40 protein-coding genes (1 of these 40 running past the window's edge) are annotated in these 45,068 nt (G+C 63.3%); 25 read left to right on the forward strand and 15 right to left on the reverse strand.

The window, feature by feature from the left end:
• The 3 genes in view from glcF to glcD are tightly spaced (at most 19 nt apart) and all read right to left on the reverse strand, a layout consistent with a single transcriptional unit that may run on beyond the window.
• Positions 1-41 carry the beginning of a glycolate oxidase subunit GlcF gene (gene glcF, locus SPH52_RS15900; protein WP_411796019.1) on the reverse strand. Its footprint begins 1,210 nt before the window's first position, so the window shows 41 of its 1,251 coding nt (coding positions 1-41); it begins with the start codon at positions 39-41; the stop codon falls past the left edge of the window.
• A gap of 19 nt (positions 42-60) precedes the next feature.
• Positions 61-1,152, reverse strand: a complete 1,092-nt coding sequence (gene glcE / locus SPH52_RS15905; RefSeq protein ID WP_411796020.1) for a glycolate oxidase subunit GlcE — start codon at positions 1,150-1,152, stop codon at positions 61-63.
• A gap of 2 nt (positions 1,153-1,154) precedes the next feature.
• Positions 1,155-2,660 carry a glycolate oxidase subunit GlcD gene (gene glcD / locus SPH52_RS15910; protein WP_411796021.1) on the reverse strand — a complete coding sequence of 502 codons (1,506 nt, stop codon included), beginning with the start codon at positions 2,658-2,660 and terminating at the stop codon, positions 1,155-1,157.
• 203 nt (positions 2,661-2,863) lie between these two features.
• Here glcD and glcC point away from each other — a divergent pair, with 203 nt between their 5' ends.
• Positions 2,864-3,640 carry a transcriptional regulator GlcC gene (gene glcC / locus SPH52_RS15915; RefSeq protein WP_411796022.1) on the forward strand — a complete coding sequence of 259 codons (777 nt, stop codon included), beginning with the start codon at positions 2,864-2,866 and terminating at the stop codon, positions 3,638-3,640.
• A gap of 54 nt (positions 3,641-3,694) precedes the next feature.
• On the opposite strand, the gene SPH52_RS15920 is transcribed toward glcC, so the two are convergent.
• Positions 3,695-4,378 carry a GntR family transcriptional regulator gene (locus tag SPH52_RS15920; protein WP_411796023.1) on the reverse strand — a complete coding sequence of 228 codons (684 nt, stop codon included), beginning with the start codon at positions 4,376-4,378 and terminating at the stop codon, positions 3,695-3,697.
• 209 nt (positions 4,379-4,587) lie between these two features.
• On the opposite strand from SPH52_RS15920, the gene SPH52_RS15925 reads away from it, so the two are divergent.
• From SPH52_RS15925 to SPH52_RS15965, 9 genes are all read left to right on the forward strand, one after another.
• Positions 4,588-5,049: a GlcG/HbpS family heme-binding protein gene (locus SPH52_RS15925; protein ID WP_411796024.1), complete on the forward strand. Its 462-nt coding sequence runs from the start codon at positions 4,588-4,590 to the stop codon at positions 5,047-5,049.
• A 192-nt stretch (positions 5,050-5,241) separates the two neighbouring features.
• Entirely contained in the window at positions 5,242-6,219 is a 978-nt protein-coding gene (locus SPH52_RS15930) for a TRAP transporter substrate-binding protein (protein ID WP_411796025.1), read from the forward strand.
• An 81-nt stretch (positions 6,220-6,300) separates the two neighbouring features.
• On the forward strand, positions 6,301-6,888 hold the full coding sequence (locus tag SPH52_RS15935) for a TRAP transporter small permease (protein ID WP_411796026.1): 588 nt from the start codon (positions 6,301-6,303) through the stop codon (positions 6,886-6,888).
• Entirely contained in the window at positions 6,885-8,168 is a 1,284-nt protein-coding gene (locus SPH52_RS15940) for a TRAP transporter large permease (protein WP_411796027.1), read from the forward strand. The genes SPH52_RS15935 and SPH52_RS15940 overlap by 4 nt, the downstream gene beginning before the upstream one ends.
• A 115-nt stretch (positions 8,169-8,283) precedes the next feature.
• Positions 8,284-9,069, forward strand: coding sequence for an enoyl-CoA hydratase (locus tag SPH52_RS15945; protein WP_411796028.1), 786 nt, complete (start codon positions 8,284-8,286; stop codon positions 9,067-9,069).
• A gap of 67 nt (positions 9,070-9,136) precedes the next feature.
• Positions 9,137-10,324: a CaiB/BaiF CoA transferase family protein gene (locus SPH52_RS15950; protein WP_411796029.1), complete on the forward strand. Its 1,188-nt coding sequence runs from the start codon at positions 9,137-9,139 to the stop codon at positions 10,322-10,324.
• Positions 10,325-10,366: 42 nt separating this feature from the next.
• The gene (locus SPH52_RS15955; protein WP_411796030.1) at positions 10,367-11,572 is read left to right on the forward strand and encodes a pyridoxal-phosphate-dependent aminotransferase family protein; all 1,206 of its coding nucleotides are present in this window, start codon (positions 10,367-10,369) and stop codon (positions 11,570-11,572) included.
• 27 nt (positions 11,573-11,599) lie between these two features.
• Positions 11,600-14,593 carry an FAD-binding and (Fe-S)-binding domain-containing protein gene (locus tag SPH52_RS15960; protein ID WP_411796031.1) on the forward strand — a complete coding sequence of 998 codons (2,994 nt, stop codon included), beginning with the start codon at positions 11,600-11,602 and terminating at the stop codon, positions 14,591-14,593.
• A gap of 121 nt (positions 14,594-14,714) precedes the next feature.
• The gene (locus SPH52_RS15965; protein WP_411796064.1) at positions 14,715-15,254 is read left to right on the forward strand and encodes a gamma carbonic anhydrase family protein; all 540 of its coding nucleotides are present in this window, start codon (positions 14,715-14,717) and stop codon (positions 15,252-15,254) included.
• A gap of 77 nt (positions 15,255-15,331) precedes the next feature.
• Here the strand turns inward: SPH52_RS15965 and SPH52_RS15970 are convergent, their stop codons facing one another.
• On the reverse strand, positions 15,332-17,188 hold the full coding sequence (locus SPH52_RS15970) for an L-lactate permease (RefSeq protein ID WP_411796032.1): 1,857 nt from the start codon (positions 17,186-17,188) through the stop codon (positions 15,332-15,334).
• Between the two features lie 375 nt (positions 17,189-17,563).
• On the opposite strand from SPH52_RS15970, the gene SPH52_RS15975 reads away from it, so the two are divergent.
• Positions 17,564-18,271: a glutathione S-transferase N-terminal domain-containing protein gene (locus SPH52_RS15975; protein WP_411796033.1), complete on the forward strand. Its 708-nt coding sequence runs from the start codon at positions 17,564-17,566 to the stop codon at positions 18,269-18,271.
• Positions 18,272-18,407: 136 nt separating this feature from the next.
• The gene (locus SPH52_RS15980) at positions 18,408-18,761 is read left to right on the forward strand and encodes a phasin family protein (protein ID WP_411796034.1); all 354 of its coding nucleotides are present in this window, start codon (positions 18,408-18,410) and stop codon (positions 18,759-18,761) included.
• Between the two features lie 102 nt (positions 18,762-18,863).
• Here SPH52_RS15980 and SPH52_RS15985 read toward each other — a convergent pair whose 3' ends face one another.
• The 3 genes from SPH52_RS15985 to uraD all read right to left on the reverse strand — a co-directional run bounded on the left by SPH52_RS15985 (position 18,864) and on the right by uraD (position 21,831).
• Positions 18,864-19,475 (reverse strand): phosphoribosyltransferase, encoded by a 612-nt coding sequence (locus tag SPH52_RS15985; protein ID WP_411796035.1) that lies wholly within the window; start codon positions 19,473-19,475, stop codon positions 18,864-18,866.
• A 119-nt stretch (positions 19,476-19,594) separates the two neighbouring features.
• On the reverse strand, positions 19,595-20,980 hold the full coding sequence (locus tag SPH52_RS15990; protein ID WP_411796036.1) for a uracil-xanthine permease family protein: 1,386 nt from the start codon (positions 20,978-20,980) through the stop codon (positions 19,595-19,597).
• Positions 20,981-21,300: 320 nt separating this feature from the next.
• Positions 21,301-21,831 carry a 2-oxo-4-hydroxy-4-carboxy-5-ureidoimidazoline decarboxylase gene (gene uraD, locus SPH52_RS15995; RefSeq protein ID WP_411796037.1) on the reverse strand — a complete coding sequence of 177 codons (531 nt, stop codon included), beginning with the start codon at positions 21,829-21,831 and terminating at the stop codon, positions 21,301-21,303.
• A gap of 202 nt (positions 21,832-22,033) precedes the next feature.
• Here uraD and uraH point away from each other — a divergent pair, with 202 nt between their 5' ends.
• The 3 genes from uraH to SPH52_RS16010 all read left to right on the forward strand — a co-directional run bounded on the left by uraH (position 22,034) and on the right by SPH52_RS16010 (position 24,537).
• Positions 22,034-22,387, forward strand: a complete 354-nt coding sequence (uraH, locus tag SPH52_RS16000; protein WP_411796038.1) for a hydroxyisourate hydrolase — start codon at positions 22,034-22,036, stop codon at positions 22,385-22,387.
• Positions 22,388-22,452: 65 nt separating this feature from the next.
• Positions 22,453-23,658, forward strand: coding sequence for a urate hydroxylase PuuD (locus SPH52_RS16005; RefSeq protein ID WP_411796039.1), 1,206 nt, complete (start codon positions 22,453-22,455; stop codon positions 23,656-23,658).
• Between the two features lie 132 nt (positions 23,659-23,790).
• The gene (locus tag SPH52_RS16010; protein ID WP_411796040.1) at positions 23,791-24,537 is read left to right on the forward strand and encodes a GntR family transcriptional regulator; all 747 of its coding nucleotides are present in this window, start codon (positions 23,791-23,793) and stop codon (positions 24,535-24,537) included.
• 44 nt (positions 24,538-24,581) lie between these two features.
• On the opposite strand, the gene SPH52_RS16015 is transcribed toward SPH52_RS16010, so the two are convergent.
• From SPH52_RS16015 to SPH52_RS16025, 3 genes are all read right to left on the reverse strand, one after another.
• A complete protein-coding gene (locus SPH52_RS16015) occupies positions 24,582-26,549 on the reverse strand; it encodes a tripartite tricarboxylate transporter permease (RefSeq protein WP_411796041.1) in 1,968 nt (655 codons plus the stop codon).
• 68 nt (positions 26,550-26,617) lie between these two features.
• The gene (locus tag SPH52_RS16020) at positions 26,618-27,712 is read right to left on the reverse strand and encodes a Bug family tripartite tricarboxylate transporter substrate binding protein (protein WP_411796042.1); all 1,095 of its coding nucleotides are present in this window, start codon (positions 27,710-27,712) and stop codon (positions 26,618-26,620) included.
• 67 nt (positions 27,713-27,779) lie between these two features.
• Positions 27,780-28,664, reverse strand: coding sequence for a fumarylacetoacetate hydrolase family protein (locus SPH52_RS16025; protein WP_411796043.1), 885 nt, complete (start codon positions 28,662-28,664; stop codon positions 27,780-27,782).
• A 157-nt stretch (positions 28,665-28,821) separates the two neighbouring features.
• Here SPH52_RS16025 and SPH52_RS16030 point away from each other — a divergent pair, with 157 nt between their 5' ends.
• Positions 28,822-29,610 (forward strand): FadR/GntR family transcriptional regulator, encoded by a 789-nt coding sequence (locus tag SPH52_RS16030; protein ID WP_411796044.1) that lies wholly within the window; start codon positions 28,822-28,824, stop codon positions 29,608-29,610.
• Between the two features lie 142 nt (positions 29,611-29,752).
• Here the strand turns inward: SPH52_RS16030 and SPH52_RS16035 are convergent, their stop codons facing one another.
• From SPH52_RS16035 to SPH52_RS16045, 3 genes are all read right to left on the reverse strand, one after another.
• The gene (locus tag SPH52_RS16035) at positions 29,753-31,210 is read right to left on the reverse strand and encodes an NCS1 family nucleobase:cation symporter-1 (protein WP_411796045.1); all 1,458 of its coding nucleotides are present in this window, start codon (positions 31,208-31,210) and stop codon (positions 29,753-29,755) included.
• A 78-nt stretch (positions 31,211-31,288) separates the two neighbouring features.
• Complete coding sequence (locus tag SPH52_RS16040; RefSeq protein ID WP_411796046.1) at positions 31,289-32,665, reverse strand: NCS1 family transporter; 1,377 nt, start codon at positions 32,663-32,665, stop codon at positions 31,289-31,291.
• Between the two features lie 113 nt (positions 32,666-32,778).
• Positions 32,779-33,525, reverse strand: a complete 747-nt coding sequence (locus SPH52_RS16045) for an aspartate/glutamate racemase family protein (RefSeq protein ID WP_411796047.1) — start codon at positions 33,523-33,525, stop codon at positions 32,779-32,781.
• A 581-nt stretch (positions 33,526-34,106) separates the two neighbouring features.
• On the opposite strand from SPH52_RS16045, the gene puuE reads away from it, so the two are divergent.
• A complete protein-coding gene (puuE, locus tag SPH52_RS16050; RefSeq protein ID WP_411796048.1) occupies positions 34,107-35,039 on the forward strand; it encodes an allantoinase PuuE in 933 nt (310 codons plus the stop codon).
• Positions 35,040-35,133: 94 nt separating this feature from the next.
• Here the strand turns inward: puuE and SPH52_RS16055 are convergent, their stop codons facing one another.
• Entirely contained in the window at positions 35,134-36,573 is a 1,440-nt protein-coding gene (locus tag SPH52_RS16055; RefSeq protein WP_411796049.1) for a YfcC family protein, read from the reverse strand.
• A gap of 197 nt (positions 36,574-36,770) precedes the next feature.
• On the opposite strand from SPH52_RS16055, the gene SPH52_RS16060 reads away from it, so the two are divergent.
• The 8 genes from SPH52_RS16060 to SPH52_RS16095 form a co-directional block, all read left to right on the forward strand.
• On the forward strand, positions 36,771-37,634 hold the full coding sequence (locus SPH52_RS16060; protein WP_411796050.1) for a MurR/RpiR family transcriptional regulator: 864 nt from the start codon (positions 36,771-36,773) through the stop codon (positions 37,632-37,634).
• A gap of 203 nt (positions 37,635-37,837) precedes the next feature.
• Positions 37,838-38,671: a bifunctional allantoicase/(S)-ureidoglycine aminohydrolase gene (locus SPH52_RS16065; RefSeq protein ID WP_411796051.1), complete on the forward strand. Its 834-nt coding sequence runs from the start codon at positions 37,838-37,840 to the stop codon at positions 38,669-38,671.
• 258 nt (positions 38,672-38,929) lie between these two features.
• Entirely contained in the window at positions 38,930-39,415 is a 486-nt protein-coding gene (locus SPH52_RS16070) for an ureidoglycolate lyase (protein WP_411796052.1), read from the forward strand.
• A 174-nt stretch (positions 39,416-39,589) separates the two neighbouring features.
• The gene (gene gcl / locus SPH52_RS16075; protein ID WP_411796053.1) at positions 39,590-41,365 is read left to right on the forward strand and encodes a glyoxylate carboligase; all 1,776 of its coding nucleotides are present in this window, start codon (positions 39,590-39,592) and stop codon (positions 41,363-41,365) included.
• 78 nt (positions 41,366-41,443) lie between these two features.
• Positions 41,444-42,214 carry a hydroxypyruvate isomerase gene (gene hyi / locus SPH52_RS16080; protein WP_411796054.1) on the forward strand — a complete coding sequence of 257 codons (771 nt, stop codon included), beginning with the start codon at positions 41,444-41,446 and terminating at the stop codon, positions 42,212-42,214.
• A 174-nt stretch (positions 42,215-42,388) separates the two neighbouring features.
• Positions 42,389-43,273 (forward strand): 2-hydroxy-3-oxopropionate reductase, encoded by an 885-nt coding sequence (locus tag SPH52_RS16085; protein WP_411796055.1) that lies wholly within the window; start codon positions 42,389-42,391, stop codon positions 43,271-43,273.
• A 222-nt stretch (positions 43,274-43,495) separates the two neighbouring features.
• Positions 43,496-44,800: a glycerate kinase gene (locus SPH52_RS16090; RefSeq protein WP_411796056.1), complete on the forward strand. Its 1,305-nt coding sequence runs from the start codon at positions 43,496-43,498 to the stop codon at positions 44,798-44,800.
• A partial coding sequence (locus SPH52_RS16095) for a pyruvate kinase (protein WP_411796057.1) occupies positions 44,797-45,068 on the forward strand: 272 nt, incomplete at its 3' end. The genes SPH52_RS16090 and SPH52_RS16095, both read left to right, overlap by 4 nt.

Here is a 45,068-nt window from a genome sequence, read left to right on the forward strand (position 1 = left end):
TGCGGCTGCTTGAGGGCTTCCTCGGTGAAATGCGTCTGCATGTCGAAAATCCTGTGCGTCTCAGAGCGCCGCGTAGAGCCGGCCGGGATTGAAGATGCCCTTGGGGTCGAGCTGAGCCTTGAGGTTGCGGTGATACTTCATCAGCACCTCGGGCAGCGGCGTGAAAGGCTCGATCGCGGTCGGGCGAGGCCCGTAGCAGGTGGCATGGCCCCCAGCGGCCTGGCAGGCCTGTCGCACGGTGTCGGCATCGAGATCGGCGCGCAGCCAGCGCTGTGCGCCGGCCCAGTCATGAACCATCAGCCGCTCGTCGATGCCTGGCAGTTCCAGTGGCGGAACGCGGTGGGGCAGCGAGAGCCGCCACAGCGGTTCTTTTCCGGCAGTAAAGAACTCCAGGCGCTGGTCGCGCAGGGCGTTCCAGAAGTCGTTGTCCAGGTCGTCGCCACCAATGCGTGCGCGGGTGGCGGCCACCGAGCTCGGCCCGCCCTCCAGGCGCAGGTGCAGGGCCCCGTCGAGCCAGGCGGCGGCGCTGATCGGCAGTGGCTCGCGCCCCCACTCGGCCAGGCGCAGGCGAGCCTCGTCGAGAGAGAGTTCCAGATGCAGGCTTTGGGTGGCGCCGGGAATCGGCAGCACCTTGAACGAGACCTCGGTAATCAGCCCCAGGCCGCCCTGGGCGCCCACCATCAGCCGCGACAGGTCGTAGCCGGCGACGTTCTTCATCACCTCGCCGCCGAAGCGCTGCTCGATGCCTTCGTGATTGATCACCCGAGTGCCGAGCACGAAGTCTCTCACGCTGCCTGCCCAAGGGCGGCGTGGGCCGGAGAGACCGGTAGCGACCATGCCGCCCACGGTGCTGACCATGCCATAGCGCGGCGGTTCGAAGGGCAGCATCTGGCCATGCTCGGCCAGGGCCGCCTCGAGCTCGGCCAAGGGCGTGCCGGCGCGTACCGAGACCACAAGCTCCACCGGGTCGTAGAACGCAATGCCGCAGTGCTCGCGAGTGGAGAGTTCGCTGCCCTCCACCTCGCGACCATAGAAGTAACGCGTGTCGCCGCCGACGATACGTAGCGGCGTGCCGTCGGCGCTGGCCTGACGGATGCGTTCGGCCAGGACTGCACTGGCGTCGTGGTCTTGGGGAGTCGTTGCGTTTGCCATGGTCACTCCTGCCCACCCTGCTGCGTGCTAACGCCAGTATTCGCTGCCGCGCTCTTGATGGTGCGGAACTCCGAGCAGCGCGCCGGGGTGGGAATGTTCTTGCCCGGGTTGAGCAGGTCGCTAGGGTCGAAGGCGGCCTTGGCGGCGCGGAAGGTGGCCAGCTCGTCGGGGCGGAACTGGGCGCACATCTGATTGATCTTCTCGCGCCCCACGCCGTGCTCGCCGGTGATGGTGCCGCCTACCCGGACGCACAGCTCGAGGATCTCGCCACCCAGCGCCTCGGCCACGGCCAGCTCGCCTTCGCGGTTGGCATCGAACAGGATCAGTGGGTGCATGTTACCGTCTCCGGCGTGGAAGACGTTGGCCACCTTCAGGCCGTAGCGCTCGGAGAGGTCGCTGATGCCCTTGAGTACCCGTGCCAGCTCGCGCCGCGGGATGGTGCCGTCCATGCAGTAGTAGTCAGGCGACATGCGGCCCACTGCGGGGAAGGCGTTCTTGCGCCCAGCCCAGAATCGGGCGCGTTCGGCGTCGTCGCGGGCCTGGCGGATGCCGGTGGCGCCGGCCTTCTCCAGCACCTGGCGCACGGTCTCGCAGTCGTCGTCGACGTCGGCCTCGACGCCGTCGAGTTCGCACAGCAGGATCGCCTCGGCATCGACCGGGTAGCCGGCACCGATGAAGTCCTCGGCGGCGATGATGGCAAGCTTGTCCATCATCTCCAGGCCGCCGGGGATGATGCCGGCCTCGATGATGGCGCCCACGGCATTTCCCGCTTTCTCCACGTCGTCGAAGCTGGCCATCAGCACCTTGGCCACCTCGGGCTTGGGCAGCAGCTTGACGGTGATTTCTGTGACCACCCCGAGCATACCCTCGGAGCCGTTGAACAGCGCCAGCAGGTCGAAGCCGGGGGCGTCCAGCGCGTCGCTGCCCAGCGTCATGCGCTCGCCCTCGATGGTGAGAATCTCGATCTTGATCACGTTGTGCACGGTGAGGCCGTATTTCAGGCAGTGCACGCCGCCGGCATTCTCCGCCACGTTGCCGCCGATGGAGCAGGCGATCTGCGACGAGGGGTCCGGCGCGTAGTAGAGGCCATAGGGCGAGGCCGCTTCGGAGATGGCCAGGTTGCGTACGCCGGGCTCGACCCGAGCGATGCGCGCTTCGGGGTCGATCTCCAGGATGCGCGAGAAGCGCGACATCACCAGGAGAACCCCATGCGTGAGCGGTAGCGCGCCGGCCGAGAGGCCTGTGCCGGCACCGCGGGTGACTACCGGCACGCCGAGGCGATGGCACTCCACCAGCAGGCGCTGCACCTGGTCGAGGGAGTCGGGTAGTGCAACCAGCAGCGGCAGGGTGCGGTAGACGGAGAGGCCGTCACACTCGAAGGGGCGCATGTCCTCCTCACGGTGCAGAAGCGTCATGCCCGGTATGGCCTGGGCCAGGCTATCGCGAATGGCGGCCCTGTCCAAAGTGGGGATCGGGCCGTCGAGTCGTTCATCGTAGAGGATGTTCATCAAGCGCCTCACTGCGAGTCTTGGCGGCTGGGTTATCCTTGTGCAGAGGCTCAATTTGCGCCCCGAGAGCCGTCCTGTCCAGTCTGCGGTCTACTGGTATTACCAGTTGTTTCTGGTTATCTTGGAAATAATTTTCATGATACACGATGGCAGGTTTGCCAGAGTCTTGCCAGGTCGATGTCACCAATTTTGTGGAGGCCTTCATGCCCGAGGAAAACGACCGCATCCTGCCTACGCGTACCCCCGATGCGGTGGCGGAACGCCTGGAACGGATGATTCTCGACGGCGTGTTTCGCCCCGGGCAGCTGCTGCCTTCGGAGCGGCGCCTGTGCGAGCGCCTCGGCGTGTCGCGCACCTCGCTGCGCGAAGGGCTGCGCGTGCTGCGCAGCAAGGGCATCATCGTCACTCGTCAGGGGCGGGGCTCGGTGGTGGCCGAACTGGTGGCCGGTCGCGACGACAGCCCGCTGATGCATCTCTTCCGCGACCACCCGCGCACCCTATACGACCTGCTGGAGGTGCGTTCGTTGCTGGAAGGGGAGTCGGCCCGGCTGGCGGCCGAGCGGGCCACGCCGGCGGATCGGGTGCTGATCCAGCGTCGCTACGAGGCGATGGCGGAGTACGTCGAGGCGGGTCAGGCGATAGACGTGGAGCGGCTGGCCCACCTCGACCACGCCTTTCACCTGGCGATCTGTCAGGCCTCGCACAACCCGGTGCTGGTGCATACGCTACAGTCGCTGACCGATCTGCTGCTCAGCTCCGTGTTCGCCTCGGTGAAGAACCTCTATCATCGTGAGAGGCCGCGAGCCATGATCAATCGTCAGCATGCGCGGCTCTATCGGGCCGTGATGGAGGGCAAGCCCCAGGCCGCCCGCCGCGCCGCACTCGACCATCTCTCGGGTATCGAGCAGCAACTGCGCGAGATCGAAGCCGAGGACCAGCGGCTGGAGCGCTCGGCCATGCGGCTGAGGGAGTGGGGGTGAGGAAAAGGTCTGCCTATAGAGCGCATCAGGCTTGGCAGCCGAACGAGGAGTCGGCTACGAGTTCGCTGCGCTGAGGCGTTCCTCGTCATCCAGCACGTCGGTGAGAGAAGCCACCTCGAGCTTGTTGCACAAGTGCTCCCTCAGGACGTGCCCTAGCCGCTTGCCGTCGCGTTTCTTGAGGGCCGCAATCATCTCCTCATGGTCCTGGACCGCCTGTTGCCAGAACGTCTCCGTCATTTTCTTCGAATAACGAACGCGCTTCACCCGCTGGCTTAGGTTGTTGTACATCTCCAGCAGCACATCGTTGTTCGAGGCGGCCAGAATACTTTCGTGAATCGCCTGATTCACACGGAAATATTCGGCCAGCTCGCGGTTGCGATAGTGCTCGAGCATACGTTCGTGCAGCACGCAGATCGCTTCGATTCCTTCATCACTGATGTGCTGGCAAGCAAGCTCACCTGAAAGACCCTCCAGAGCACTCATCAGGTCGTAGGTATCCTTAACCTGCTTCATGGTCAGCTGCTTCACCCTGGCGCCACGGTTCGGCAATAGCTCCACCAGACCCTCCGAGGCCAGCACCTTGAGGGCTTCGCGGAGAGGTGTGCGCGATACGCCGAAACTCTCGCACAGCTGTTTCTCCGAGATGCGTTCTCCTGGAGCGAGTTCGCCAAGCTCGATCAGGTCCCGGGTGCGGTCGGCAACTTCCCGATAAAGGGTGCGAGGCTGGATCTTGCTCATCATCGTGTTCCTTTTTGCGGTCGCTATGTTGGCCTTCCCTGCAGGGTGAACGCCGCTTTTGTTACCCGCCGTGGCTGCTATCCGCTATTCAAGCACAACGTCCTGTTGACGGGATAGTCTGATAAGAATTATGTATTCAAAATACATAATCCTGGCGCTGATACCAAGGCGCCGTCAACGCCGAGCGAGACGATGCTCAAGGAGTTTCCATGGCAGGCAAGGTTTTCCGCAGCAGTGTGCAACTCAGTCGCAAGCAGTCAAGGGGCGTACTGGATGGGGCCTTCCGCCATGCCCGCGATAGACATATGGAGCCGTTGACCGTTGTGGTGCTGGATGGCGGCGGGCATGTGATTGCCGCCGAGCGTGAGGATGGCTGTGCGCCATTGCGTTTCCCGGTGGCTCAGGGCAAGGCTTTTGCCGCACTCGGTAATGGGGCTGCCAGCGGGGTGGTGGGGAGCCGCAATGTGGAGCGTCCAGCCTTTCTTGCCAGCGTGGCAGCCGCTTCAGGCGGGAATTTCATTCCAGTCGCCGGTGGCGTCCTGATCCTCGATGGGGATGGCTGTGTCATTGGTGCCGTTGGTGTCAGCGGCGCGTCGTCCAGTGAAGATGAAAGCGCCGCCATTGCAGGCATCGAGGCGGCCGGTCTCACCTGGGGACTGGAGCCCGAATGATGCCGTATGAGGCGCAGCAAGCTTTCTTGACAGCTCGGCAAAAGCCGGACTAGGGTCAATGCAAGACGCATTTAGAATAATGAATTCATTTTTTTGATGCGTTTACATGGCAGCACTGATGAGACCCGGGCCAACGACAAACCGCGTCGATCCAAGCCGCCAAGCCAACACTACAACAAGAGGAAACACGCCATGCACCTGCTACGTCTCACGGCGGCTGCCGTTGCTGTCGTGCTCGTATCGGCCCCGACCCAGGCCCGAGAAATCACCTTTGGCCACGTCGGCGGGCCCGACTCGCTATTCTCCGACTCCGCCGATCACTTTGCCGAACTGGTCAATGAGCGGCTGCCTGAACCCTACGAGGTGGTGGTGTTCGGCTCCAGTCAGTTGGGTACCGATTCGGAGCTGCTGCAGCGAATGCGGCTCGGTACCGTCGATCTGGCGCTTCCTTCCACCATCATGTCCTCGGTGGCTGATGAGTTCGGTCTCTTCGAACTGCCATACCTGATTCAGGACCGCGAGCACATGAAGCGGGTCGAAGAAGAGGTTTTCTGGCCGCATTTGGCTCCCCTGGCGGAGCAGAATGGCTATCGCATCCTTGCCGTATGGGAAAATGGCTTCCGGCACATCACCAACAATCGGCGTGCCATCAACACTCCGGAAGATCTGCGTGGCATCAAATTGCGCGTGCCGCAGGGGGTCTGGCGCGTTCGGATGTTCGAGGAGTACGGCGCAGAACCCTCGCCGATGTCGCTCTCCGAGGTGTTCATGGCCTTGCAGACTGGCGTCATGGATGGTCAGGAGAATCCGCTGGCGCAGATCACCGGACAGCGTTTCCAGGAAGTGCAGAACTATCTCTCCCTTACCGGCCATGTCTACACGCCGGCTTACCTCACGGCAGGTCGTCGTTTCGATAACCTGCCCGAGGAAGTCCAGGAGATCATCATGGAGGCGGCCAAGGAAACCCAGGCGTTCGTCTATGAGCACGCCGCCCAGCTCGACGAGGATCTGATCGACGTGATCCGCCAGGCCAATACCGAGGTGAACGAGGTCGATACCTCGATCTTCATCGAGGCATCCGGGCCCATCTATGAGGCTTTTGCCAATGAGGTCCCTGGCTCACAGGAGCTGATCGACAGGGTGCTGGAGCTCGGTAACGGCTCCTTATAGTGCCTACCGCCAAAGCGTTAACTCTCCGCGCCACCAAGTGGCGCGGGGTTCCTGTCCCAGTTCCTGAACGAGTCGATAGCCATGGGTACCGTGAATCAACTTTCCCGCATCATGGAGCGGCTGCTCGAGATCATCACGGTGGTGTTGATGGTCTCGCTGACGCTGGTGGTGCTTTATGCGGTGGTGACCCGCTACGCCTGGCGCACGCCCTCCTGGTATGACGAGGTGGCTGCCATCATGCTGGTCTGGCTGACCTACTACGCCGGGGCTCTCGCAGCGCTGAAGCGCGGCCACATCGGAGTCGACGGTGTGCTGGCCGCCATGCCGGTACATATCCGCATGCCGATCGCCTACCTCTCGGAAGCCCTCTTCATCGGCTTCTTCGCCGTACTGGGCTGGGCCGGCCTGGTAGTGCTCGATGTGATGCAGGGCATGTCGCTGATTACTCTGCGCTGGGTCCCGCTCACCTTCACCCAGTCGGTCATTCCGATCGGTGCGGCACTGTTCATCCTTGCTCAACTGCTCAGTATGCCGGCTCACCTGTCCAAGGTGCGCTCGGGCGTCACACAGGAAGAGGAGGAGATCGCTCACGCCATTGCCGAGGCCGAACGTGACAACGCCAAGGCCGGTTTTACCGCCGAAGAACTGACCAAGAGGGCACAGTCATGACGCTACCTTTCATGATAGTGGGCCTGCTGGGGCTGATCCTGATGGGGCTCCCCATCGCCGTGGCGCTGGCGATCGTGGCTACGGTTGCCATCGTGGTCTACCAGGGTCTGGACATGCTGCCCAACGTCGGGCTGACGATGTTCGAGGGGGCGAGCAGCTTCCCGCTGCTTGCGATCCCGATGTTCGTGCTGGCCGGTGCGATCATGAACACTGGCGGAATCTCCAAGCGACTGATTGCCTTTGCCTCGGCGTTGTTCGGTTTCATCCGCGGGGGATTGGCGATGATCAACATCGGTGTCTCGCTGTTCTTCGCAGAAATCTCCGGCTCGGCGGTGGCCGATGTGGCCGCGACCGGCTCGGTACTGATTCCGGCCATGAAGAAGCGGGGCTACCCGGCGCCCTTCGCCGCGGCCGTCACCTCGTCGTCGGCCTCCCTGGCGATCATCATCCCACCCTCCATCCCGATGATCCTCTACGGCGTCATGTCCGGGGCTTCCATCGTCCAGCTGTTCGTGGCCGGCATCGTGCCCGGATTGCTGGGGGCAGCAGGGCTGATGGCACTGAGCTACTACTATGCCCGCAAGTACGACTGGCCCGTCGAGGAGGTCTTCCAGTTCAAGCGCGTCAGACAGACCGCCAAGGAGGCCAGTTGGGCGCTGACCCTGCCGATCATCATTCTGGGGTCTATCTTCGGCGGTTTCGTGACGGCCACCGAAGGAGCGGGTCTGGCGGTGGCGGCGGCGATCTTCATCAGCGCCGTGATCTACCGTGAGCTCGACCTGCGTACTCTCTACAAAGCTATCGTCGACGGTGGCCAACAGACCGCGGTCGTAATGCTGCTGGTAGCGGCCTCGGCTCTCATCGGCGTATTCCTGACCGAGATGCGCATGCCTCAGCAACTGGCTCAGGCGGTGCTCGGCCTGACGGACAACAAGTACGCCATCCTGATGATGCTGAATGTTTTCTTCCTGTTGATCGGCCTGTTCCTGCACTCGGCGGCGGCGATCATCCTGGTGGTGCCCATCGTCATGCCACTGGTCGGCGCGGCCGGCATCGACCCGGTCCACTTCGGCCTGGTGGTGTGTCTCAACCTGGCCATCGGCCAGCAGACTCCGCCGGTGGCGAGCGTGCTGATCACGGCTTGTTCGATTGCCAAGACGGACGTCTGGTCGGTGACCCGCTCGAACCTCGGCTTCATTTCAGTGCTGCTCTTCATCCTGCTGCTGGTGACCTACATCCCCGCCATTCCGATGGCTCTGGTGGAGTTCTTCTACCGCTGAACAGACGGCCCGGCGGGCGTCGCTCCGCCGGGCCCCGGTTAGAGGAGGGGAAAATGCGGCCAGAGGAATTGAATTCATTATTCATTAAGATTTCCGTTGGCATGGGAGGGGTGAGATGACAGGCGAGACCTTGCTGTATGAGGTGCGAGATGGCGTGGCCTGGCTCGGCTTCAACCGTCCCGAGAGCCGTAACGCCATGACGTGGGAGATGTACGACGCTCTCTCGGCGTACTGCGACCGTATCCGAGAGGACGACTCCATTCATGCGGTGGCGCTGCATGGGGTAGGGGGCGAGGCTTTCGTGGCCGGCACCGACATCGGTCAGTTCGAGAGCTTCCGCGAGCCACAGGATGCCATTGCCTACGAGCAGCGCATCGATGCGGTTGTCGGCAAGCTCGAGGCCCTGGAAAAGCCTACCGTTGCCCTGCTGGAAGGAGCATGCGTGGGCGGCGGTGCGGCTCTGGCCCTGGTATGTGACTTCCGTTACGCCACGCCGAGCCTCAAGTTCGGCGTGCCTATCTCTCGTACCTTGGGCAACACGCTCTCGATCACCAATGTCTCGCGTCTGATCGACATGCTGGGCGTGGCGCGCGCCAAGGAGGCCTTGATGCTGGGCACTCTGCTCGACGCCGAACAGGCAGGCGCCGCGGGGCTGGTCAATGCGGTGATCGACCCAGACCTCATCTATGCCGAGGTGGCCGGGGTCGCCGAGCAGTTGGGCCGGCGGGCTCCACTCACCCTTCAGGCCAGCAAGGCGTTGATCAATCGGGTGCTTACCCATCGCCGCCTGGAGCGGGAAGCCAGTGATGACTGGGTCACCGCTTGCTACATGAGCGACGACTTCAAGGCGGCGGTGAACAAGTTTCTGCACAAGACGCCCTTCGAATGGAAGGGGCGCTGAACGGAGCATGGCGCTCCGGCGCGACTACCCAAGCACCTGACACTAACGAAAGAGAGAGGTGAGGCCCATGCTTCCCCTGGAAAAGATCAAGGTTCTGGATATCTCGCAGATCATGGCCGGCCCCTACTGCACCATGGTGCTTGCCGACATGGGCGCCGAGGTGATCAAGGTCGAGAAGATCAACGGCGGCGACGATAGCCGTCAAATGGGGCCCTACGTCAATAATGAATCGACCTGCTTTGCGCAGATCAACCGCAACAAGAAGAGCATCTCGCTCAATCTCAAGGATGAACGGGCACGGGAAATCTTCTACCAGCTTGCCCGTGAGGCGGACGTCATCGTCGAGAACTACCGTCCCGGCGTGACCACCTCGCTCAAGATCGATTACGACGCCATCAAGGCGATCAATCCCGGGATCATCTATTGCTCGATTTCCGGCTACGGCCAGAGCGGGCCCTATAGCCACCGGGGTGGCTTCGATCTTGTCGCCCAGGGCATGTCGGGCCTGATGTCGATGACCGGTGAGCCGGGGCGCCGGCCGCTCAAGACCGGCATCGCCGTTTACGACATCGGCGGCGGCATCACTGCCGTCTACTCCATTCTCGCCGCCTATATCCACAAGATGAATACCGGTGAGGGGCAGCATATCGACATTGCCATTACCGAGTGCGGACTACCGTGGTTCACCTGGGAAGCGGCGGCCTACTTCTCGGAGGGCAAGGTGCCCGAGCCCACCGGATGGCGCCATCGCGTCTCGGCCCCCTATCAGGCCATCAAGGCCCGTGACGGTTATCTGATGTTGGGCTGTGCCAACCAGCGCACTTGGGAGCGGTTCTGCGGTGATGTGCTAGAGCGCCCCGAGATGATGGAGGACCCGCGCTTTCTCACCAATTTCGATCGCGGTCGACATGTGGAGGAGCTCGAGGCACTGCTGGAGTCGATCATGGTCGACCGCGATCTGAGTGACTGGCTCGAGCGCTGCGACCGGGCCGGGGTGCCGGCCGGGCCGATCAACGACTTCGCCCAGGCGATGGCCGACGAACACTACCTGGCACGGGGCATGGTGGAGGAGATGGAGCACCCGGTCATTGGTCGCATGAAAACCATCGGTTTCCCGAGCAAGTTCTCGGCTACCCCTGCGCAGATACGCTCCCCGGCGCCACTGTTTGGCCAGCATACCGACGAGGTGCTCGGCGGGCTCGACATGACGGCGGACGAACTCGCCACGCTGCGTGCAGCGGGCTGTATCAAATAGGCCTCATCTCTTATCAAGAACAACGAACGAGAGGAAGAACCCATGCTGAAACTGGATTTTCATCCATCCGGCCGCCATTTCCTGCAGATTCCCGGTCCGTCGCCGGTGCCGGATCGTATCCTGCGGGCCATGAGCCTGCCCACCATCGATCACCGCGGTCCGGAATTCGGCGCCCTGGGCCTCGAGCTTCTCGACAAGACCCGTCGAGTCTTCAAGACCGAGAACCCGGTAATGATCTACCCGGCCTCGGGCACCGGCGCCTGGGAGGCCGCCCTGGCCAATGTCCTTTCGCCGGGCGACAAGGTGCTGATGTTCGAGACCGGCCATTTTGCCGCCCTATGGCACAAGATGGCGCTTCGCCTGCAGCTCGAGCCCGAATTCATCGGGCTGCCGGGCTATGAAGGCTGGCGCCAGGGCGTGCAGGCCGACATGATCGAGGCACGCCTGCGGGAGGATGCCGAGCATCGGCTCAAGGCGGTCTGCGTGGTGCACAACGAGACCTCCACCGGCGTGACCAGCGACATCGCCGCGGTGCGTCGCGCCATCGATGCCGCCGGCCACCCGGCGCTGTTGCTGGTGGATACCATCTCGGGCCTCGCCAGCGCCGACTACCGGCATGACGAATGGGGTGTCGACGTCACCATCTCCGGCTCCCAGAAGGGGCTGATGCTGCCGCCGGGCATCAGCTTCAACGCCCTTTCCGACAAGGCTATCGCGGCCAGCCGCGAATCGACCATGCCCAGGAGCTTCTGGGCATGGGACGAGATCCTCGAGGCCAACCGCAACGGCTACTGGCCCTATACCCCCAGCACCAACCTGCTCTACGGCCTCAACGAGGCGCTGGACATGCTGCTCGACGAAGGGCTGGAGCACGTCTTTGCCCGCCACCAGCGCTGGGCTGCCGGCGTGCGAAAGGCAGTAGAAGCATGGGGACTGGAGATTCAGTGCCAGGACCCGGCCGTCTACTCGCCGGTGCTGACCGGAGTGGTGATGCCGGAAGGGGTCGACGCCGACACCGTGCGCAAGATCATTTATGAGCGCTTCGACCTGTCGTTGGGCATGGGGCTCGGCAAGGCCAAGGGCAAGATGTTCCGCATCGGCCACCTGGGAGACTGCAACGACCTGACACTGATTGCCACCCTGGGTGGCTGCGAGGCGGGCATGACGCTGGCCGGCGTTTCGCTCGAGTCCAGCGGTGTGCTGGCGGCGCTGGACTACTTTGCCCAGCACCCGCTCGACGCCAAGTGATCCCATCCCATGGCTGAGGAAGGCAGAATGACCTCTCTGACGGACAAGACCGCGTCCCGGGATGCACGAGTCAAACCGGTGACCGGGCTGGCGACCCGCCTTGCCCGAGAGCTGGAAGGCGAGGTGCTGTTCGACCAAGCCTCGCGAGGCCGCTACTCGACCGATGCTTCGATCTACCAGGTGATGCCGGTGGGCGTGGTGATCCCGCGCCACCAGCAGGATCTGACCACGGCACTGGAAATCGCCCGTGATGCGCGGGTGCCGATCCTGGCCCGTGGCGCCGGGACCAGCCAGTGCGGCCAGACGGTGGGCGAAGCGCTGGTGATCGACCATACCCGCTGGCTGAACCAGGTCCTCGAGTTCGATGCCGAGGCGCGCACCGTGGTGGTGGAGCCAGGTGTCGTGCTCGACCACCTCAACGCCTGGCTCAAGCCCCATGGGCTCTGGTTTCCGGTAGATGTCTCCACCAGCGCCCAGTGCACCCTCGGCGGCATGACCGGCAACAATTCCTGCGGCTCGCGTTCGATCCGCTACGGCAACATGGTGCACAACGTGCTTGGCGTGGATGCCTGGCTGGCCGACGGAAGCGAGGGCCACTTCGGCTTCTTCGACGAGCTGCCGCTCAAGGGACGCGAGCGCGCACTGGCCGAACGGGTCAAGGCCATCGCCGAAGGTGTCGCCCCGGATATCCGTGAGCACTTTCCCAAGGTGCTGCGACGTGTCGGGGGATACAACCTCGACCTGTTCGATTGCCAGAACCCCAAGCCCTACGACCCGGACGGGCGTGTCAACCTGGCCCACCTGCTGGTGGGCTCCGAGGGGACCCTGGCGGTAAGCCGACGTATCAAGCTCCGGCTATCGCCGCTGCCAACCCACAAGGTGCTGGGTGTGGTGAACTTCCCCACCTTCTATCAGGCGATGGATTTCACCCAGCACATCGTCACCCTGGACCCCACGGCGGTGGAGCTGGTCGACCGCACCATGATCGATCTCTCCCTGGATAACCCGGCCTTCCGCCCGGTGATCGAGAAGGCCCTGATCGGTCGACCCCAAGCGGTGCTGCTGGTGGAGTTCGTCGGTGAGGACCGCGATGCCCAGCTCACCTCGCTCGGGCGACTCAACGCGCTGATGGCCGACCTGGGGCTGCCTGGCAGCGTGGTGGAGATGCCCGAGCCCGCCGAGCAGCAGGCGCTGTGGAACGTGCGCAAGGCCGGCCTCAACATCATGATGAGCATGAAGGGGGACGGCAAGCCGGTCTCCTTCATCGAAGACTGTGCGGTGCCCCTGGAGCATCTGGCGGAATACACCGACAGGCTCACCGAGGTATTTCACCGCTACGGCACCGAGGGGACCTGGTACGCCCATGCCAGCGTCGGCACCCTGCATGTGCGACCGATACTCGACATGCGTCGTGATGGTGCCGCGAAGATGCGCGAAATCGCGGAGCAGGCTTCCGCTCTGGTACGTGAGTACAAGGGGGCCTACTCCGGCGAACACGGCGACGGCCTGTGCCGCGGCGAATGGGTGGCCTGGCAGTACGGGGAAACGCTCAATGAGGCTCTCAAGGGGGTCAAGAGGGCCTTCGACCCGGAAAACCTGCTCAACCCCGGCAAGATCGTCGATACCCCCAAGATGGATGATGAGCGCTACTTCCGCTTCCCTTCCGACTATCAGCGAATCCCGCTCATACCGCTGTTTGATTGGTCGTCCTGGAACGTCGAGCGGGACCCACTCACCGGCGAGCAGAGCGAGCCCGGCAGTGCCGGCGACCCTACCCACGGCCTGGCCATGGCGGTGGAGATGTGCAACAACAACGGCCACTGTCGCAAGTTTGACGCCGGGACCATGTGCCCCAGCTACCGTGCCACCCGCGATGAGCAGCACCTGACGCGGGGGCGGGCCAATACCCTGCGTCTGGCACTCTCCGGCCAACTCGGTGATGAGGGGTTGGCCAGCGACGAGGTCAAGGAAGCACTTGACCTGTGCGTCTCTTGCAAGGGTTGCAAGCGCGACTGTCCAACCGGCGTAGACATGGCCAAGTTCAAGATCGAAGCCCGTGCCGCTCGGGTCCGCGCCAATGGATTGTCGCTGCGCGACCGTATGGTGGGAGAGGTGCCGCGCTATGCCGCTTGGGCCAGTCGTTTCTCCAAGGTGCTGGGGGTGGCGGAACGCTTACCCTTTGTAGCCGGGCCACTGAAGAAGGCGCTGGGGTTGGCTGGCGAGCGCGTATTGCCTGCTTTCAACGGCAACTTCCTGGCCGAGCGGCACGACAGCCCTGGCTCAGCTTTGCGTGAGGTAGTGCTGTTCGTGGATACCTTCAACAACTACATGGAGAGTGAAAACGCCCGAGCCGCCAAGCGGGTACTGGAGGCGGCAGGTTACCGGGTGCATCTCAACGTCAAGCCCGGCGAACGACCACTTTGCTGCGGCCGTACCTATCTCTCCTCGGGCCAGTTCGACAAAGCCAAGGAAGAGGCTCGGCGAACTCTGGAGGCGTTGATGCCCTATGTCGAGCGTGGTATTGCCATCGTCGGGCTGGAGCCATCCTGCCTGCTCGGCATGCGCGACGAATTCCTGCAATATGGCTTTGGTGCCCAGGCGCGTGCCCTCTCCGAATCAGCCTTCCTGTTCGAGGAGTTCCTGGTCAGGGCTCATGCCACCGGTGAATTGTCACTAAAGCTCAAGCCGTTGCCGCGACAGGCGTTGTTGCATGGCCATTGCCATCAAAAGGCCTTCGATGCACTGCGGCCGGTAGAGCAAGTGCTGGGTTGGATCCCGGAGTTGGAAGTGAAAACCATCGAGTCATCCTGCTGTGGCATGGCGGGCAGCTTTGGCTACGAGGCCGAGCATTACGACGCCTCCATGAAAATGGCGGAATTGTCACTGCTGCCGGCGATTCGTGAAGCCGATGAAGAGGCGCTCGTGGTGGCCGATGGCACCAGCTGTCGCCATCAGATCAAGGATGGATCAGGCCGCCAAGCACTCCATGTCGCTCGCCTGCTGGAGCAGGCACTGGCCTGATGAGGCAGGGTGTTTCTTGCAAAAAGGGGGCGACGTGGGTTGCATCATGTCGAGCGCCTGGCTGAAGGCTTGGAAGGCCGGCAGCGACCTCGACGATCTGACGACCATGGAGGAGCATTCGATGGCGATCTACCGGTTGGGCGAGCACCGCCCTGACATTCATGAAAGTGCCTATGTGGCGCAGAGCGCCGAGGTGATCGGACAGGTAACGCTAAAGGTCGACGCCAGCGTCTGGTATCAGGCGGTGCTGCGTGGCGACACCGATCATCTGGAAGTCGGCGAGGGGAGCAATATACAGGACGGCGCCGTGCTGCATGCCGATCCGGGATTTCCGCTCAAGGTGGGCAAGCGAGTCACCGTCGGCCATCAGGCGATGTTGCACGGTTGTACCGTTGGTGACGGTAGCCTGATCGGTATCCAGGCGGTGATCCTCAACGGTGCGGTGATCGGCGAAAACTGCCTGGTGGCAGCCGGGGCCGTGGTAAAGGAGGGGGCCGAATTTCCGCCGAACTCGCTGATCGTTGGAGCGCCGGCGAAAGTGGTGCGTGAACTCGACGACAAGGCCATCGAAGGAATGCGGCGCAACGCAGCAGGTTACGTCGAGAAAGCACGCCACCATCAGGGTCAGCTCGAACGTATCGACCAGGCCGTTAGCCGCTAGCCATTAGCCGCAAAAAAAGCGCGCCCCGAGGTATATATACCTCGGGGCGCAGCCGTTACCAGGCGGTCAGGTCAGGTTTACTCTTCCCGCTCATCCTCGTCCTGCTCATCCTCTTCCATGGGCTCCTGTTCAGCCCCTTCCAGTTCTTCCAGCTCTTCTTGGTCCGCCTCTCCCGCCTCTCCCGCCTCTTCAGCAGGCTCCTGCTCCATCTGCTCGACGATCGCAGCTTCCGTCGCGCCCACCTCCATCAGCGGGTCGCTGACGTTGAGCACGTAGAAGCCGACCATGGCGATCGCTCCGGCGAATACCAGGTAGTAGAGCGTCGGCAGGATGGTCTTGCGGATGGTCTCGCCTTCGCGGCCGAGCAGGCCGACGGTAGCCGATGCCGCTACCACGTTGTGGATGGCGATCATGTTGCCGGCAGCGGCGCCCACGGCCTGCAGCGCCACCATGAAGGCAGTGGAGAGGCCGAGCTGCTGAGCTACGTTGAACTGAAAATCGGCCAGCATCAGGTTGGAAACCGTATTGGAACCGGCGATGAAGGCCCCCAGGCCGCCTACTGCCGGGGCGAAGAAGGGATAGACATCGCCCACGCTGTTGGCCACCAGCTGGGCCATGGCCACTGGCATGGAGACCAGGTCGGCGGCGTTGACGCCCGAGTTGATCAGGATCCGCACCATGGGAATGGTGAAGATCAGCACGAAGCCGGCCCCCAGCAGGGTGCGCGAGGACTCGCTGAAGGCGGCTTTGAGCTCACCGATGCGCATACGGTGCAGCAGGGCGGTGACCAGCACCACCATCAGCAGGATGCCGCCGGGCAGGTAGAGAGGAGCGATGCTGCCTGAGACACCCGTTTCGCCAAGGATATTGCCCCAGCCGAAGGTCCAGGCATTGAGCGCTTCACGCAGCGGATCGATGGTGCGCGAGGCGACCAGGAACACGGCCAGCAGCACGTAGGGAAGCCAGCCCATCCAGGTGGAGAGCGGTGTCTTGCCGGCGATGTCGTCGATCTTGATCTCGAACTTGCCGATCCAGCCAGTCGGCCAGGCGTCGCGCTCGGGGAAGTCCCAGCTGTCCTTGGGCAGCAGGAAGCCGCGGCGGGCCGCCGGCACTACGATGGCCAGGCCCACCATGGCCCCTATCATCGAGGGGAACTCCGGCCCCAGGAACACGCCGGCCAGAGTGTAGGGCACCACAAAGGCCACGCCGGTGAAGATCGCGAACGGGGCGATGGAAAGCCCCTCCTTCCAGGAGCGGTTGGCGCCGAAGAAGCGCACCATGATGACGACCATGATCAGCGGCATCAGGATGCCGATAATGCCATGCACGATGGCCACTTCGGCCGAGATGAGACGGAAATACTCGAGCCAGGTGAAGCCGCCCGCTTCCAACTGTTCTGTGATGGCGGAGGAATTGATCCCACCGGTGACACCGACCACGATGGGCGTGCCGACAGCGCCGAAGGATACCGGGGTCGACTGAATCATCATACCCACGACCACGGCGGCCAGCGCCGGGAAGCCGAGTGCTACCATCAGCGGCGCTGCTACCGCTGCGGGTGTGCCGAAGCCCGACGCCCCTTCGATGAAACAGCCGAACAGCCAGGCCACAATCAGCGCCTGAACCCGCTTGTCGGGGCTGATACCTGAGAAGCCATTGCGGATGGCTGCGATACCCCCGGAGTGCTTCAGCGTGTTCAACAGCAGGATGGCGCCGAAGATGATCCACAGAATCGAGACGGTCAGGATCAAGCCTTGAAGCGTCGATGCCAATACCCGATTGAAGCTCATTTCCCAGGCGAACAGCCCGATCAGGGCCGTGATCACGAAAACGATGGGCATGGCGGTTTTGGCAGCCATGCGAAAGCCGATCAGCAATACGCCGGCCAGTACCAACGGCGTGAAGGCGAGTAGCGCTAGGGTTGTATCCGTCATGACGTTTCCTCGGATTTCTCCTTGTTAGAAACCAGCGTTAGAGACCCGCAGGTGCAGGCCATCTGGCGGGGCACCCCCTGCCTTTGCCGGCAAGGGAAGCAACGATACGAAGAGCGAACGCAAGTTGCCATCCTTGGATCATTGGTCTTACCAATATTGCGTGGCCGGACTGGGCATGGTGACAAGAAACATAGTCTATGAAGAACAATGGCATAGAAATGAATGAAGCGTCCGATCATACGATTGGGCGCTACTCGTTATTAGACTAATGGACAGGCTTCAGACCCCAGCTTAGTCGAGCCCGGCGCGATTGGCATCCTGCCAGGAAGGCTGGCACTATCCGGAGACGACAATCCATTTTCGCCAGGAGGCGTCATGGCAAGGGTTCTCTTTGATCTCTGCGGCATCGACGAAGGGCTGCGCTTTTCCCCCTATTGCTGGCGCGTGCGCTATGCGCTGGCCCACAAGAAGCTCGATTACGAGACGCGCGCCTGGCATTTCTCCGACAAGGAGGCCCTGGCCTTTGCCGACTACGACAAGGTTCCGGTGCTGGTCGATGGCGACGAGACGATCATCGACAGTTACGCCATCCTGTGCCATCTGGATCGCACCTACCCTGAGGCGCCACTGCTGGGCTCGGAAGTGGCCGAGGCTCGGGCGCGCTTCTTCAAGCACTATGCCGAGCGTGCCCTGCAACCGGCGATGATGCGTACCATCGTCATGGACCTGCTCAATGCCATCGCCCCCAGGGATCGCGACTACTTTCGCGAGACGCGTGAAAAGCGCTTTGGACGCTCCCTGGAGGAATTCCATTCGCCCGCCAAGGGGCTGGCGCAGTTGGATGCCGCCCTCGAGCCGTTGCGTGGCTGTTTGAAGGAGTCCGACTTCATCGATGGCGAGGCGCCCGCCGCGGCCGACTACCTGGTGTTCGGCTCCTTCATGTGGGCCAGGGTGGTATCCACTGCCGACCTGGTATCGAATGCCGACCCGGTCTATGGCTGGATCGAGCGTATGCTCGACCTGCACGACGGGCTCGGTCGCGGGGCCATGCGCGTAACGGATATCGAAGGTGCCTATCGCTGACGCATCGGTTACGGGAGGGGCATCGACACCTTATGCTGCATTGCACAAAAAATGTTGCATAGCACAAACCGAGGTGCTATGTTGCATTGCAACAAGGCGCAATCCTGCCTTGGCAATGCAACGTAGGAGGTGTCTCATGAGCAAGACCCAAGATAAAGCGACTCAGCAGTTCGAATCCCTGTTCATCGCCCCGGCGCGTGCCTATGGCTCGCTGGCCCTGGAGTACTACGAGAAGCTTCTCTCGGCACAGATGGAAGCCTTCCGCAGCTACTCCGACCTGAGCCTGGCCCAAGCCCGTGCCTGGGTCGACGTCAAGGACTCCGAAGGCCTCAAGCAGGTGTTCGAGACCCAGCAGAAAACCGTCAAGGAGCTGGGCGAGCGTCTGCAGGGCGACACCAAGAAGGTCGTCGACCTGAGCCAGGAATTCCTGCAGAAAGGTCAGCAGCTGACCGAGCAGAACGTCAAGGCCGCCAGCGCCGCGACCAAGTAAGTCGCCGCACCTGCCGCTGACGAAAAAGGCCGTCGCCCCTCCCGGGGCGGCGGCCTTTCCTTATATGCGCGGTGAAAGGTTTCACCGCAGTGCGTGGCGACGTCATCCGCCGAGCAGCTGCATGACCTCTTCTTCCTCTACCTGACCGAAATCGGCGTAGAACTGCCCGACCGCCCTGAAGGTGTGCGGCGCTTCCAGGCATACTACCTCATCGGCGATCGCCTCCAGTCGGGCGACGGCACTGGGTGCGGCTACCCCAAGCGCTGCCACCAAGAGTTCGGTGCGGCCATACAAGGCCTTCAATGCTGCTTCCATGGTGGCGCCAGTAGCACTGCCATCGTCGACTATCACCACGACCCGGCCCTCTGGCGGAATCGGTGGGCGGATCGGGCTATAGCGCTGGCGGCGTTCCCCAAGCAGCTTGCGTTGCTGCTCCGCCTCTCGCTCGACCGCCTCCTGAGGGAAGTGCGAGGCCGCTGCGTCGAGCTTCATGGTGCCGTCCTCGCTGATGGCGCCGATGGCGAACTCGGGGCTGCCCGGGGCACGTATCTTGCGCACCAGCACGACGTCGAGCTCTCCCTCGAGGGCATCGGCCAGATAGCGCCCCATGGGCACCCCTCCGCGCGGGATGGCCAAGATCAAGGGGTTGGCACCTTTCAGGTGAGAGAGGCGGGTGGCGAGTTGCTCGGCAGCGTCCAGGCGATCGCGAAACATGGCGCATCCTCCTCCATGGGCATTCCTGTCACCAGTGTAGAACCCAGGAAGCCAGTAGTCCGACGCAGGGTCAGGATGAAGGTGACCGGGCGGGGGGAAAGCCCGGGCCGGCCACAGGCTCAGACGTTGGAGCGCGCCTGCTCGCTCTCGGCAGCCATCGGCTCCTTGGGGGCATTGCGCCGTGGCTTGCCCGGCAGGATGGCGTCCAGCAGCAGGGCGGCTACGGCAGCCGGCACCAGGCCCGACTTCAGCAGCAGGCCGGCCTGCCCCGGCATGGTTTCCGATATCGCTTCCACCGCAGGCAACCCGATGCCGAGACTCAGCGACACCGCGATGATCAGCATGGCGCGCTGGTCGAGTTCGCACTCCTTGATAATCTTGAGTCCGGCCGAGGCGATCATGCCGAACATCACGATGCCGGCTCCGCCCAGCACGGCATGGGGCATGGCAGCGACCAGGCCGCCCAGCTTCGGGAACAGGCCCATGGCGATCAGCAGGATGCCGCCGATTGTCACCACGTGACGGCTGACCACGCCGGTCAGGGTAATCAGGCCCACGTTCTGGGCATAGGCGGTATTGGGTAGCGTGTTGAACACGGCGGCGAAGGAGGTCGCTACGCCATCGGCCATCACGCCTCCGGAGAGTTCGCGATCCTTGGCCGGTCGGCCGGCTCCACCGGTCGTGATGGCCGAGATGTTGCCAATGGTTTCTAGCCCCACCACGAACATGATCAGCGTCATGCCGACGATCGCCGTCATGGAGAATTCCATGCCGTAGACGAAGGGCTGAGGCAGGGCGAACCAGGCGGCGTCGCGCAGGTTGGTGAAGTCCACCATGCCCAGTGCAATGGCCACCAGGTAGCCGGCCAGCAAGCCGAACAGGATCGACGAGGCCTTGATGAAACCGCGGCCCAGCTGGTGCACCGTGATGGTCACCACCAGCACGAAGAGGGCCAATGCCAGGTTGGTGGGAGAAGCGAAGTCGGCGGATCCCACGCCGCCAGCGGCATAGTTCAGTCCCACCGGCATCAGCGTGATGCCGATCAGCAGTACCACGATGCCGGTCACCACTGGCGAGAACCAGTGGCGAATCTTCTTGAGGAATGCCCCCAGCAGGATCTGTAGCAGGCCGGCGATGAAGGAAGCCCCTAGCACAGCCGGCAAGCCGAAGGCCTTGGCCAGCGGCAGGGCAACGGGCAGGAAGCCGAAGCTGGTGCCCTGGACGATCGGCAGGCGGGCACCGATGGGGCCCATGCCGATGGTTTGCACCAGGGTGGAGACGCCGGCCACGAACAGGGCGACCTGGATGAGGAAGATCTGTTCGCCAGCAGTGGCGCCGATCACGCCTGCGATGATGATGGGCGGCGTCACATTGCCGGCGAACATCGCCATGATGTGCTGCAGCCCGAGCGGAATCGCCTTGCTCAGCGGCGGCATGGCGTCAGGGTTCTGGTTGATGGTGCGTGAAGGCTTGGTCTGTCGAGGCGACTGTTCAGCGTCGGTCATTGTCAGGCTCTCGGGTTGTTATTGTTTCGTGATGCTTGTCTGTGCACCACGCCCCAGAAAGAATGTACACAATAGAGTTTCTTTTAAAAGACAATTCGAAGTAATTTTTGTCCACCAAATATAATTATCGTTTAAAACATGGCGTTGAAAGAATTGTTCTGACCGTTTGGTCATGTCTGGGGCGCCTGTACAGCAAGTGACACGCACCGCTCGTGGCGGCGCCTGGTGTAAGGAAATAGGGAGAAGGGGGCAAAGGCGCATCAAGGGTAACGGAGGGAAGCATGGCAGCGGCCGTGACGACGCTGCCATGTCATTGCCGGTCAGCGATTCGTCGCGCGGTCGTCCAGGCGCAGGCGGGCGATGCGGTTGATCTGTTCGATGGCGGTACGACGCTCCTCCTGCTGCGAGTTCTCCAGGCGGGCCTCGAAGGCGGCGAGAATGGCGTGGCGATCGCTGCCTTTCACGGCCATGACGAAAGGAAAGCCGAATTTCTCCTTGTAAGCGGCGTTGAGGCGCTCGAAGCGAGCCATCTCCTCGGGCGTACACTGGTCGAGCCCGGCCCCGGCCTGCTCACGCGTGGAGTCGTCGGTGAGATCCCCGGCAATGGCGGCCTTGCCGGCCAGGTCGGGGTGGGCGCGGATCACCTCGAGCTGGCGCTCCGGAGAGGCCTCACGCAGCGTCCGGCCCATGGCCTCGGCGAGCCCGGCCGATGTGTCCTGTGCAGCCTGCAGGCCGCGCTCCCAGGTCAGCTTGGCCACCCAAGGGGAGTGTTCATAGATGTCGCCGAAGCGGGTCACGAATTCACTGAGGTCGAGGGTGCTGGGGCGTGGAATCAGCGTATTGTCATGCATCGTGCTTGCTCCATGGGTGAGGGCTGCAAAGGTAGGGAAGTCGCGTGTCTTCAATAAAGTGTATACAAAAAAATTTTGAAATGTACCACCGAAAGAGCTAAAACTGTCTTCATGGTGGTGTGGTGGGCCTCAGTTCCCGCCAGACACTGACTCGACCCGAAGCTGCCGCAGGCTATCTCGGGCCAACTACAGGAGTAACGAGATGGGACGACTGACCACTCACGTGCTGGATACTGCCCAAGGCTGCCCCGGTGAAGGCATCCGTATCGAAGTCTATCGTCTGGATGGCGCACAGCGCACAGCGCTCAAGACGGTGACCACCAATGACGATGGCCGCTGCGATGCCCCCATCCTGGAAGGCGACGGTTTCCGGAGCGGTGAGTACGAGCTCGTCTTTCATGCCGGCGACTACCTGCGTCGGCAGGGCACCCAGGCCGACGAGCCGCGCTTCCTCGACGTCATCCCATTGCGTTTCGGCGTGGCCGACGCCTCGCAGCACTACCATGTGCCGCTGCTTCTATCACCGTATGGCTACTCCACCTACCGCGGCAGCTAATCGTTATCCAAAACTGGCTGCGCTCCGCGATGCGGCGTCAACAACAACGAAACTGAGACAACCTGATGCAAGCTTACCTACTCGAGTTCGTCAATTTCATGCTGCGCTGGCTGCACGTCATCGCGGCCATCGCCTGGATCGGCGAGTCGATCTATTTCGTGATGCTGGACAACGGCCTGCGCAAGCCCAAGGCTGCAGAGGATCGTGACAAGGGCGTGTTCGGCGAGATGTGGGCCGTGCACGGCGGTGGCTTCTACCACAACCAGAAATATGCCACGGCGCCTGCCAAGCTGCCTGAGGATCTCCACTGGTCGTTCTGGAAGTCCTACACCACCTGGCTTTCGGGTTTCGCCCTGTTCGTGCTGCTCTACATGACCAACCCTGGCTTCTACCTGGTCAACCCCAACAGCAGTTGGGAGTGGGCCGCCAACCTGAGTGGCTGGCAGGCCAACGTGCTGGCACTGGTGTTCCTGCTGGCCGGCTGGGTGATCTACAACGAGCTGTGCAAGCGCATCAGCCCCAACATGGATCGCGACGGCATCCTCAGCCTGGCTGTCGCCGTGCTGATGGTCGTCGTGGCCTATCTCAGCGTGCAGATGTTCTCCGGGCGGGCGGCCTTCCTGCTGACCGGTGCGGTGATGGCCACCGCCATGTCGGCCAACGTCTTCTTCTGGATCATTCCCGGCCAGCGGCGCATGGTCAAGGCGATGAAGGCCGGCGAGGAGCCGAACCCGCTGGATGGCAAGCGCGGCAAGCAACGCTCGGTCCACAACACCTACTTCACCCTGCCGGTGGTGCTGCTGATGATCAGCAACCACTACTCTTTCGTGTACAACCATGAATACGCCTGGGTGCTGATGGCGCTGTTCATCTTCGCCGGTGCGCTGATCCGCCAGTTCTTCGTGCTGATGCACACGGGCAAGATCCAGCCGGCCTATCCCGTCGCCGGCGCAGCACTGATCCTGGTGGCGTTCTGGCTGGCGGCTCCGGCCGGGCAAGTGACCGGCACGCCCGTGGCCGAGGGCGCAGGACCAGACTTCGAGGAGGTCCACGCGCTGATCGACCAGCACTGTGTCGCCTGTCATTCGCGCCAGCCGACCCAGCCCGGCTTCACCTCGCCACCTGCTGGCGTTGCCTACGATACCGAGCAGCAGATACTTGGCCAGAAGGAGCGCATCCAGCAAGTGGTAGGCAGCAAATACATGCCGCTTGGCAACATGACCGGCATGACCGACGAGGAGCGCGAGGTCATTGCCGCCTGGTCGGAGTGACACCGGAATCGCTTGATGCCCATGATGCCCTCAGCCCGCCTCCCCGCGGGCTGGGGGCGTCCATATAGGTTCGATAGTCGGCCAGAGATACGTATACAATGGCTGCCAGTGTTGGAAGCGAGGAGAGGCACCATGAACCAGCGGCAGAGCCTGGCCGAGGCCGGCGATTCGGGCAAGGCCAAGCCAAGGCGCCTGGGCAAGAATGGCGATGGGGCGGAGCGTCATGAGGCCATCTATCGCACGATCAGCGATGCCATCATCGAGCACCGTCTGCGCCCCGGTGCGCGCCTGCGCGAGGATGCCCTGGCCGAGGTGTTCGGCATCAGCCGCACCGGCATACGCAAGATCCTCCAGCGCCTGGCCCTGGAACAGCTGGTGACCCTCACGCCACGCCGCGGTGCCAGCGTCACGCGCCCCACCGCCGATGAGGCCAAGGACGTTTTCGACGCCCGTCAGATGGTGGAGTGCGGCTTGATGCCCGAAGTGGCACGGCGCATCACCGCCGAGGACGTGCGTGAACTGCGCGACATGGCCCGGCGCGAGCGCGAAGCGCTGAAGTCGGGCGAGCAGAGCCGCGCGATCAAGCTCTCCGCCGCTTTTCACGAGCGTCTGGCCCAGCTTTCGGGCAACGCCACCCTGGCCGCTTTCGTCGGCCAGCTCTGTTCACGTTCATCGCTTATCCTGGCGGTTTACGGCAGCTCGGGACATCTGGGCTGCGAGTCACATGACCACGACGACCTGATCGGCTTTCTCGAAGCCAAGAACGGCGAGCGGGCAACGGCCTTCATGAGTCGTCACCTCAAGGCCATCGAGGCCTCGCTCTCCATCGTCGAGGAGGAAGCAGGGACGCCGGACCTGCACCGCATCTTCGGTGCCTGAGATGCAGGCTGGCGCCACTTACTGGCGCGGTGTATCGCAACACCTCACCACGGCATGGGCAGGCTCAGCAGCATGCCCCGAGGTGGCGTGAGGCGCATCATGGCGAACATGCCCTGGGCGACGGCATAGACCGCAAGCCCGTAGAGCAGGGCGGAACCCCAGCGCATTCTGGCGCAGCCGACGAGCAACCAGGCCAGCAGCAGCGGCGTGGCCAAGTTGAACCCGACCAGCCACATGACGATGCCGTACAGCAGGATGCCGCCAAGCACGGGCAGCTCCTGGCGGCTCGCCAGGTTCACGCAGCGCCCCTGGCGCTGCATGGAGATCAGCTGGCGAACCAGCAGGTAGAGACTGAGCAGCAGGCCCGGCACGATTCCCAGGCTCGGCATCAGCCGCGCATTGGGTCTAAAGCCGAGCATCTCCACCAGTGCGTAGCCGAAGGCCGCAACCATCAGCAACACCATGATCAGGATGACGCTGCTGTCGTGGCTAGCGGTCTCGCCGCTATCCGCTGCGGTTTGAGGCAGCGATTCGTCGCGGCCGGCGCTACGCCGCTGGCGCAGTCGGCGCACCACGTTCAACACCAGCGGAATCACGATCAGCGAGGCGATGATCAGCACCCCGGGGCGTGTCAGCCAGGCGAAGCCGTGGATCTGGGTGGTCAGCCAGAAGTACTGTTCCATGGGCGTGGCCAGCACGAAGCCGACCAGCACCGGGGCGCGTGGGACGCCGGCATTCTTCATCAGCCAGCCGAGGATGCCGAGTGCCAGCAGGGCGAGGATGTCGCCGAAGGTACGGGTACCCTGGTAGGCGCCGGCCACCATGATCAACAGCAGCGGGGCGGCGATCAGCGCGAAGTTCACCCGCGTCAGCCGGGCGATGTAGGGCGTCACGGCGAAGCAGATGGCGGCTCCCAGCACCGAGGCCAGTGCCACGCTCCATACGATCATGTACATCAGGTCCGGCGATTCGCTGACCATGCGCGGGCCAGGATAGAAGCCGAACGAGAACAGCGCGCCGAGGAAGATGGCGGCGGCGGGCCCGCCCGGCACGCTGAACAACATGGTGGGCACCAGGTCGGAAATGATCGTGGCGTTGTTGGCTCCTTCGGCGCTGGCCACGCCGCGGATCTCGCCCTTGCCGAAATTGCGCTTGTCCTTGGTGGAACTCATGGCGTGGCCGTAGGCGATCCAAGTGGAGGCGCTGGCACCCACCGCGGGTACGAAGCCGCCGAAAATGCCGATCAGCGACGAGCGACAGATCAGCCAGCGATGGCGCCAGAACTCGCGAAAGCTGTCGCTCCACTTGCCCAGGGGCGTCGGCTTGCCGGCAATGCCACCGCCTGCGGCGACCATGCTGATCAGCTCGGCCACGGCGAACAGCCCGAGTGCCACGATCGGCAGCGATAGGCCATCCATCAGGTAGGACTGGCCGAAGATGAAGCGATAGTTGGCAGCGGCCGGCGCGGCACCGACCACGCCCAGCAGAATGCCGAAGCAGGCGGCAGCGAGGCCAACGGCGAGATCCTTGCCTACCATGCTGGCGGCAAAGCACAGCCCCACCAGGGCGAACATGAACAGCTCCGGGGTGCCCAGCGCCAGTACCAGCGGGCCGGCAATCGGAATCGCCACGGAGAGAATCAGGGCGCCGAACAGGCCGCCTACCATCGATGCCAGAAAGCCGACGCCGAGCGCCAGCGACGCCTTGCCCTGCTTGGCCAGCGCATGGCCCTCGATGGCGGTGGGCGCCGAGGCTGGCGAGCCTGGCGCACCGAGCAGCACCGAGGTGATGGTGTCCGAGGTGTAGATCACCGAGATGGCACCGAGCAGCATCGCCAGGCCGGCGTAACCATCCATGAGATAGATGAACGGCAGCAGGATCGACACGGCAGCGACCCCACCCAGCCCCGGCAGCATGCCGAACACCATCCCGGCCAGCATGCCGGCGAAGAGCGCCAGCAGCCGCGCGGGCTGGAACAGGATATCCAGGGCCGAAACGATATTCTCGAGCACGTTGCGATTCCTATGCGGGATCATCGAGTACGGCCAGCCCGGGGGGGCTGGCCGCATCGGTACCGAGCTTACAGCTCGACGTCATACTTCTCGCTGAGCAGGGTGCGCAGGTGGTCACGCACCTCTTCGGAGGGCTGCAGGGCTTCGCTCAGTGAATCGGTGACCGCCGACGCCGGTAGCAGGTCGTAGCCTCCGATGGCCTCCTGGCTCTGCTCCTGGTAGTCGGGATCGGCGTTGATGGCGGCGATGGTTTCCTCGAAGATTTCGATGACTTCGTCCGGTGTCCCTTCCGGCAGGTAGGCGGTGAGGCCGAAGTTGAAGGTCGTGGCACCGATCGCCTGGAAGGCATCCCACTCCACGCCGGAAGGTGGCTCTCCATTCAGCTCCTCGTAGACCTCATAGACCGAAGGGTAGTCGGGAAAGGCGGGGTCACGAGCGCTCAGCACACCGTCGCCGCCTACCGAGCCACCGGTCATGATCGGCACCGCGGAACCCGCTTCGACCATGTCCACCACCTGCGACATGTAGGCCGGGGTGAACTGGAAGTCGATGTTGGTTTCCCCGCGTTCGAAGGCCAGGCGGGCCGGGCCGCGGCCGTCGAAGCCAAGTACCGTGCGCAGGTCGAGATCGAGCAGCTCGAAGGCGAGCAACACGGGAAGATCGCTGGCGGCAGCGGCGATACCGCCGTAGATCAGCGGCATGTCAGGCGAGCGAAGTTCGGCTGGCGACTCGATGCCGGTGCGCGGCGAGACGTAGATCACTGCACCGAAGGGCAGGCTGTAGGCCGGGCGCATCGCGGCCAGGTCATATTCCACCGCGTCCATGCCCAGCACGTACGGGTTGGAAGTGGAGGAAGTGGTGAAGAGAATGGTTTCGCCGTCGGGCTCGGCATTCTGCTGGAACCAATTGGCGCCTAGAATCGAACCGCCGCCCGGCCGGGTGCGCACGTTGACCTGAGGCTTACCCGGTAGATGCTTCTCGAGGAAGGGCTCGAGGAACTTGGCTGCGACGTAGGTAGCACCGCCCTCGCCGAACGGCACCACCATCTCGATGGTCTTGCCGGCATAGAAATCCTCGGCCATGGCGGGAGCCGTGGCGAAACCTCCGATAGCCACCAGCATGGCGGCGGAGAGTGTCTTGAGCTTGGAATCTGGGATGAACATGGCGTGCTCCTGATGTTGTTATGGCGCTCGAGGGCGCATTGTGGAACCTGGTGCCGATACGGGTCGCTCAGTCGCCGACCCGATTTTCCAATGCGCCAATGCCCGTGACCTCGATGCGCACGGTGTCGCCGGCCTGCAGGAACCTGGGAGGGGTGAAGCCGATACCGACGCCGACCGGCGTACCGGTCAGGATCACGTCGCCGGGCTCGAGCGTGATGCCGGCAGAAAGGGTTTCGATCAGTGTCGGCACGTCGAAGATGAGCTGATCCAGCCGGGCATCCTGGCGCAGTTCGCCATTGACCCAGCACTTGATGGTGGCGCTGTCGCGCTCCAACTCGTCGGCGGTGACGAGCCACGGCCCCATGGGGCAGAGGCCATCCAGCGACTTGCCGAGATGCCACTGCTTGTGCTTCTTCTGGAGGTCGCGAGCGGTCACGTCGTTGGCGATGGTATAGCCCCAGACATGATCAAAGGCCTCGCTCTTCTTGATGCCGCGACCGCTCTTGCCGATGATGACGGCGAATTCCGCCTCGTAGTCGAGCTGTTCGGTGACCTCGGCATGGCGTGGAATGTCGTCGCCATGGGCGATCAGGGTGTTGTAGGCCTTGGTGAAGACGATCGGGTGCTTGGGGACCACATCGTCGGCAGTGGTGCTGCTGTCGTAGCCGGAGCCGCTGAATTCCGCGGCGTGCTCGAAGTAGTTCTTGCCGATACAGAACATGTTGCGGTGGGGGTGAAGAGGAACCTGTAGGCTGGCTCCGTCGAGGAGGCGGCCCTCGCCTTGGGGCGCGATCCGTTCGCCCAGTGAGGCCCAGTCGTGGATCAACTGCTGCATGTCGCCCTGGAACTCGGGAACGAGGTCGCTCAGCGGCCAGTAGCGCTGGCCTGCGGCGTCGATCAGGGCGACGAAGGGCGGCTGGTCGGCCGCCGTTCGCAGGGTGGCGAATTTCATATGATTGGCTCTCCATTGGTTTGTTTTGGTTCTGTATTGACCGAGCCTAGAAGGCAATTGGTACTAATTCAAGCCATTGTTTTTGTCATGATGTACCAAATGGGCTAAATTCAGCAGGGATTGGATCCGTAATGCATGACATGATGAAGGATGTCCCGTGAGCGAAAGGCCGACGCGCACCATCGACGACAGGGCCCTTCGGGACGCCCTGGCCGAGAGCGGCATCCGTTCGGACGGCGCCAGAGCCCTGGCCCGCCATGTGCAGGCCGAGATAGCCAGCGGCCGCTTTCCCCCCGGCCATCGACTGCCGACTGAGCGTGAGCTGAGCGAGCGTTTCGGCGCCTCTCGCGGCGCGGTGAGGCGCGTCCTGGGCCATTTCAAGTCGCTGGGAGCGATCACGCAGGTGGTGGGTAGCGGCACCTTCGTCAGCGAGAGCGCCGCCGAACTGTTCGCTCCACCCGAGGCGTCGGCATCCTACGCATCCTCATCTCCCGTTTCGCCGAGTGTCGGCAGCATGGCGGGGCAGGTGAGCCCGGCCCAGTTGATGGATGCCCGACTGCTGATCGAGCCGCAGATGGTTTCGCTGATCGTGCGCTTTGCCACTGCCGATGATTTCACACGCATGGAGGAGTGCCTGGCACGGTCCGAGGCGGCTGCCAGCATCGAGGAGTTCGAGCATTGGGATGGCGCCTTGCACCAGGCCTTTGCCGAGGCCACCCACAACAGCTTCTTCCTGCGCATCCTGGAGTTGACCAACGTGATACGCGAGGAGGGAGAGTGGGGCCGGCTCAAGCGGATTTCGCTGACGCCGGTGCGCCGTGAGCGCTACGAGACGCAGCATCGTGCCATCGTCGCCGCCCTGCGCGACCGCGACGAGGAGACCGCACGTGCTTTGCTGGGTGAGCACCTCGCCGAGGTGAAGAAGAATCTGTTCGACCGAGGTTGATGCGCAGTATCGACCGCTCGACCTATCGATGCATACGAGCCGCCGGATGCCAAGGCATTCGGCGGCTCGTATGGTTTGTCGGTTCCGCTTGTTGGTTCCGCGCCCCGGGCGTACCGGAGGCGCGAGCGTGGCAACGAATCGATCAGGTGGCCGGGGCCACCGGCGCGGGGCGGTAGCTGAGCATCAGGCCGTAGTAGAAGAGCCCGCCAAGCGCAGCGCCCATCATCCAGCCGTAGCCGTCGAGGCCGGAGAGCGCCGGCACCAGCACCGTGGAGATCGAGAACAGCGCCGCGCCACCGAAGGCCGCCAGCGCGCGGGTGTTCCACCCCTTCACGTAGTAGTAGGCAGTGCCCGGCTTGGAGGAGAACAGCTGTTGCATGTCCAGCTGTTGGCGCTTCACCAGGTAATAATCGACCACGATGATGCCGTAGAAAGGCGCAATGATGGCGCCGAGAGCGTTGACGAAGCCCGGTACGCCGATCTGGCTGATCAGCGAGACCCACAGCGCGCCGACGAAGAAGGCCACTACGGCGGTAATGAGTCCACCCACCTTGAAGCTGATCTTGCTGGGGAACAGGTTGGCCAGGTCGTAGGCCGGCGGAATGAAGTTGGCTACCAGGTTGATGCCCACCGTGGCGGCGAAGAAAGTCAGGGCGGCGACGATGGTCAGCGGCAGGGAGTCGACCCGCTCGACGATGTCGGCCGGGTTGGTCAGGGCGTCGCCGAACAGCACCAGGGTACCGGCGGTGATGATCAGGGCGATGAACGAGAAGAAGGCTACGTTGAGCGGCAGGCCGAGCAGGTTGCCGAGCTTCATCTGGCGCTCCGTCTTCACGAAGCGGGTGAAGTCGCCGAAGTTGATCACCACCGCCGCGAAGTAGGCCACCATGGTACCGACGATGGCGAGGAAGGCCGCGATCGAACTGCCGCTGCGTGAGCCGTCGCCGCTGAAGATGGTGCCAATGGCGGGCAACAGGTCACTGCCGGCCTGGTACCAGACCACGATCATCAGCACCACCATCACCACGTAGACCAGCGGTCCGGCCCAGTTGAGGAAGTGCTTGATGCGCTCGATGCCCTGCCAGAAGATCGCGATCTGGAACAGCCAGACGATCACGAACGAGACCCAGGCCACGCCGGAAAGGCCCAGGAAGGTGCCACCGTTACCGGCACCGAACAGCGCGGTGATCAACAGCGCCACGGCGGTAGAGGCGAAGTAGGTCTGCACGCCGTACCAGAAGATGCCGATGATCGCGCGCAGCATGGCCGGGAGGTTGGCGCCGCGAACGCCCATGCTGGCGCGCACCATTACCGGGAAGGGAATGCCGTACTTCACGCTGGGCTTGCCGGTCAGGTTGACCAGGAACATGACGATCACCCCGGCGAGGATGATGGCCGCCATGACCGCCCAGCCGTTGAGCCCATAGGCCAGGAACAGCGAGGCGGCCAGGGTATAGCCGAACAGGCTCTGGATATCGTTGGACCAGACGTTGAAGATCTCGAAGGCGCCCCAGTTGCGGTCCTCGTGCTTCAGCGGGGCGAGGTCCTCGTTGTACAGCGTGGGATCGATGGTTTGGATGTTCAGCTCGTTGTCTTGCATCGTCGTCACCCGTTGTCATTGTCAGTATGCTCGCCCAGCCGGATATCCGGCTGGGGAAGCAGGAGCAGCATGCCGCTACTACTGGCGGAACCGCTGGCAGGGGGCCCAGTGCTTCATCAGCAGGTAGTAGGTGACGCCAGCCGGGATCAGGCTGGCGTACCAGGACACGGCGGAGAAGGTCAGCGCCGCGGCGATGCCCACGGCGGTGGCGATCAGTGCCGCTTTGTTGACGCCCTGGTAGGGGCCGTTCTCGTCGTAGAGCTTGCCGAGATCGAGGGTGCGACGGCGGATCAGGTAGTAGTCGACCACCAGGATGGCGAAGATCGGACCGAGGAAGGCGGAGTAGGTCTGCACGAACAGCTGCAGGCCGGCCGCGGAGTCGGGCTGTACCAGCTTCCACGGGAAGGTGGCGAAGGCCAGCAGGCCGACGATCACCGTGGAGGTGGCGAACTTCAGCTTGAATACGTCCATCAGCACGTAGGTCGGCGGCACCACGTTGTTGAGCACGTTGGTAGTGACCTGGGCGAAGGCAATGAACAGCAGCGTGGTCATCAGCAGCGGCGTGTTGTCCACGGCGTTGGCGAATACCTGGATCGGGTCGGCGGTGCCGGTGGCCTCGGACACCATGTAGCCGATCAGGCCCATGAACAGTGTGCAGGGCAGGATCGACATGGCATAGATGGTGGTGAGAATCCCCTGTCCGGTGCCCTGCTTGTGCTCCCGTGAATAGTCGCTGACGTTGAGCATCATGGTGCTGTAGATACCCAGGAACAGCATGGTAGCGCCCCAGAACGGCATGCCCCAGGAGCCTTCCATGGTCAGCAGGCTGGCCGAGAGCTCATCGCCGTAGCGCTGCACCGTGGCATAGAACATGTACACCAGCGAAGCGAGGATGAAGGCGCTGCCGATATTCTCCAGCCACTTGATGCCCTGGAAACCCATCACCGACAGGCCGATCTGCAGGAACTGGAAGGCGATGAAGTAGAAGATCAGGTTATCGAAGCCGAACAGCGTGGCCGAGACCATGTTCAACGCCCCTGCACCGATCCAGCTCTGGAAGCCGTACCACACCACCGCGGGCACGGCCCGTACCAGGCCCGGCAGGCGCGTGCCGGCAAAACCGAAGGCACTGCGCGCCTGGACCATGAACGGGATGCCGTACTTGTAGCCGGCGGCGCCATTCAGCGCCAAGGCGATACCGATCACGAAGCAGCCGATGGCGATGGCCAGGGTCGCCTGGATCAGGTTGAGGGTACCGACCACGCTGGAGCCCATGGCGAAGGTACCGATCGACACACAGCCACCGAACCAGGCCAGGAAGTATGAGGTGCGCCCCATGATACGAGTCTTCTGGGGCGCGAGCGATTCCTCGCCCAGCGCCTTGGAGGCGCTGGGCGCGACAGCAGTCGGGGGAACGGGGTCGGCCGCCGTGCTGTGTGGGTTAGTGTGCTGCATGGGTCTGTCCTCGCAAGTCGTTGCTCTATGTTGTGGTTGTGCCCGCTACCGCTCTCGGGCTCTGTGGCGTGACGTGCTCAAGGTGCGTGTTGTTGTAGTCGCCTGGGAAAAGCTCAGCGCTCAGGCGTGAGGTTCGAAAACTCCTTGAAGCGGCCGCTGAAGGCCTTGGGCCGCGGAAATGCCAGGTCGCCGTGCTTGCTGGTGCCGAGCCCAAGCCCGACGAGCGCCTCGGCCAGCTTGACCGCGGCCGTGACGCCCTCGATCACCGGCAGGCCGACCTCGCGGGAAATGGTTTCGGTCAGGTCGGCCATGCCGCCGCAGCCGAGTACGATGGCGCCGATGCCGTCCTCCTCGCGGGCCCGGCGGCATTCCTCGATGATGCGGCCGAGCGCTGCCGAACCGTTCTCCTCCAGGTCCAGCACGGGGATCTCGGCGGCGCGGACCCGACGGCAGTGGTGACGGAAACCGTACTGCTCCAGCAGGTGCTCGGCGATGATGGCGGTACGGGAGAGGGTGGTCACAACGGAGAAGCGCGTGCTGACTAGGCTGGCCATATGGAAGGCCGCCTCGGCGATACCGATCACTGGTGCGCGGGTCAGCTCGCGCGCCGCCAGCAGGCCCGGGTCGCCGAAGCAGGCGATCACGTAGGCGTCGGTATCTTCCTTCTCTCCGGCCAGTACTTCCTCCATCACGCCCACCGCGCTGATGGCCTCGTCGAAGTGGCTCTCGATGGAAACCGGGCCATGGGCCGGCTGTATAGCCACGATTGTCGTGCCGGGAGCGGCAATACGCTTCGCCGCCTCGCCGATCTTATGGGTCATGGCGACCGTGGTGTTGGGATTGATGATGCGTAGACGCATGCGAGCTCCGAACTATTCTTGTGAACAATAAAAAATCTCTTTGTACACAAAATAGATGCTGTGCATGCTAGATGCAAGAACTTCGATTGTGCGGCCTGATATACCATAAAATTCATTAAAATCATAAATATACTTTGTTTTTCTTTGCCGGCCATAGGCCTCTCGGCTATTAGGCTTTGGTAGATAAAGGAGTGGTGAAGGTAGGGTTGGCGACGTTTTTCTTCTATTTATGTATACACTTTTATGCGTTTCTTGTTGCTTGAGCCTCTGCAGGGGCATGCGATAGAGACTCAGTAGCGGAAAAGTTCGGCTGAGCTTGGATATTTCGGTTGCAGGCGGGGGTTATTTTTGTATACAAAACATTTGGGTCTCTATTTTCTGCCCATGCGTTCTCCAGAAGGGTTGCCTAGAAGAAGGGCCGCGCAAGGCCGCCGGCTGAGGCCCCATAGCATGAGATAGCCGAGCTGAGGCTTCTATTGCAACCTAAGTGGATACAGTCTATTTTTCTTATTGTATACATTTTGGAGGGAGCGATCGCAGCGTTCGCTCCCGGCAGTGAAGAACAAAGAGGAAGGTGCAGGATGAGCATTCACCGTGACTACCCCCGTGACCTGGTCGGCTACGGCCGTAACCCGCCCCACGCCAACTGGCCGGGCCAGGCGAAGATTGCCGTGCAGTTCGTGCTCAATTACGAAGAGGGTGGCGAGAACTGCGTGCTGCACGGCGATGGCGGCTCCGAGCAATTTCTCTCCGAGATCATCGGAGCGCCGGCCTTTCCCGATCGCCACCTCAGCATGGAGTCGATCTACGAGTATGGTTCGCGGGCCGGGGTGTGGCGCATCCTGAGGGAATTCGAGCGTCGTGGCCTGCCGCTGACGGTATTCGGCGTGGCCATGGCGCTGGAGCGCCACCCGGAAGTGGCCCAAGCGTTCAAGGAGCTGGGCCACGAGATCGCCTGCCACGGCTACCGCTGGATTCACTATCAGGAAGTGCCGGAGCACGTCGAGCGCGAGCACCTGCAGCGCGCCATGGAGATCTTCCAGCGTCTCTACGGCGAGAAGCCGCAGGGATGGTACACCGGCCGCGACAGCCCCAACACCCGTCGCCTGGTGCTGGACGAAGGCGGCTTCCTCTACGACAGCGACTACTACGGCGACGACCTGCCGTTCTGGACCTGCGCCGCCGACAGCCAGGGCAACGAGCACGACCATCTTGTCGTGCCCTATACCCTGGATAGCAACGACATGCGCTTCGCCGCGCCGCAGGGCTTCAATACCGCCGAACACTTCTTCACCTACCTGCGCGACGCCTTCGACGTACTTTACGCGGAGGGCGAAGAATCGCCCAAGATGCTCTCGGTGGGCATGCACTGCCGGTTGCTGGGTCGACCCGGCCGCTTCCGCGCCCTGCAGCGTTTCCTCGACCATATCGAGGCGCATGATCGGGTGTGGGTAACGCGGCGGGTGGATATCGCGCGGCATTGGATGGAGCATCATCCGGCGCCGGCGCGCTGAGGCTCACGGAATGATATTCCCTTGGGAAGCGAGCCAGCCCCGCCCGGACGAGCCGGGCAGGGCCTGGTGGGTGTGCGGGATGGCGTTCAGCCTGTCAGCCTACCCATTGGGTCGCCTGAGCAAAGGCGAGGAAGCACACCGCTATCGCTACCCAGACGCAGAACAGCGGGAAGAAGAACTTCACCCATTTCTGCCAGGGCACGCCGGCGATGGCCAGGGTGGCCATGAAATAGCCCGACGTGGGGAACAGGATATTGCCGATACCGTCACCGAGCTGATAGGCAAGGACCGCAGTCTGGCGGGTTACGCCGATGATGTCGGAGAGCGGGGCCATGATCGGCATGGTCACCAGAGCCTGGCCACTGCCGGAAGGTACCACGAAGTTGAAGGCCAACTGGGCAAAGTACATGCCGATGGCCGAGAGCAGGGTGGGCAGTTCTCCCACCAGGTTTCCCAGTCCGTAGACCAGGGTATCCATGATCTGGCCATCCTCCAGCACTACGGCCACGCCACGGGCCACGCCGGCAATCATGGCGCCGACCAGCACGTCGCGGAAGCCCTTGTTGAAGGCTTCGCAGATGCTCTCTGTGGTCAGGCCGGCGATCAAACCGACGACGATGCCCATGACGATGAACAGGCCCGCCATCTCCATCATGAACCAGCCCTGGCGCAGCACCCCATAGACCAGGATGCCGAAGAAGGCGAAGGTGGCGATAGCGGCCAGCTTCTGGCGGCCGTTGGCGAGAAGAGCCCCTTCGTCGGTGGCATGCTGGTAGAGCGAGCGCTTCTCGGTCTCGGCCTCATCGCCTTCCATCAGGCTCATTCCGGGATTGAGCTGAACCTGGCGAGCATAGCGCATCACGAAGTAGATGGCCGCTCCCAGCACGACGACGAAGGCGGCGGCACGCAGACCAAAGCCGGAGTAGAGCGGCAGGTCGGACAATTTCTGTCCCAGGCCGGTATTGATCGGGTTGAGGATGCCGGTGGTGAAGCCGGCGGTGGTGGCACAGAGGGCCACGGCGGCCGCCGTCACCGAGTCGAAGCGCAGGGCGATCATCAGTGGCAGGATCACCGGCACGTAGACCAAGGCCAGCTCCTGGGTGCCGATGATGGTGGCCACCACGGCGAAGACCGTCATCAGTACCGGGATCATCAGCAGGCTGCGATTGGCGAAGCGACGGCTGAGCTTGTCGACGCCGATCTCGATGATGCCGGTACGGCGCAGCACCATGAACATGCCGCCGATCATGAAGGTGAAGAATACGACTTCACCGGCGCTCATCAGTCCGTTGGGAATCGCCAGCATGAAGTCGACGAGGCCGGTCGGGTTCGATGCCACGTACTGGAAGGAGTCGGCATCGATGGTGGTTCGGCCATCGGGTCCGGGTATCCGTTCGAATTCTCCGGCCGGGACGAAGTAGGTTGCTATCGCGGCAAGGGCGATGAAGACGAACAGGATGACGTAGATGTGCGGGATCTGCCAGTGACGCCGCTTGGCGTCGGTAGTTTGGGTCGTCTCGGAGGGGTGGGGCATGGGGATACCTCGCGTTGTTGTTGGGGGTGTCGCTATAGTGATGCGGTGCCTGGGCACCCCGATCGTGGTTGGCACCGCAGGGTGGAGCGGACCAAGGGAGTGATCGGTGAGGAGAGCTCACCGGCCGGTCGAGTGGTACAAGTGGTAGCAGGCGGAGCGTTTCTTCGTCTGTGACTTGAATTGGGGGAGAGCTTTTCTTGCGCACGCAACAGACCGGCATGCAGCCACATATCGGCCAGCGAATCTCGGCGCAATATGCCGAACTGACCACGCAGGAGCAGCGGGTGGCCGGTTTCATTCTCGACCATTTCGATGACCTGGCGGTCTACAGCGCCGTCGATCTGGCGCGTCTGACCGGTGTTTCCAAGTCCACGGTCAGCCGGCTCTTCAGGCGTCTCGGTTTCGAGAGCTTCCAGGCCGTGAAGCGCCATGCACGTGAATTGCGTAGCCGGGGCGTGCCCTTGGTGACCGAGCCTGGGGGCGTGGCGGGAAACGGTGAGCAATTCAAGCGTCATCTCGAACGTGAACGGCAGAACCTTCGCAGCGCCCTGGAGGGAATCGAGCCGCGGGACTTCGAAGCCGTGGTGGAGAAGCTGAACACTGCGCGGCGGGTCGTGCTGGTCGGCTTTCGCAACAGCTATCCGTTGGCGCTCCATTTTCGGCAGCAACTGATCCAGGCTCGCGACTTGGTCAGCGTTGCACCAGAGCCGAACCAATCGCTGGCCGAGGAATTTGTGGGCTTGGATGGGGCCGATCTGGTGGTGCTGTTCGGTTTTCGCCGTCGTCCCAGGGTCTTCGACGCCTTGGCGAGTGAGTTGGCCTCGATGCCTTGCCGGGTATTGCTGATCGCCGATGCCACGTCCAGCGGCTATGCCGAGCAGGTAGACTGGTGGATGCCGTGCCCCATTGATAGCGTCTCTGCTTTCGATAGCTATGCCAGTGCCATGAGTTTGATCAGCCTGCTTGCCAATGGGGTTCTGCACTACCGACTCGCCGAGGGTCGAGCCCGCATCGACGAAGTGAGTGAGCTTTACCAGCGGCTCGATGAACTGTCGCCCTGACAGCACTTCCACGAGCGTTACGGCATCGATTCCATACCCCATTACTGCCCCAGATTCATCTTGAGGATTCATGGCTGGCTCGACCCTTTTCGTGAAACGAAAGTTGCTAGACACCGTACTCTTGAGACGATAGTTTCACAAGATGGACGGGATCAGTTTTTTGGCCTATCTCCCAGCCTGGAACGAATATGAAGGACGAAACCATGACGACAAGAAAATACTACGCCCCTCACGGCGGACATCCGCCCCAGACCCAACTGCTCTCCGACCGGGCGGTATTCACCGAAGCCTACGCCTTCATTCCCAAGGGCGTGATGGGTGACATCGTCACCAGCAACCTGCCGTTCTGGGAGCAGACCCGGCTGTGGGTGCTGGCGCGTCCGCTCTCCGGTTTCGCTGAGACCTTCTCGCAGTACATCATGGAGGTGAGCCCAGGTGGAGGCAGCGAGCGCCCCGAGCTCGACCCTGCCGCCGAGGGGGTACTGTTCGTCGTCGAGGGCGAGATGACCCTGACCATTGCCGGCGAGCGCCACGAGATGACGCCGGGCGGCTACGCCTTCCTGCCGCCGGGCTGCCATTGGCAGCTGCGCAATGAGTCCAGTGCGCCGGTGCGCTTCCACTGGGTGCGCAAGGCCTACGAGTACGTCGAGGGTATCGAGGTGCCGCGGGCCTTCGTGGTCAATGAGAACGACCTCGAGCCCAACCCGATGCCGGGCACCGAAGGGCGCTGGGCCACCACGCGCTTCGTCGATCCCAACGACATGCGCCACGACATGCATGTCAACATCGTCACTTTCCAGCCCGGCGCGGTCATCCCCTTCGATGAGACCCATGTCATGGAGCATGGCCTCTACGTGCTCGAGGGCAAGGCGGTCTACCATCTCAATCAGGACTGGGTCGAGGTCGAGGCCGGTGACTTCATGTGGCTGCGCGCCTTCTGCCCCCAGGCGTGCTACGCCGGGGGCCCGGGGCCGTTTCGCTATTTGCTGTACAAGGACGTGAACCGTCACGCGGCGCTGCGGCTGGGTACTCGCTGAGTGAGACTACGCCAGGATTGACGTTGGGCCGCGGCCTAGGGGCGCCGGGGGCAGGCCGAAGAGGAGGTCTTTTGCCATGGATGGCAAAAGTAGCGCCCAGGGATGGGTTCACAGCGCCTCCTCGCAGGCCTGCCGCCGGAACAGCCCCGGTGCGCAGGCAAACTGCCGAATGAATTCGAGAGGCTACCATGCTGGAACTCAAAGCCGAGCCGCTGACGCCTGAGGCCTTCGCGCCCTTCGGNAATTCGAGAGGCTACCATGCTGGAACTCAAAGCCGAGCCGCTGACGCCTGAGGCCTTCGCGCCCTTCGGTGACGTCATCGACACGCGCACGGCCGACTACTTTCACATCAACGCCGGGCGCACCCGGCGCTACCACGACCTGGCCAAGGTCGAAACCCTGGGCGAGCAGGCGCGAGCGCTGATCAGCATCTTCGTCAGCCAGCCCGTGTCGATCCCGCTGGAGCTCGATTTTCTCGAGCGCCATCCTCAGGGCAGCCAGGCCTTCATGCCGCTGCACGCGGAGCGCTTCGTGATCGTGGTGGCGCCGCCGGGTGAGATCATCGACCCGACGGAAGTGCGCGCCTTCGTCACCGACGGCCGGCAGGGTGTCAACTACCGCGCCGGCACCTGGCACGCCATCCAGTCGGTGCTGGAGCGCGAAGGCGAGTTCCTGGTGGTCGATCGCGGCGGTGAGGGCAACAACTGCGACGAATACCCGCTGGCGCTACGCATCACGCTCTGAGCCTTCCGAGAAAAGAGAGCCCAGGCAGCTGTTTTTGCCTGGGTTTTTTGTGTCTAAGAATTTTTATGAAAATATTTTCCATGATTTCTTGACGGCGTGCATGTCGACTTCTAATCTCGATATACAGAAATATTTTCCAAAAATAATCTGTCGCCACTCACGGGAGGAACCGTCATGGCTCGAATGACCGCAGCAGAAGCCGCCGTTCACGTGCTTCGAAAGGAAGGCATCGATGTCGCCTTCGGCGTGCCCGGGGCCGCCATCAATCCCTTCTACGCTGCCCTGCGCAAGATCGGCGGCATCGATCACGTGCTGGCCCGCCACGTCGAAGGTGCCTCGCACATGGCCGAAGGCTATACCCGCACCAAGGCCGGCAACATCGGCGTCTGCATAGGCACTTCCGGCCCTGCCGGCACCGACATGATCACCGGGCTCTATTCCGCCAGCGCCGACTCCATCCCGATCCTGTGCATCACCGGCCAGGCGCCGCGTGCCAGGTTGCACAAGGAGGACTTCCAGGCCGTCGACATCCAGGCCATCGCCGGTCCGGTGACCAAGTGGGCCGTCACCGTGCTGGAGCCGGCCCAGGTACCGCGCGCCTTTCAGCAGGCCTTCCAACTGATGCGCTCATCGCGCCCCGGCCCGGTGCTGATCGACCTGCCGATCGACGTGCAGTTGAGCGAGATCGAGTTCGACCCGGACACTTACGAACCACTGCCGGCCTACAAGCCCAGCGCTTCGCGTGCCCAGGTTGAGAAGGCCATGGCCATGCTCGACGAGGCCGAGCGCCCGCTGCTGGTTGCCGGCGGCGGCATCATCAACGCCGACGCCAGCGAGCTGCTGGTGGAGTTCGCCGAGCTCACCGGCGTGCCGGTCATCCCCACGCTGATGGGCTGGGGCAGCATCGCCGACGATCACCCGCTGATGGCGGGCATGGTGGGACTGCAGACGTCGCACCGCTACGGCAATGCCACCATGCTTGAATCCGACTTCGTGATGGGTATCGGCAACCGCTGGGCCAATCGCCACACGGGCAATCTCGAGACCTATACCAAGGGACGCAAGTTCGTCCACGTCGACATCGAACCGACCCAGATCGGTCGCATTTTTGGCCCCGACTACGGCATCGTTTCCGACGCCAAGGCGGCGCTCGAGCTGTTCGTCGAGCTGGCACGTGAGCGGAAGGCGGCGGGCACGCTCAAGGACCGCAGCGCCTGGGCCGAGTCCTGCCAGGAGCGCAAGCGCACCCTGCTGCGAAAGACCCACTTCGACGACGTGCCGGTGAAGCCGCAGCGGGTCTACGAAGAGATGAACAAGGTCTTCGGCAAGAACACCCGCTACGTCACCACAATCGGTCTGTCGCAGATCGCCGGTGCCCAGTTCCTGCATGTCTACAAGCCGCGCCACTGGATCAACTGCGGCCAGGCGGGCCCGCTGGGCTGGACCATTCCCGCCGCACTGGGTGTGTGCAAGGCCGATCCGGAAGCCGAGGTGGTGGCGCTCTCCGGCGACTACGACTTCCAGTTCATGGTCGAGGAGCTCGCCGCCGGCGCCCAGTTCAAGCTGCCCTATATTCACGTGTTGGTGAACAACTCCTACCTGGGGCTGATTCGCCAGGCCCAGCGCGGCTTCGACATGGACTACTGCGTGCAGCTCTCGTTCGAGAACGTCAACTGTCCCGAGATCAACGACTACGGCGTCGACCACGTCTCGGTGGTGGAAGGGCTCGGCTGCAAGGCGCTGCGCGTGACCCAGCCGGACCGGATCGCCCCGGCACTCGAGGAGGCGCAAGCCCTGATGCGCGAATACCGCGTCCCGGTGGTGGTGGAAATCATTCTTGAGCGGGTAACCAACATCGCCATGGGCACCGATCTCGACGGCATCAATGAATTCGAGGCCCTGGCCGAGAACAGCGCGGATGCGCCGACCTCGATCGCGTCTCTCACGTAACACACTGCGCCGCGTCATCGTGGGGACGATGGCGCAGCGGTGTCTCAAATGTCGACAACACAATAGAGGGAGACCCAAATGCCCAAGTTTGCCGCCAACCTCAGCATGCTGTTCACCGAGGAGGATTTCCTCGACCGCTTCCAGGCCGCCGCCGAGGCCGGCTTCAAGGGCGTCGAGTACCTCTTTCCCTACGACTATACGGCCGCCGAACTCAAGGCGCTTCTCGACGAGCACGGCCTGGTCCAGGTGCTGCACAACCTGCCGGCCGGCGATTGGGGCGCCGGAGAGCGCGGCATCGCCTGCCATCCGGATCGCGTCGAGGAGTTTCGCGCCGGCGTCGAGCAGGCCATCGATTATGCCACCGTGCTCGGCTGCCAGCAGGTCAACTGCCTGGCCGGCATCCAGCCCCAGGGCGTGAGCCTGGAGCAGGCGCGCCGCACCCTGGTGGAGAACCTGCGCTATGCTGCCGAGAAGCTCGAAGCCGCCGGCATCCTGCTGCTGGCCGAGCCGATCAACACCCGCGACATTCCTGGCTTCTTCCTCAACCGCACCGAACAGGCACTGTCGATCTTCGACGAGGTGGGCAGCGGCAACCTGAAGCTGCAGTACGACATCTATCATATGCAGGTCATGGAGGGTGACCTGGCGCCGACCATCGAGAAGCACCTGCATCGCATCGCTCACGTGCAGCTGGCCGACAACCCGGGGCGCCACGAGCCTGGCACCGGCGAGATCAATTACCCGTTCCTGTTCGCCCACCTCGACCGGCTGGGCTACGACGGCTGGATCGGCTGCGAGTACAAGCCGGCGGCGACAACGAAAGAAGGGCTGGGCTGGCTGGATCGGTGAAACGCTGTTGCGCTCGGCATCTCGGCCGCCGGCGGTGTCGAGGCGTCGCAATCGTCATGAGCACCCGGTCAACTCCGGTTGCTGCGCGCCGGCGGCGGCCGACCTGCCTTCGCTCACGACGCGTTTCAGAACATTTGCCAACGATCACAAAGACAAGCTGAAAGGAGAAGCATCATGAGCAAGATCGGTTTCATTGGCCTTGGCATCATGGGCCGTCCCATGGCGGGGCATCTGCTGGATGCCGGCCACGAACTCGTCACCGTCAAGCGCGGCACTCTGGATGCCACTCTGGCCGAGAAGGGCATGACCGAGGCCGACAGCCCCTGCGCCGTGGCCGAGCAGGCCGAGGTGATTATCACCATTGTGCCGGATACTCCCGATGTGGAGCAGGTGCTGTTCGGTGAGGGCGGTGTGATTGAAGGGCTCAAGCCGGGCACCCTGGTCATCGACATGAGCTCCATCGCCCCCATTGCCACCCAGGGCTTCGCCAGGCGTATCCATGAGGCCGGCGGCGAATACGTCGACGCGCCGGTTTCCGGTGGCGAGGGCGGCGCCATCAACGCGGCGCTGACCATCATGGTGGGGGCCACCCAGGAGGGCTTCTCCCGTGCCAGGCCGATCCTTGAGGTAATGGGCAAGACCATCACCCACATCGGCGGTCATGGCGCCGGCCAGACCTGCAAGGTGGCCAACCAGATCGTCGTCGCGCTGACCATCGAGGCGGTGGCCGAAGGCCTGCTGTTCGCCTCAAAGGCGGGCGCCGACGTGGCCAAGGTGCGCGAATCGCTGCTCGGCGGCCTGGCCCAGTCCAAGATCCTTGACGTCCACGGTGAGCGCATGATCAAGCGCACCTTCGACCCGGGCTTCAAGATCAAGCTGCACCAGAAGGATCTCAACCTGGCGCTGGAGGGCGCGCGCAGCCTCAACCTGGCACTGCCCGGCACCGCCAATGCCCAGCAGCTGTTCCAGGCCTGCGTCGCCCACGGTGGGGAGGACTGGGATCATGCCGGCATCCTGCGTGCACTGGAGGCGCTGGCCGATCACGAGGTGGGCAGGTGATTCGCCATACAGGGAGGCGGCGCCCGGGCTGCCGGTCGCGCAGAGGGTGAGCCGGTGTTTCCCTCCTGATGAGCGACGGCTCGTCGCTCATCGTTGATCGCACTCTCCGTGCGGTCCTTGACCCGGCGGCGGGATCCCCGGCTGGACCCCGCCCGCCGCCGGGCTTTTTTCTTGTGTACCCTGCTGTTACCGTCGTTGTTGTCTTCCGTTCGAGGTGTGCCCATGTCCCATGAACTTCCTTCCCTGGATCCCACGGTCGACGTGGCAGACTGGCTGCGCCGCCTCGCCGACATCGCCGTCACCGCCGTTCATCCCGACTCACTGGTGGCCAACCTGCTGCCCGACCCGCCACCCGGGCGCACCGTGGTAGTCGGCGCCGGCAAGGCGGCGGCTTCCATGGCGGCGGCTCTCGAGCGGGCCTGGCAGGAACGCTGCCCCGACGCGCCGCTCTCCGGCCTGGTGGTGACCCGCTATGGCCATGGCGAGAAGTGCAGTGTGATCGAGGTACTCGAAGCCTCCCACCCGATGCCCGACGACCTGGGCGAGAAGGCAGCCCGGCGCATGCTCGGGGCGGTGGCCGAGCTCGGCGAGGAGGATCGCGTCATCGCGCTGATCTCCGGCGGCGGCTCGGCATTGATGACGCTGCCGGCGGAAGGCATCACCCTTGCCGACAAGCAGGCGATCAACCGCGAGCTGCTGCGCTGCGGCGCGCCGATCGGCCAGATGAACACCGTGCGCCGGCACCTCTCGGCCATCAAGGGAGGGCGCCTGGCCGCGGCTGCGCATCCGGCTCAGGTGGTAACCTGGCTGATCTCCGACATCCCTGGCGACGTGGCCACGCAGATCGCCTCGGGGCCAACCCTGCCCGATCGCTCGACCCCGGCCGATGCCTTGGCGGTACTCGCACGCTATGGAATTGAGGTGCCGGCCCATGTACGCCAGCACCTGGAGCAGGATCGCTCCGCCCCCTCGCCCGACGACGCGGCCTTCGAGCGTGACGACAGCGTGACCCTGGCTCGCGCCCACGATGCCCTGGAAGCCGCCAGGGTCGTGGTGGAAGAGGCAGGGGTGATGGTGCGTGTGCTGGGCGATGACCTTGAGGGTGAGGCCCGAGAGCTGGGTCGGACCCAGGCGCGCATGGCGCTGGAGGCACGCGACGAGATCGCCTCGCCGCTGCTGATTCTTTCCGGTGGCGAAACCAGCGTCACCGTGAAGGGGAATGGGCGCGGCGGGCGCAACGTGGAGTACCTGCTGGGGCTGTTCGAGGCGCTGGAAGGCGCTGCGGGAATTCACGCCCTGGCCATCGACACCGATGGCATCGATGGCTCCGAGGACAACGCCGGTGCACTGTTCTCGCCCGATGATTGGGAGCGTGCCAGGGACCAAGGCCTCGACCCCGCCGATTACCTGTCACGCAACGACGCGTATACTTTCTTCCAGGCATTGGAGCGGCTCATCGTCACCGGGCCGACCCGCACCAATGTCAACGACTTCCGTGCCATCCTGGTCTTGCCGAGGACACCATGACGCTTCCGCCACACGCTCCCATCCACGACCCCATCCGCCGTACCAAGATCGTCGCCACCCTGGGGCCGGCCAGCGACCGCGAGGGCGTACTCGAGGCGATGATCCGCACCGGCGTCGACGTGGTGCGCCTCAACTTCTCCCATGGCAGCGCCGCCGACCATCGTCGCCGGCTGAGCGCCGTGCGCGAGATCGCCGACCGCCTGGGCAAGAGCGTCGCCGCGCTGGGCGACCTGCAGGGGCCCAAGATTCGCATCGCCCGCTTTCGTGA

The organism is Halomonas sp. A29 (assembly GCF_046723295.1).
Classification (GTDB): domain Bacteria; phylum Pseudomonadota; class Gammaproteobacteria; order Pseudomonadales; family Halomonadaceae; genus Halomonas.

Bases quoted from the DNA above. Each gene is read 5' to 3' on its own strand.
- SPH52_RS15940 (WP_411796027.1), top strand. From the start codon at position 6,885: ATGACGCTACCTTTCATGATAGTGGGCCTGCTGGGGCTGATCCTGATG.
- SPH52_RS16090 (WP_411796056.1), top strand. From the start codon at position 43,496: ATGTCCCATGAACTTCCTTCCCTGGATCCCACGGTCGACGTGGCAGAC.
- glcD (WP_411796021.1), bottom strand. From the start codon at position 2,660: ATGAACATCCTCTACGATGAACGACTCGACGGCCCGATCCCCACTTTG.
- SPH52_RS16065 (WP_411796051.1), top strand. From the start codon at position 37,838: ATGACGACAAGAAAATACTACGCCCCTCACGGCGGACATCCGCCCCAG.
- SPH52_RS16010 (WP_411796040.1), top strand. From the start codon at position 23,791: ATGAACCAGCGGCAGAGCCTGGCCGAGGCCGGCGATTCGGGCAAGGCC.
- SPH52_RS16005 (WP_411796039.1), top strand. From the start codon at position 22,453: ATGCAAGCTTACCTACTCGAGTTCGTCAATTTCATGCTGCGCTGGCTG.
- SPH52_RS15925 (WP_411796024.1), top strand. From the start codon at position 4,588: ATGGCAGGCAAGGTTTTCCGCAGCAGTGTGCAACTCAGTCGCAAGCAG.
- SPH52_RS16040 (WP_411796046.1), bottom strand. From the start codon at position 32,665: ATGCAGCACACTAACCCACACAGCACGGCGGCCGACCCCGTTCCCCCG.
- hyi (WP_411796054.1), top strand. From the start codon at position 41,444: ATGCCCAAGTTTGCCGCCAACCTCAGCATGCTGTTCACCGAGGAGGAT.
- SPH52_RS16085 (WP_411796055.1), top strand. From the start codon at position 42,389: ATGAGCAAGATCGGTTTCATTGGCCTTGGCATCATGGGCCGTCCCATG.
- uraH (WP_411796038.1), top strand. From the start codon at position 22,034: ATGGGACGACTGACCACTCACGTGCTGGATACTGCCCAAGGCTGCCCC.
- SPH52_RS16045 (WP_411796047.1), bottom strand. From the start codon at position 33,525: ATGCGTCTACGCATCATCAATCCCAACACCACGGTCGCCATGACCCAT.
- SPH52_RS15930 (WP_411796025.1), top strand. From the start codon at position 5,242: ATGCACCTGCTACGTCTCACGGCGGCTGCCGTTGCTGTCGTGCTCGTA.
- SPH52_RS15955 (WP_411796030.1), top strand. From the start codon at position 10,367: ATGCTGAAACTGGATTTTCATCCATCCGGCCGCCATTTCCTGCAGATT.
- SPH52_RS16035 (WP_411796045.1), bottom strand. From the start codon at position 31,210: ATGCAAGACAACGAGCTGAACATCCAAACCATCGATCCCACGCTGTAC.
- SPH52_RS15990 (WP_411796036.1), bottom strand. From the start codon at position 20,980: ATGACCGACGCTGAACAGTCGCCTCGACAGACCAAGCCTTCACGCACC.
- gcl (WP_411796053.1), top strand. From the start codon at position 39,590: ATGGCTCGAATGACCGCAGCAGAAGCCGCCGTTCACGTGCTTCGAAAG.
- SPH52_RS16025 (WP_411796043.1), bottom strand. From the start codon at position 28,664: ATGAAATTCGCCACCCTGCGAACGGCGGCCGACCAGCCGCCCTTCGTC.
- SPH52_RS16055 (WP_411796049.1), bottom strand. From the start codon at position 36,573: ATGCCCCACCCCTCCGAGACGACCCAAACTACCGACGCCAAGCGGCGT.
- puuE (WP_411796048.1), top strand. From the start codon at position 34,107: ATGAGCATTCACCGTGACTACCCCCGTGACCTGGTCGGCTACGGCCGT.
- glcC (WP_411796022.1), top strand. From the start codon at position 2,864: ATGCCCGAGGAAAACGACCGCATCCTGCCTACGCGTACCCCCGATGCG.
- SPH52_RS16020 (WP_411796042.1), bottom strand. From the start codon at position 27,712: ATGTTCATCCCAGATTCCAAGCTCAAGACACTCTCCGCCGCCATGCTG.
- glcE (WP_411796020.1), bottom strand. From the start codon at position 1,152: ATGGCAAACGCAACGACTCCCCAAGACCACGACGCCAGTGCAGTCCTG.
- SPH52_RS15980 (WP_411796034.1), top strand. From the start codon at position 18,408: ATGAGCAAGACCCAAGATAAAGCGACTCAGCAGTTCGAATCCCTGTTC.
- SPH52_RS15935 (WP_411796026.1), top strand. From the start codon at position 6,301: ATGGGTACCGTGAATCAACTTTCCCGCATCATGGAGCGGCTGCTCGAG.
- SPH52_RS15985 (WP_411796035.1), bottom strand. From the start codon at position 19,475: ATGTTTCGCGATCGCCTGGACGCTGCCGAGCAACTCGCCACCCGCCTC.
- SPH52_RS15950 (WP_411796029.1), top strand. From the start codon at position 9,137: ATGCTTCCCCTGGAAAAGATCAAGGTTCTGGATATCTCGCAGATCATG.
- SPH52_RS15965 (WP_411796064.1), top strand. From the start codon at position 14,715: ATGGCGATCTACCGGTTGGGCGAGCACCGCCCTGACATTCATGAAAGT.
- SPH52_RS15975 (WP_411796033.1), top strand. From the start codon at position 17,564: ATGGCAAGGGTTCTCTTTGATCTCTGCGGCATCGACGAAGGGCTGCGC.
- SPH52_RS15945 (WP_411796028.1), top strand. From the start codon at position 8,284: ATGACAGGCGAGACCTTGCTGTATGAGGTGCGAGATGGCGTGGCCTGG.
- SPH52_RS15920 (WP_411796023.1), bottom strand. From the start codon at position 4,378: ATGAGCAAGATCCAGCCTCGCACCCTTTATCGGGAAGTTGCCGACCGC.
- SPH52_RS16070 (WP_411796052.1), top strand. From the start codon at position 38,930: ATGCTGGAACTCAAAGCCGAGCCGCTGACGCCTGAGGCCTTCGCGCCC.
- SPH52_RS15970 (WP_411796032.1), bottom strand. From the start codon at position 17,188: ATGACGGATACAACCCTAGCGCTACTCGCCTTCACGCCGTTGGTACTG.
- uraD (WP_411796037.1), bottom strand. From the start codon at position 21,831: ATGCATGACAATACGCTGATTCCACGCCCCAGCACCCTCGACCTCAGT.
- SPH52_RS15960 (WP_411796031.1), top strand. From the start codon at position 11,600: ATGACCTCTCTGACGGACAAGACCGCGTCCCGGGATGCACGAGTCAAA.